Origin of the sequence: Ensifer sp. ENS09, assembly GCF_014852425.1 — a bacterium.
Classification (GTDB): Bacteria; Pseudomonadota; Alphaproteobacteria; order Rhizobiales; family Rhizobiaceae; genus Ensifer.
The window spans coordinates 1,565,972-1,622,604 of record NZ_JACVBP010000001.1 but is presented as its reverse complement, the minus strand read 5'-3'; the positions used below and the strand labels follow the sequence as shown (position 1 = coordinate 1,622,604).

The 56,633-nt window shown below is 62.9% G+C and carries 56 protein-coding genes (2 of these 56 running past the window's edge); 34 read left to right on the top strand and 22 right to left on the bottom strand.

Annotated elements, in window-relative coordinates; genetic code table 11:
- The 12 genes from IB267_RS08085 to IB267_RS08030 form a co-directional block, all read right to left on the bottom strand.
- A protein-coding gene (locus IB267_RS08085; protein WP_192447121.1) for a cytochrome C oxidase subunit IV family protein crosses the window boundary here: on the bottom strand, window positions 1-136 show its start. The gene continues 239 nt to the left of window position 1, outside the view; the window shows 136 of its 375 coding nt (coding positions 1-136); it begins with the start codon at window positions 134-136; the stop codon falls past the left edge of the window.
- A gap of 9 nt (window positions 137-145) precedes the next feature.
- On the bottom strand, window positions 146-868 hold the full coding sequence (locus IB267_RS08080; protein WP_043611232.1) for a heme-copper oxidase subunit III family protein: 723 nt from the start codon (window positions 866-868) through the stop codon (window positions 146-148).
- A 12-nt stretch (window positions 869-880) separates the two neighbouring features.
- Complete coding sequence (locus IB267_RS08075) at window positions 881-1,585, bottom strand: cytochrome c oxidase subunit 3 (RefSeq protein WP_192447120.1); 705 nt, start codon at window positions 1,583-1,585, stop codon at window positions 881-883.
- The gene (gene ctaD / locus IB267_RS08070) at window positions 1,582-3,360 is read right to left on the bottom strand and encodes a cytochrome c oxidase subunit I (protein ID WP_192447119.1); all 1,779 of its coding nucleotides are present in this window, start codon (window positions 3,358-3,360) and stop codon (window positions 1,582-1,584) included. The genes IB267_RS08075 and ctaD overlap by 4 nt, the downstream gene beginning before the upstream one ends.
- A gap of 153 nt (window positions 3,361-3,513) precedes the next feature.
- Window positions 3,514-4,362, bottom strand: coding sequence for a cytochrome c oxidase subunit II (locus IB267_RS08065; protein WP_192447118.1), 849 nt, complete (start codon window positions 4,360-4,362; stop codon window positions 3,514-3,516).
- 243 nt (window positions 4,363-4,605) lie between these two features.
- The gene (locus tag IB267_RS08060; protein ID WP_043611241.1) at window positions 4,606-4,992 is read right to left on the bottom strand and encodes a cytochrome c family protein; all 387 of its coding nucleotides are present in this window, start codon (window positions 4,990-4,992) and stop codon (window positions 4,606-4,608) included.
- Window positions 4,993-5,197: 205 nt separating this feature from the next.
- A complete protein-coding gene (locus tag IB267_RS08055) occupies window positions 5,198-6,265 on the bottom strand; it encodes an ABC transporter ATP-binding protein (RefSeq protein ID WP_192447117.1) in 1,068 nt (355 codons plus the stop codon).
- A gap of 11 nt (window positions 6,266-6,276) precedes the next feature.
- Entirely contained in the window at window positions 6,277-7,110 is an 834-nt protein-coding gene (locus IB267_RS08050) for a carbohydrate ABC transporter permease (RefSeq protein ID WP_192447116.1), read from the bottom strand.
- A gap of 4 nt (window positions 7,111-7,114) precedes the next feature.
- The gene (locus IB267_RS08045) at window positions 7,115-8,050 is read right to left on the bottom strand and encodes a carbohydrate ABC transporter permease (protein WP_192447115.1); all 936 of its coding nucleotides are present in this window, start codon (window positions 8,048-8,050) and stop codon (window positions 7,115-7,117) included.
- A gap of 143 nt (window positions 8,051-8,193) precedes the next feature.
- Entirely contained in the window at window positions 8,194-9,456 is a 1,263-nt protein-coding gene (locus IB267_RS08040; RefSeq protein ID WP_192447114.1) for a sugar ABC transporter substrate-binding protein, read from the bottom strand.
- Between the two features lie 70 nt (window positions 9,457-9,526).
- Complete coding sequence (locus IB267_RS08035) at window positions 9,527-10,699, bottom strand: PLP-dependent transferase (RefSeq protein ID WP_192447113.1); 1,173 nt, start codon at window positions 10,697-10,699, stop codon at window positions 9,527-9,529.
- Complete coding sequence (locus tag IB267_RS08030; protein ID WP_192447112.1) at window positions 10,696-11,412, bottom strand: FadR/GntR family transcriptional regulator; 717 nt, start codon at window positions 11,410-11,412, stop codon at window positions 10,696-10,698. Before IB267_RS08030 ends, IB267_RS08035 begins: the two co-directional genes overlap by 4 nt.
- A gap of 146 nt (window positions 11,413-11,558) precedes the next feature.
- On the opposite strand from IB267_RS08030, the gene IB267_RS08025 reads away from it, so the two are divergent.
- The gene (locus IB267_RS08025) at window positions 11,559-11,810 is read left to right on the top strand and encodes a hypothetical protein (RefSeq protein WP_192447111.1); all 252 of its coding nucleotides are present in this window, start codon (window positions 11,559-11,561) and stop codon (window positions 11,808-11,810) included.
- A gap of 53 nt (window positions 11,811-11,863) precedes the next feature.
- Here the strand turns inward: IB267_RS08025 and IB267_RS08020 are convergent, their stop codons facing one another.
- Both IB267_RS08020 and IB267_RS08015 read right to left on the bottom strand, forming a co-directional pair.
- Entirely contained in the window at window positions 11,864-12,967 is a 1,104-nt protein-coding gene (locus tag IB267_RS08020; protein ID WP_192447110.1) for a Xaa-Pro peptidase family protein, read from the bottom strand.
- Window positions 12,968-13,284: 317 nt separating this feature from the next.
- Window positions 13,285-13,977: a GntR family transcriptional regulator gene (locus tag IB267_RS08015; RefSeq protein ID WP_043611256.1), complete on the bottom strand. Its 693-nt coding sequence runs from the start codon at window positions 13,975-13,977 to the stop codon at window positions 13,285-13,287.
- Window positions 13,978-14,159: 182 nt separating this feature from the next.
- Between IB267_RS08015 and IB267_RS08010 the strand changes: the two genes are divergently transcribed.
- The 4 genes from IB267_RS08010 (at window position 14,160) to IB267_RS07995 (ending at window position 18,342) form a co-directional block, all read left to right on the top strand.
- Window positions 14,160-15,527 (top strand): glutamine synthetase family protein, encoded by a 1,368-nt coding sequence (locus tag IB267_RS08010; protein WP_192447109.1) that lies wholly within the window; start codon window positions 14,160-14,162, stop codon window positions 15,525-15,527.
- A complete protein-coding gene (locus IB267_RS08005) occupies window positions 15,524-16,837 on the top strand; it encodes an FAD-binding oxidoreductase (RefSeq protein ID WP_192447219.1) in 1,314 nt (437 codons plus the stop codon). The genes IB267_RS08010 and IB267_RS08005 overlap by 4 nt, the downstream gene beginning before the upstream one ends.
- Window positions 16,838-17,138: 301 nt before the next feature.
- Window positions 17,139-18,053, top strand: a complete 915-nt coding sequence (locus tag IB267_RS08000) for a transglutaminase family protein (protein WP_192447108.1) — start codon at window positions 17,139-17,141, stop codon at window positions 18,051-18,053.
- 139 nt (window positions 18,054-18,192) lie between these two features.
- Window positions 18,193-18,342 (top strand): hypothetical protein, encoded by a 150-nt coding sequence (locus tag IB267_RS07995; protein ID WP_192447107.1) that lies wholly within the window; start codon window positions 18,193-18,195, stop codon window positions 18,340-18,342.
- An 11-nt stretch (window positions 18,343-18,353) separates the two neighbouring features.
- Here the strand turns inward: IB267_RS07995 and IB267_RS07990 are convergent, their stop codons facing one another.
- Entirely contained in the window at window positions 18,354-18,746 is a 393-nt protein-coding gene (locus IB267_RS07990) for a nuclear transport factor 2 family protein (protein ID WP_192447106.1), read from the bottom strand.
- 54 nt (window positions 18,747-18,800) lie between these two features.
- Window positions 18,801-19,418 (bottom strand): TetR/AcrR family transcriptional regulator, encoded by a 618-nt coding sequence (locus IB267_RS07985; RefSeq protein WP_192447105.1) that lies wholly within the window; start codon window positions 19,416-19,418, stop codon window positions 18,801-18,803.
- Window positions 19,419-19,536: 118 nt separating this feature from the next.
- Here IB267_RS07985 and IB267_RS07980 point away from each other — a divergent pair, with 118 nt between their 5' ends.
- From IB267_RS07980 to IB267_RS07950, 7 genes are all read left to right on the top strand, one after another.
- Window positions 19,537-20,631 (top strand): PotD/PotF family extracellular solute-binding protein, encoded by a 1,095-nt coding sequence (locus IB267_RS07980; protein WP_371742521.1) that lies wholly within the window; start codon window positions 19,537-19,539, stop codon window positions 20,629-20,631.
- A 75-nt stretch (window positions 20,632-20,706) separates the two neighbouring features.
- Entirely contained in the window at window positions 20,707-21,588 is an 882-nt protein-coding gene (locus IB267_RS07975) for an ABC transporter permease (RefSeq protein ID WP_192447103.1), read from the top strand.
- A gap of 2 nt (window positions 21,589-21,590) precedes the next feature.
- A complete protein-coding gene (locus IB267_RS07970; protein WP_192447102.1) occupies window positions 21,591-22,382 on the top strand; it encodes an ABC transporter permease in 792 nt (263 codons plus the stop codon).
- Window positions 22,379-23,479: an ABC transporter ATP-binding protein gene (locus IB267_RS07965; RefSeq protein WP_192447101.1), complete on the top strand. Its 1,101-nt coding sequence runs from the start codon at window positions 22,379-22,381 to the stop codon at window positions 23,477-23,479. The genes IB267_RS07970 and IB267_RS07965 overlap by 4 nt, the downstream gene beginning before the upstream one ends.
- A gap of 4 nt (window positions 23,480-23,483) precedes the next feature.
- Complete coding sequence (locus tag IB267_RS07960) at window positions 23,484-24,218, top strand: MBL fold metallo-hydrolase (protein WP_192447100.1); 735 nt, start codon at window positions 23,484-23,486, stop codon at window positions 24,216-24,218.
- Window positions 24,219-24,234: 16 nt separating this feature from the next.
- Window positions 24,235-25,668: an aldehyde dehydrogenase family protein gene (locus IB267_RS07955; RefSeq protein WP_192447099.1), complete on the top strand. Its 1,434-nt coding sequence runs from the start codon at window positions 24,235-24,237 to the stop codon at window positions 25,666-25,668.
- A 142-nt stretch (window positions 25,669-25,810) separates the two neighbouring features.
- A complete protein-coding gene (locus IB267_RS07950) occupies window positions 25,811-26,701 on the top strand; it encodes a DMT family transporter (protein WP_371742507.1) in 891 nt (296 codons plus the stop codon).
- Window positions 26,702-26,732: 31 nt separating this feature from the next.
- On the opposite strand, the gene IB267_RS07945 is transcribed toward IB267_RS07950, so the two are convergent.
- Together IB267_RS07945 and IB267_RS07940 are read right to left on the bottom strand one after the other, a co-directional pair.
- Window positions 26,733-27,911, bottom strand: coding sequence for an aminotransferase (locus tag IB267_RS07945; RefSeq protein WP_192447098.1), 1,179 nt, complete (start codon window positions 27,909-27,911; stop codon window positions 26,733-26,735).
- Between the two features lie 17 nt (window positions 27,912-27,928).
- Window positions 27,929-28,975: a LysR substrate-binding domain-containing protein gene (locus IB267_RS07940; RefSeq protein ID WP_192447097.1), complete on the bottom strand. Its 1,047-nt coding sequence runs from the start codon at window positions 28,973-28,975 to the stop codon at window positions 27,929-27,931.
- A 223-nt stretch (window positions 28,976-29,198) separates the two neighbouring features.
- Between IB267_RS07940 and speB the strand changes: the two genes are divergently transcribed.
- The 11 genes from speB (at window position 29,199) to IB267_RS07885 (ending at window position 39,115) form a co-directional block, all read left to right on the top strand.
- Window positions 29,199-30,260, top strand: coding sequence for an agmatinase (gene speB, locus IB267_RS07935; RefSeq protein ID WP_192447096.1), 1,062 nt, complete (start codon window positions 29,199-29,201; stop codon window positions 30,258-30,260).
- Window positions 30,261-30,351: 91 nt separating this feature from the next.
- A complete protein-coding gene (locus tag IB267_RS07930; RefSeq protein WP_043611273.1) occupies window positions 30,352-31,146 on the top strand; it encodes a transporter substrate-binding domain-containing protein in 795 nt (264 codons plus the stop codon).
- 59 nt (window positions 31,147-31,205) lie between these two features.
- On the top strand, window positions 31,206-31,874 hold the full coding sequence (locus IB267_RS07925; RefSeq protein ID WP_192447095.1) for an amino acid ABC transporter permease: 669 nt from the start codon (window positions 31,206-31,208) through the stop codon (window positions 31,872-31,874).
- On the top strand, window positions 31,871-32,518 hold the full coding sequence (locus IB267_RS07920) for an amino acid ABC transporter permease (protein WP_192447094.1): 648 nt from the start codon (window positions 31,871-31,873) through the stop codon (window positions 32,516-32,518). Before IB267_RS07925 ends, IB267_RS07920 begins: the two co-directional genes overlap by 4 nt.
- Window positions 32,519-32,591: 73 nt before the next feature.
- Complete coding sequence (locus tag IB267_RS07915) at window positions 32,592-33,671, top strand: PotD/PotF family extracellular solute-binding protein (protein ID WP_192447093.1); 1,080 nt, start codon at window positions 32,592-32,594, stop codon at window positions 33,669-33,671.
- A 118-nt stretch (window positions 33,672-33,789) separates the two neighbouring features.
- Complete coding sequence (locus IB267_RS07910; protein ID WP_192447092.1) at window positions 33,790-34,827, top strand: ABC transporter ATP-binding protein; 1,038 nt, start codon at window positions 33,790-33,792, stop codon at window positions 34,825-34,827.
- Window positions 34,824-35,678 carry an ABC transporter permease gene (locus tag IB267_RS07905; RefSeq protein WP_192447091.1) on the top strand — a complete coding sequence of 285 codons (855 nt, stop codon included), beginning with the start codon at window positions 34,824-34,826 and terminating at the stop codon, window positions 35,676-35,678. The genes IB267_RS07910 and IB267_RS07905 overlap by 4 nt, the downstream gene beginning before the upstream one ends.
- Window positions 35,675-36,475: an ABC transporter permease gene (locus tag IB267_RS07900; protein ID WP_043611279.1), complete on the top strand. Its 801-nt coding sequence runs from the start codon at window positions 35,675-35,677 to the stop codon at window positions 36,473-36,475. The genes IB267_RS07905 and IB267_RS07900 overlap by 4 nt, the downstream gene beginning before the upstream one ends.
- Window positions 36,472-37,251 carry a carbon-nitrogen hydrolase family protein gene (locus IB267_RS07895; RefSeq protein ID WP_192447090.1) on the top strand — a complete coding sequence of 260 codons (780 nt, stop codon included), beginning with the start codon at window positions 36,472-36,474 and terminating at the stop codon, window positions 37,249-37,251. Before IB267_RS07900 ends, IB267_RS07895 begins: the two co-directional genes overlap by 4 nt.
- Window positions 37,252-37,410: 159 nt before the next feature.
- Window positions 37,411-38,364, top strand: a complete 954-nt coding sequence (locus IB267_RS07890; protein ID WP_192447089.1) for a ring-cleaving dioxygenase — start codon at window positions 37,411-37,413, stop codon at window positions 38,362-38,364.
- 187 nt (window positions 38,365-38,551) lie between these two features.
- Window positions 38,552-39,115 carry an NADPH-dependent FMN reductase gene (locus IB267_RS07885; RefSeq protein WP_192447088.1) on the top strand — a complete coding sequence of 188 codons (564 nt, stop codon included), beginning with the start codon at window positions 38,552-38,554 and terminating at the stop codon, window positions 39,113-39,115.
- 137 nt (window positions 39,116-39,252) lie between these two features.
- Here the strand turns inward: IB267_RS07885 and IB267_RS07880 are convergent, their stop codons facing one another.
- A complete protein-coding gene (locus IB267_RS07880; RefSeq protein ID WP_192447087.1) occupies window positions 39,253-40,797 on the bottom strand; it encodes a VOC family protein in 1,545 nt (514 codons plus the stop codon).
- 93 nt (window positions 40,798-40,890) lie between these two features.
- Window positions 40,891-41,748, bottom strand: coding sequence for an SDR family NAD(P)-dependent oxidoreductase (locus tag IB267_RS07875; RefSeq protein WP_192447086.1), 858 nt, complete (start codon window positions 41,746-41,748; stop codon window positions 40,891-40,893).
- A gap of 190 nt (window positions 41,749-41,938) precedes the next feature.
- Here IB267_RS07875 and IB267_RS07870 point away from each other — a divergent pair, with 190 nt between their 5' ends.
- Entirely contained in the window at window positions 41,939-42,694 is a 756-nt protein-coding gene (locus IB267_RS07870) for a Crp/Fnr family transcriptional regulator (protein WP_043611289.1), read from the top strand.
- 63 nt (window positions 42,695-42,757) lie between these two features.
- Here the strand turns inward: IB267_RS07870 and IB267_RS07865 are convergent, their stop codons facing one another.
- On the bottom strand, window positions 42,758-43,270 hold the full coding sequence (locus IB267_RS07865) for a Dps family protein (RefSeq protein WP_192447085.1): 513 nt from the start codon (window positions 43,268-43,270) through the stop codon (window positions 42,758-42,760).
- A gap of 270 nt (window positions 43,271-43,540) precedes the next feature.
- Between IB267_RS07865 and IB267_RS07860 the strand changes: the two genes are divergently transcribed.
- Complete coding sequence (locus IB267_RS07860) at window positions 43,541-43,927, top strand: response regulator (RefSeq protein WP_192447217.1); 387 nt, start codon at window positions 43,541-43,543, stop codon at window positions 43,925-43,927.
- Window positions 43,928-43,940: 13 nt separating this feature from the next.
- On the opposite strand, the gene cysQ is transcribed toward IB267_RS07860, so the two are convergent.
- Window positions 43,941-44,717 (bottom strand): 3'(2'),5'-bisphosphate nucleotidase CysQ, encoded by a 777-nt coding sequence (gene cysQ / locus IB267_RS07855; RefSeq protein ID WP_192447084.1) that lies wholly within the window; start codon window positions 44,715-44,717, stop codon window positions 43,941-43,943.
- Window positions 44,718-44,931: 214 nt separating this feature from the next.
- Here cysQ and IB267_RS07850 point away from each other — a divergent pair, with 214 nt between their 5' ends.
- The 9 genes from IB267_RS07850 to IB267_RS07810 all read left to right on the top strand — a co-directional run.
- Entirely contained in the window at window positions 44,932-46,182 is a 1,251-nt protein-coding gene (locus IB267_RS07850; protein WP_192447083.1) for a sarcosine oxidase subunit beta family protein, read from the top strand.
- Between the two features lie 70 nt (window positions 46,183-46,252).
- The gene (locus IB267_RS07845; RefSeq protein ID WP_090298248.1) at window positions 46,253-46,531 is read left to right on the top strand and encodes a sarcosine oxidase subunit delta; all 279 of its coding nucleotides are present in this window, start codon (window positions 46,253-46,255) and stop codon (window positions 46,529-46,531) included.
- Window positions 46,528-49,485, top strand: a complete 2,958-nt coding sequence (locus IB267_RS07840; protein ID WP_192447082.1) for a sarcosine oxidase subunit alpha family protein — start codon at window positions 46,528-46,530, stop codon at window positions 49,483-49,485. Before IB267_RS07845 ends, IB267_RS07840 begins: the two co-directional genes overlap by 4 nt.
- A gap of 10 nt (window positions 49,486-49,495) precedes the next feature.
- On the top strand, window positions 49,496-50,050 hold the full coding sequence (locus IB267_RS07835; RefSeq protein WP_192447081.1) for a sarcosine oxidase subunit gamma: 555 nt from the start codon (window positions 49,496-49,498) through the stop codon (window positions 50,048-50,050).
- A gap of 253 nt (window positions 50,051-50,303) precedes the next feature.
- Window positions 50,304-52,730, top strand: coding sequence for an FAD-dependent oxidoreductase (locus IB267_RS07830; protein ID WP_192447080.1), 2,427 nt, complete (start codon window positions 50,304-50,306; stop codon window positions 52,728-52,730).
- 288 nt (window positions 52,731-53,018) lie between these two features.
- On the top strand, window positions 53,019-53,921 hold the full coding sequence (locus IB267_RS07825) for a branched-chain amino acid ABC transporter permease (RefSeq protein ID WP_192447079.1): 903 nt from the start codon (window positions 53,019-53,021) through the stop codon (window positions 53,919-53,921).
- 13 nt (window positions 53,922-53,934) lie between these two features.
- On the top strand, window positions 53,935-55,311 hold the full coding sequence (livM, locus tag IB267_RS07820) for a high-affinity branched-chain amino acid ABC transporter permease LivM (protein ID WP_371742520.1): 1,377 nt from the start codon (window positions 53,935-53,937) through the stop codon (window positions 55,309-55,311).
- Window positions 55,311-56,195 (top strand): ABC transporter ATP-binding protein, encoded by an 885-nt coding sequence (locus IB267_RS07815; RefSeq protein WP_043626789.1) that lies wholly within the window; start codon window positions 55,311-55,313, stop codon window positions 56,193-56,195. Before livM ends, IB267_RS07815 begins: the two co-directional genes overlap by 1 nt.
- On the top strand, window positions 56,195-56,633 hold the 5' portion of the coding sequence (locus tag IB267_RS07810) for an ABC transporter ATP-binding protein (RefSeq protein WP_043626786.1). It continues 287 nt past the right edge of the window; only the first 439 of its 726 coding nucleotides appear in the window; it begins with the start codon at window positions 56,195-56,197; its stop codon lies beyond the right edge, outside the window. The genes IB267_RS07815 and IB267_RS07810 overlap by 1 nt, the downstream gene beginning before the upstream one ends.

Below are 56,633 nucleotides of genomic sequence, written 5' to 3'. Positions count from 1 at the left end.
AGGAAAAGGTGCTGAGCACGAAGAGCAGCAACCAGACGACCAGATAGAGCCCGATCGGGTGCTGCTGGTGCGTTTGGGCGTGGCTTTCCGCCTTTGTTGCCGGTGCCGCGTGGGTGTGAACAGTCGTTTCTGTCATGGCCATGCCTCACCACAGATAGAAGAACGCGAAGATGAAGACCCAGACGAGGTCGACGAAGTGCCAGTAGAGGCCGGTGATCTCGACGATCTCGTAGTGTCCCTTGCGGCTCGTGAAGAAGCCGCGCCGTTCGGTTTCGAAATCGCCACGCCAGACCTTGCGGGCGATGATCAAGAGGAAAATGACGCCGATCGTGACGTGGGTTCCGTGGAACCCGGTGATCATGAAAAAGGTCGAGCCGAATTGGGCGGCCCCCCAAGGGTTGCCCCACGGGCGCACGCCCTCCGTGATCAGCTTCGTCCACTCGAAGGCTTGCATGCCGACGAAGGTGGCGCCGAAAAGGGCGGTCAGTAGCATGAGAAGTGCGGTCTTCTTGCGATCGCGCCGGTAGCCGAAATTGACGGCCATGGCCATTGTGCCGCTCGAGGTGATCAGCACAAAGGTCATGATGGCAATCAGGATCAGCGGCACGTCCGAGCCGCCGATGTGCAGCGCGAAGACCTCGCTCGGATTGGGCCAGGGCACGGCCGTCGACATGCGCGCCGACATGTAGGCGATGAGGAAACAGCCGAAGACGAAGGTGTCGCTCAAGAGGAAGATCCACATCATCGCCTTGCCCCAGGAGACGTTCTTGAACGTCCGCTGGTCCGACGCCCAGTCTGCGGCAAAGCCGGCAAGTCCCGCCGGGCGGTGGAGCGGCTCTCGGACAGGCGAATGTGTCTCGGCGGACATGCCTTGGCTCCTTCAGGTCAAGAGGGATCGGCAGAGCTCGACGAAGTCGTTGGCCCAGCCGGAAAAGAGCGCGTAGAGCACCAGCCATACGGCCAGCATGAAATGCCAGTAGGTGGCGCAGAGCGTGATCGACAGCACGGCCTTTTCGCCCATCGGGCCGGCGCGCGTCTTGACGATGACCCGGGTCAGGGCGAACAGGCCGCCGAGAATGTGCAGGCCATGCATGCCCGAGATCATGTAGAAGAAGCTGTTGGCCGGATTGTCGGCGAGCAGGAAGCCGGCGTCCGTAAGTTCGCGCCAGGCAAAGACCTGGCCGGCGAGGAAGGCGAGACCGGCGGCAAGCGCTGCGATCATCGCCGTGCGGCTCGCCTCGTCACGATGCTGTTCGGCAGTGACGCGGGCCGCATGCAGGAGCAGGCTGCCGAGTGCGAGGATGGCGGTGTTCAGCCACAGGATCTTCGGCATCGGCGTCGACCACCAGTCGGTGGAGGCCATGCGCATGAAGTAGGCGCTGATGAAGAGGGAGAAGAGCGCTGCGACGACGGCGAGGAAGACGCCGAGACCGATTTTTGCTGGCGGGATCGAGGGCCTGCCGAGTGGGCGCGGGTCGTGGGCGTGGCCGACCTCCAGCCAGGGTTTCGAGAACAGCCGCTGCCGGCTGAGCCACCAGGCGGCGATCGCGAAGATCACCGCCAGGAAGACGAGGGTGACGTTCATGAGGCACCCTCCGGCGCGTGGCCTACCGGACCCGGCTCAGTTTGCGGAATGAAATCTTCCGCGGCTCCCGGCACGCTGTAGTCATAGGGCCAACGGTAGACGACCGGCAGCTCCTTGCCCCAGTTGCCGTGGCGCGGCGGCGTTTCCGGCGTCTGCCATTCGAGCGTCGTTGCCCGCCAGGGATTGCCGCCGGCCTCGCGGCCATGGCGGATGCTCCAGATGAGGTTGAAGAGGAAGACGATCTGGGCGGCACCGACGATCAGCGCCATGATGGTGATGAACTCGTTGAGCGTGTGGGCGGACGCCGGCACGAAGGCGGTCTCGCCCATCTCGTAATAGCGGCGCGGAACGCCGATCAGCCCGAGATAGTGCATCGGGAAGAAGATCAGATAGGCGCCGACGAAGGTGACCCAGAAATGGATCTGCCCCATGGCCTGATTGAGCATGCGGCCGGTGATCTTCGGATACCAGTGATAGATCGCCCCGAAGATCACCATGATCGGCGCGACACCCATGACCATGTGGAAGTGGGCGACGACGAACATCGTGTCGGAGAGCGGCACGTCGACGACGACGTTGCCGAGGAACAGACCGGTCAGCCCGCCATTGACGAAGGTCACGATGAAGGCGAGCGCAAAGAGCATTGGCAACGTCAGGTGTATGTCGCCACGCCAGAGCGTCAGGACCCAATTGTAGACCTTGATCGCCGTCGGCACGGCAATGATCAGCGTGGTCGTTGCGAAGAAGAAACCGAAATAGGGGTTCATGCCGCTGACATACATGTGGTGCGCCCAGACGATGAAGGAGAGCGCGCCGATGATGACGATCGCCCAGACCATCATGCGGTAGCCGAAGATGTTCTTGCGGGCGTGTGTGCTGATGAGATCGGAGACGATGCCGAAGGCGGGAAGCGCCACGATGTAGACCTCCGGATGGCCAAAGAACCAGAAGAGGTGCTGGAACATGATCGGACTGCCGCCGCCATGCTGCAGTTGTTCGCCCATCTCGACGATCGCCGGCATGAAGAAGCTGGTCCCGAGCACCCGGTCGAACAGCATCATGACGCAGGCGACGAAGAGGGCGGGGAAGGCGAGCAGCGCCATCACCGTCGCGGTGAAGATGCCCCAGACGGTGAGCGGCATGCGCATCAGCGTCATGCCGCGCGTGCGACCCTGGAGCACGGTGACCACGTAGTTGAGCCCGCCCATGGTGAAGCCGATGACGAAGAGGATGAGCGAGGACAGCATCAATATGATGCCCCAGTCCTTGCCGCCGGGCGTTCCGGACAGAACCGCCTGGGGCGGATAGAGCGTCCAGCCGGCGCCGGTCGGCCCGCCCGGCGCAAAGAAGCTGACGACGAGCACGAGGACGGCGAGCAGATAGAGCCAGTAGCTCAGCATGTTGGCATAGGGAAAGACCATGTCGCGCGCGCCGAGCATCAGCGGGATCAGGTAGTTGCCGAAGCCGCCGAGAAACAGCGCGGTGAGCAGATAGATCACCATGATCATGCCGTGCATGGTGATGAACTGGTAGTAGCGCTCGGCATCGATGAAGGCGAAGGCGCCGGGAAAGCCGAGCTGCAGTCGCATCAGCCAGGAGAGCACCAGGGCGACCATGCCGATGGCGATGGCGGTGGAGGCATATTGCACGGCGATGATCTTGGCATCCTGGCTGAAGACGTAGCGCGTCCACCAGCTATGGGGATGATAGAGCTCCACGTCCTCCACTTCCGCGGGGCCAATCGGTTCGCCCGTGCCTGACCGGATATCGACCATCTGCGAGAACCTCCCAACACCGGATCATCTCGATCCAACGCCTTGAACCTGCAATTCCGCACGTCCAACAATGGAATTGCGGCTCCTCACGAGCGGGATGCGGGCGGATACCGCGAGCACTTTTCCTCATCCCGCTTGGCCGTCGGGGCGCCTCTATTGCGCCGGGGCGGCATTTAATGCCTGCGCCGTTTCCTTCGTCTGCACTCCTGCTTGTGCCTGCAGCTGCGAGAAGGTTTGCTGCTGCGAAAGCCAGGCCTGATAGTCCTCCGCACTGTCGACGACGACGGTGCCGCGCATCTGCGGGTGACCGACGCCGCAAAGCTCGGCGCAGAGCACCTCGAACGTGCCCGTGCGGGTGGGCGTCAGCCAGAAATAGGTGACCATGCCGGGCACCATGTCCATCTTGGCGCGAAACTCCGGCACGTAGAAATCATGCAGCACATCCACGGAGCGCAGCAGCATCTTGACCGGTTTACCGACTTCCAGATGCAACTCGCCGCCCTCGATGACGACGTCGTCAAGCGCTGCCGGATCGTTGCGGTTGAGACCGAGCGAGTTTTCCGGCGTGATGTCGCGGGTCTCGGATGTCCCGAGCTTGCCGTCGGCGCCGGGGAGCCGGAAGCTCCACAGCCACTGCTGGCCGACGACCTCAACCTGGGCCGCTCCGTCAGGAACGGTCACGAACTGGTGCCAGACGAAAAGGCCGGGGGTGAGCATGGCGGCGACGCCGAGCGTCGTGCCGCCGGCAAGCCACCCTTCGAGCTTGCGGTTTTCCGGTTCATAGGCCGCCCGGTTTCCCGGGCGATGGCGAAAGCGGAGCACGCAATAGGCCATGAAAAGAACCACGGCGACGAAGACGACGCCGGTAATCCAGAAGGTGATGATCAGCGTATTGTCGATGTAACTCCAGTTGGACGCGATCGGTGTCCACCACCACGGGCTCAACAGATGAAACAATACCGATCCGACGGCCAGTAAAACCAGAATAACGACCACGGCCATTTCTGTCCCTCCTCGCCGCTGGCGGCTGTGGGCATGAAGACGCAATCCGTAGATCTCTGCTGCACGTTTTCCTTGGTCGTCGCCGATCCAGGGATGAAAACATGCAGGAATTCAAAGTTCTACAGCGACCTCTCTGCGTCTGGTCAGGCGCGAGGTGCTGTAGATGCAATTATTGCACGAACGTCCAATAGTCGCAATTCGCCGCCTACGTGGCGAGCGGCAGTTGCGTTTCGTCTTTTCAGCCTACTGCGAATACTGCTTGAGATAGGCGAGAAGATTGGAGATGTCCGTGTCGTCCTTCAGCCCGACGAAGGCCATTTTCGTGCCCTTCACCTTGGCCTTGGGATTGTGCAGATAGTCGCGCAACGTCGTCTCGTCCCAGACCAGGCCACCCTTACCGGCATCGACCATAGCCGTGGAGTAGCTGAAGTTGGGATGGGTGCCGGCGGTTCGCCCCAGGACATGGTTGAGTGAGGGTCCGACCTTGTTGGTATCGCTGTCGACGATATGGCATACGGCGCATTTTTTGAAGACCGTGGCTCCGGCCGTGGCATCCCCCTCTTGCGCGAGGGCGGCGAGCGGACAGAGCAAGGTTGTCGAAAAGGCAAGGGCAACAACAAGAATTCGCATGACACTTCCTCAAAATCGCCGGGCGCAGGCAAGGAAGGCTATCGTCAATCTGTCGTTTTGGCGGTGCTTGCTTCTCTTAAGTTGGCGCCACGGCGGTTGATACTTGCGACACCGAAACGGTACGCCTCGTCCTCAGGAAGTCAACCGGCGGCGCCGGCCAGTTCGCCGACGCCGCCTAATTTTTCACCATGGCCGTTGTCGGCAATCAGACGCGATTGCCGTCGGCATCGAAGAAGTGCAGCCGTTCGACGGGCAGGCGCACGGGCAGCGAGCCGGAAACGTTGAGGAACCGGCGGTCGTTGGTAAAGGCCTTGAAGCCGGCACGGCCGAAGGAAAGGTGCAGGATGATGCCGAAGCCGGTCGGCTCGACCAGGTCGACATTGGCCTTCAGCGCATCCGGGCCTTCGACGCCGATCTCCACATGTTCCGGCCGGATGCCGAGCGTCGCCTTGCCGCCGTCGGCGAGCGCAGGATGCGGCTGAGCCGGGATGACGATGCCACCATCTGTTTCGAAGCGGGGAGCGGTGCCGTTTCGGTAGGTGCCCTCGAAGAAGTTCATGCCGGGCGAGCCGATGAAGCCGGCGACGAAGAGATTGGCCGGCCGGTCATAGAGGTCGAGCGGGCTTCCGACCTGCTGCACGAAGCCGCCGTTCATGGCGACGATGCGGTCGGCGAGCGTCATGGCCTCGATCTGGTCGTGGGTGACGTAGATCGAGGTGGCGCCGAGATCCTTGTGCAGCTTCTTGATCTCGGCGCGCATCTGTTCACGCAGGCGAGCGTCGAGGTTCGAGAGCGGCTCGTCGAACAGGAACGCCTTGGGTTCGCGCACGATGGCACGGCCCATGGCGACGCGCTGGCGCTGGCCGCCCGAGAGCGCGCGCGGCCGGCGTTCGAGCAGCGGATCGAGCCCGAGCTTGGCGGCCGCTCCTGAAACGACGCTTGCGATCTTCTCTTTGGCGGTCTTCCGGAGCCTGAGGCTGTAGCTCATGTTCTTGGCGACCGACATATGCGGATAGAGCGCATAGGACTGGAACACCATCGCGATGTCTCGGTCCTTCGGCGCCAGCTCGTTGACGCGCTTGCCGGCAATGCGGATCTCGCCCGAAGTGACGCTCTCAAGCCCGGCGATCATGCGCAGAAGCGTGGACTTGCCGCAGCCGGACGGGCCGACGAGCACGACGAACTCGCCGTCGCCGATCTTGAGATCGACGTCGTGCAGGACCGGGTGGATGCCGTAGGATTTCTGGATATTGGCGATATCGATGGAAGCCATGAGAGCAATCCTCAGCCTTTGACCGCGCCGGCCGTGAGGCCCTGGACGAGATAACGTTGAATGAGCAGGAAGAAGAGGCAGGCGGGGATGAGCGCGAGCACGCCGGCGGCCATCATCTGCCCGAAGTCGACGGAGAACTTCGACACGAAGGACAAAAGTCCAACGGGGAAGGTCGCCTGGTCGTTGCCGGAGATCAGCATCAGCGAGAACAGCAGCTCGCTCCAGGCGGCGGTGAAGACGAAGCCGAGCGTGGCGGCGATGCCGGGCAGCGTCAGCGGCAGGATGATCTGGCGGAAGGCGACGAACTGTGTTGCGCCGTCGATCATCGCCGCCTCCTCAAGATCCTTCGGAATGCCGTCGAAGAACGACTGCATCAGGAAGGTGGCGAAGGGCACGTTGAAGGCGGTGTAGACGATGACGAGGCCGGTCAGGCTGTTGGTCAGACCCATCGGCGAGAGGATCTTGAAGATCGGCGCGACCAGCATCACCAGCGGGAACATCTGCGTCAGAAGCATCAGCGCCACCAGCCAGTATTTGCCGCGGAAATTGAAGCGCGACAGGGCATAGCCCGAGAGCGAGGCAAGAATGGTGACGATGACGGCAGTCGAGCCCGAGACGATCAGGCTGTTCTTGAAGAAGACAGGAAAGGCGCTGTGGCGGAGCACGAAGTCGAAGTGCTCGAGGCTGGCGCGCGACGGCCACATCCGAATGCCTTCGGAGTAGAGCAGGTCGTTCGGCGTGACCGCGACCTTCAACAGCCAATAGAGCGGGAAGAGCGCAAACGCGATATAGGCAAGGATTGCCAGCCGGTGCGCGATGGTGAGGAGAAGCGTTTTGGCGCGCATCGGTTCAATCCTTGCTCAGCAGCCATTGGCGCAGGATGACGATCAGCATCGAATAGGCGAGCAGCAGCGCCAGAAGCACGAGCGCGATCGCCGAGGCGTAACCGAAATCCAGCCGCTTGAAGGCCTGGGTGAAGATATAGCTGGCGACGATCTGGGTGCGGTCGGCCGGTCCGCCATTGGTCATGACGATGATCAGGTCGGCGAAGTTGGAGATCCAGACGGTGCGCAACAGAATGGTGATGGCGATCGTCGGCGCCAGGAAGGGGAGCGTGATCGACAGGAATCGCTGGAGCGGGCCGGCGCCGTCGATGCTTGCGGCCTCATAGAGGTCGCGCGGGATCGCCTGGAGGGCGGCAAGCAGCGTGATGGCGAAGAAGGGTATGCCCCACCAGACATTGGCGACGATCGGCCCCCACATGGCAAGCTGCGGGTCGGACAGGATGTTGTGTGGCTCGCTCATGAGGCCGAGCGCGTAGAACCAGTGCGGCAGGGGACCGACGACCGGATTGAACAGCCAGGCCCAGTTGAGGCCGGCAAGGAAGCTCGGCACGGCCCAGGGCAGAAAGACGAGAGCCTGGGCGAGGCCGCGGCCATAGAAAGGTTTATCGAGCAGCAGGGCCAGAATCAGGCCGAAGACGAACTGGAAGAACACAGAGGCGCCGGTCCACCACAGCGTATTGCGCAGCGCCCGGTAGAAGGCCTGATCCTCGGACAGCGCCCGGAAGTGATCGAGGCCGATATAGGCGCCGGAGAACGGGTTCAAGAGCTGGATATCGCGAAAGGCGTAGGAGACGCCGAGCACCAGCGGCACCAGCATCACGGTGACGATCAGGATCAGCGCCGGCGCGCTATAAAGATAGGGTGCGGCGCCATCGGCGATGCGCTTCTTCAGCGGCGTCCTGCTTGCCGGCAGGCCGCTTTGGCGGGCGACATAGGCCATCGATCGAAATTTCCCCTGTGCGGCCGCCGGTTTTTCGGGCGTGCCTCGATTCTAGGTCGGAGCGGAAAGGGCGGAGTCCGCGCCCATTTTGTTCCGCGCGAGATCAAAAGGCCGGCGGCGGAAAGCCGCCGCCGGCCGAAGGCTTACTTCTTGCTGGCAAGGAACTTCTGCTGCGCCTTGGTCAGGTATTCTGCCCACTGGTTGGCGAGCTGTTCCGGCGTGATGTCGCCGAGCAGGGCTTCCTGGGTCGTCTTGATGGCGAGCGAATCCTTGAAGAAGGCGAATTCCTCGAGGTAGGTCGGCATGACCGTCAGGACGACGTCCTTGTCGGCGAGTTCGTCGAACCAGCCCTTGAACTGAGCGCTGGCATAGAAGGGTTCCTTCTCGGCCGACTTGTGTACCGGCAGCGCACCGGTACGCTTGTTCCACTCGATGTTGCCTTCCGGCCCTTCGAGCGTCTCGATCAGCTTCCAGGAGAGGTCCTTGTTCTGGCTGGCGGACAGCATCGACCAGCCGGCAAAGCCGATGGTGGTAAACGCCTTGCCGCTCGGGCCCTTCGGCATGGTGGTGACGCCGAAGTCTTCCGACTTCATGCGCTCGGCAATGGCGATCAGCGCATCCGGATCCTGGTCGAGGAAGGCGCAGGTGCCGCTGTAGAAGCCGGCGACGATTTCGTTGAAGCCCCAGTTGACGCTGTCCTTCGGTGCCAGCCCCTTCTTGTAGAGGTCGATCACCCAGGTCAGGCCCTTGACCCAGCCTTCGCTGTTCATGGTCGAGGTGCCGTCCTCGTTGAAGAACGTGTTGCTGCCGGCCATCGTCGCGCCGAACATCACCCAGCCGTTGAGGCCACCCGGGCCGCCGCGCAGGCAGTAGCCGGATTTGCCCGGCAGCTTGGAGACGGCTTCGGATGCCTTGACGAAATCGTCCATCGTCTTCGGCGGTTCGCTGACGCCGGCTTCCGAGAGCAGCTTTTTGTTGTAGAACATCGCGCGCAGATAGAAGCCGTAGGGCAGCATGTAGGCGGTATCGTTGATGTCGCGGCCGAGTTCGAGCGCGCGCTCCGTCAGCCCGCCCGTGTGCTCCCACTTGGCGAGGTAGGGCTCAAGGCTTTCGAGCATGCCGTTGTTGGCATAGAGCGACAGCCAGGTGTCGGGCATTTCCATGACGTCAGGCAGTTCGCCGGCCGAAACCATGGTCGCAAACTTCTGGAAGGCTTCGCCCCAGGGAAGCGAGATGATCTCGACCGTCGTGCCGGGGTTGGCGGCCTCGAACTTGGCGACGATCGACTTCAGCGTCTCGGTGCGCTCCGGGCTGGTGATGACTTCGACCAGTTTCAGTTTGGTGTCGGCGAGTGCGCTTCCGGCCATCAGGGTGGCGAGAAGCGTGGCAGTGATCAGTTTTTTCATTTTATGTTCCCTCTTTTCTTCGTTGGTTCTGCTTCAAAGTGGGAGAAGCGGGATCTTGATCCCGCCTCTGTCAGTCAGTCGAAGCGACGGCGAGCGCCGCTTCGAGATCGCTCCAGAGGGCCTCCGTTCCCTCCAGACCGACATGCAGCCGTACCGACCGCGGCGAGATGCCGAAGGCGGCCGCGGAATTCGGCTGGGCTTTCTGCGACAGCACGACTTCGCCCGGCACGATGAGGCTTTCGTGTCCGCCCCAGGAAACGCCGAGCTTGAAGAGTTCGAGATGATCGGCGAAGCGCCGGACATCGACACCCTCGCGGAAGATGAAGGAGAAGAGGCCGGATGTGCCCGAGAGCCCGGGCGGCAGGGTGTTGCCGAGCCCGGGGTGGCAGACTTTTTCAACCAGCGGATGGGCCTGCAGCCGCCGCGCGACTTCAAGCGCCGAGCGTTCGTGCGACTTCATGCGGATCGGCAGGGTGCGCAGGCCACGGATCAGGAGCCAGGCGTCGAAGGGCGAGAGCTTGCCACCGAGATAGGGATAGGCTTCCGAGCGGATGCGGCCGATCAGTTCCTTCGAGCCGGTGACGATGCCGGCGACGACATCAGAGTGACCGCCGAGATACTTGGAAGCCGAGTGGATGACGAGGTCGACGCCGAGCGAGATCGGCTGCTGGAAGATCGGGCTTGCCCAGCTGTTGTCGATCGCGGTGATGATGCCCTGGTCCTTGGCGAGGCGGGCCAGCGACGCGACATCATGGGTGTCCATCACCCAGCTCGTCGGGCTTTCCATGTAGAAGAGCTTGGCGCCGGGAAGCGCCTTGGCGACCGCTTCCTCGTCGCGGCCGTCGACGTAGGTCACCTCGATCTTCATGCGCTTCAGATGCGTGCCGAACAGGCGGAAGGCGTCGGGATAGACATGGTTGACGGCGACGATCCGGTCGCCCGGTTCGACGAAGGAAAGTACGGTCGACGAGATCGCCGACATGCCGCTCGCAAAGCCGATCGCGTCTTCGCCGCCTTCGAGTTTCGCCAGCATCTCCTCGAACATGCGCACGGTCGGGTTGAGGCCGCGGGTGTAGATCGGCCGCACGCGTTCGCCTTTGTAGGAGGCGACCATGTCGTCGTAGTCCTTGAAGGTGAAGAGCGAGGTCTGCACGATCGGCGGCACGACGGCATCGAAGGCGTGGCCTTCGTCATGTGCGACGATCAGCGAGGCGTGGTCGAACGGTTCGAGGCCGTTGGTCATTTGGACATTTCCTTGATGTCTTCCTCGACGATCGCGAGGATTTTCAGCGTTTCTTCGCGCGCCGTCTCAGGGTCCTGAGCGGCGATCGCGTTGAAGAGGGTGCGGTGGAACGGGAAGGAGCGACGGGCGAAGTCCGTTCGGTCGAAAGGATGGTCCCAGAAGCGCTCGAAGGCCTCGCGCATCTGTTCGAGCAGTTGGCGAAACAGCGGATTGTGGGTGGCGTCGTAGATCGCCAGGTGAAAGGCGAGGTCTTCCGGCCCCGACGTACCCTTGGCGATATGCACGCGCTCCATCTCGTTGAGCTTGATTTCGATGATCTTCAGGTCGTCTTCAGTGCGCCGGCGCGCGGCGACCATGTTGGCCTCGACCTCGATGCCGCGGCGCACTTCGAGCGTCATCAACAGCACGTCACGCAGATGCGCGGCGTCGAGCGTGAGCGGCATATGGACGGTGGCGCCGGAGATCGTGCGCAAGAGATAGGTGCCGCTGCCCTTGCGTGCCTCGACGACGCCGAGTGCCTGGAAGTGGCGGATGACTTCGCGGATGGTCGAGCGGCCGACGGCCAGCGCCGTCATCAGTTCGCGCTCGGCCGGCAGGCGCTCGCCGGGTTTGAGGCCCGATTGTTCGATGTAGTCAGCCAACGCGGCAATCACCTGCTGGGCCCGGTCGGCCGGGGGCAGGGGCACCAGTGCCGCTCTTGCCGGTTCATTCATTCGGCTCCCTCCCCAGAGGCCAAATTGGTCTGACATCTCACCAATATGATCAAGCTGGTTGGGGTCGTCAAGCAAGAACTGATAGACGCACAGCGGTTGACCCCGCCCGCCTCAGGCGTAGACAAGGGAGGCAAGGAGCTCTGGTGATGATGAAATCGGAATATCAGTTTGTGGTCGCAGCCGTGCTCGGCGCATTCTTCGTCATGGCGACGGCTGCGGGGGATGCCGAGGCGCAGATGCGGACGCGGAAGGGCGAGTATTACGAGGGGATCCAGCGCAAGCCCTATGGTTATTACTGGATCTGGCCGCCGGTCGAGCAGCAGCAGCCCGTCTACAAGAAGCAACCTGGCAAGAAGGGGAGCGAGCCGGCGAAGCCGCGCAAGCGGCCGGTTCAATAGCCGTAAGGCTCGGCGGCAGAGAGAAGCAGCGCCCTGGGGCGCCGCAACTTTGATCAGACCTTCGCGACGTGAACGTCGCGGGGAAGCGAGGAAAGAACCTCCGGCCCATCCTCGCGCAGGATGACGATATCCTCGAGGCGGATGCCGAAGCGACCGGGCAGATAGATGCCGGGCTCGATGGAGAAGACCATTCCTTCTTCCAGCACGGTTTCCGAGGTCGCGGTGATGTAGGGCGGCTCGTGGCCGTCGATGCCCATGCCGTGGCCGGTGCGGTGGACGAAGTACTCGCCGTAGCCGGCGTCCGAGATCACTTTACGGGCGGCAGCATCGACCTCTTTGGCGAGAACGCCCGGGCGAGCCGCCTTCAGGGCCGCCTGGACGGCTCTTTCGACGATCGTGTGGATCTGCCCGTAGCCTTCGGGCGCGCGGCCGACGATCGCCATGCGGGTAATGTCGCTCGGGAAGCCCTGTTTGCGGCCGCCGATGTCGATGACGACGGCGTCGCCTTCCTCGATCACCCGTTCGCTCGCCGAATGATGCGGGAAGGCGCCATTGCCGCCGGCGCCGACGATCCAGAAGGCGGGTGCAGCACCTTCCGAGGCGAAGTGCGCGCGGATGTCGGCGGCCAGTTCCTTCTCCGTCATGCCCGGACGGATCTTGGAAAACGCCGCCTGCATGGCGCGGTCGGCGATGCCGGCGTTCATCTTCAGAAGCGCGTATTCGCTCTTGTCCTTGCGCATGCGCAGCGCGCCGAGCGTTGCCGGGGTGAATTCGCGGGCGGTATCGGCGGGCAGCGCATCGATCAGCAGCAGCGCGAAATCGGCGCGCATGGTTTCGTCGAGCACGACGCGGCCGGGCTTTGCGGCGCCGACATCGGCAAGCGCTGCGGTCAGGGCGTCGCTCGGGCCAATGTCGTCGGCCCAGTTGTGGAAGGCGATATCGGTGTGCTCGCGCGTGCCTTCGGCATTCAGCGCCGGCATCAGGAACGCTTCCTTTTCCGGGCCGATGAGAAGCAGGCACGGACGTTCGTCGGGATGCGGATGGTAGCCGATCAGCCAATCCATGTGCGATCCCGGGGCCAGCGCGACGAGGCCGACATTGCTTTCGGCCATCGTGCGGCGGAGCGCTGCAAAACGGCTCTTGGTGAGTTCTTTCATGGTGTTTCCAATTCTGGCTTGAGAAAATCAGATGCCGCCAACCGGTCAGGCGGCTGTGGTCGACTGTGATGGGTGAAAGGAGCGCCGGAGAACGGCGCAAAGTCGGCTATGGGGAATGCTTGAGGCCCGCGCCTGTCTTGCGCCGGGATTTGGGTCTTTGGCTCTTCAAGCGGACTCCTCCCCCTCGAATGCACGGACATGAAGCCGGGAAGCTCGCTTCCCGTCACTATGCGTCTGTATTTGCACGACTTTGGTGCCGTGATTGAACGTTGTCAATACGGAATTTTAGTCACACTAAAATTTTGACGGCAGTGATCTCAGGCGGCCAAGCGCAGCAACCGCGCGACCGCCTGCTGGTCGAAGCCGCCGATACCCTCGCGGATGTCGGCAGCGATTGCGTCGGCAGCAGCGTTCTCATCGCGGCGCCTCAGCGCCTCGATCGCCTCGCGGTGGCGGTCGACGACGTAGAGTTCGGTCACGTGTTCCATGGCGATCCCGAGGATCGGGCCGAGCTGCAGCCAGACACTCTCGATCAGCGGCATGGCGACCGCGTCGGGATTGGCCGTGTAGATCATCCGGTGAAACGCCTGGTTGGCGATCAGCGCCGCCACCTTGTCACCCCGACGGATCTCCGTCTCGATGCTGTCGTCGATCGCCATGATCTTCTCGATCTGGCGTTCGGAGAGATGGGCGACGGCCCGGCGGGCGGCATGGCTTTCGAGCGCGATGCGCAACGAGATCAGTTCTTCGAACCGGGCAGGGGTGATGTGCGGTACGACGATGCGACGGTTTTCGAGGAACTGCAGCGCGCCGATCGAGGTGAGTTGTCGCAAGGCCTCGCGCACCGGAGTGGGGCTGCTTTCAAGCGCCTCGGCCAGGCCGCGGATCGTGACGGAAGTGCCGGGTCGGAACGCGCCGACCATGATCGCCTGGCGCAGCCGGTGAAAGGCATAGTCGTGCGTCGTCATGCCATCGGGACGCACCAGCGGCGGTAAGACAAGGGGTTTCAAGTGCGCATGTCCTTTTGCCCGAATTGCGACGGCTTTCTCATCGGCGAGAGCGGCGTTCGCCTGCATACACTTTTCCGCCCCCCGCTCTATGTCAAAAGCCTGATAGCACCGCCGATGCTTGACTCCAATTCCTGAATTATGTCAACTTTCTGAATATGTGATCACAAAAAGAGATTTGCGATATGTCGCTCGACGCGGAAGATCCCAGCGCATTCAAGGCATGGCTCGAGCAGAACGGGCCGATTGAAAGCATCCAGGCGGTTGTCTGCGATCTCAACGGCATCATGCGGGGCAAACGCGTGCCGGTGGAGCAGGCGGGCAAGGTTCTCGGCGGCGGCATCCGCATGCCGCTCTCGATCGTCGGCGTCGATGTGTGGGGCGAGGACATCATCAACAGCGAGCAGGTGTTTGCGAGCGGCGACCGGGACGGCATCTGCGGCGTCACCGGCCGCGGCGCGCTGCCGGTCAACTGGACTTCGCGGCCGAGCGCGCTTGTGCCGCTCTGGCTGCAGCTCGAGGACGGCAAGCCGTTTCTTGCCGATCCGCGCCAGGCCCTGGCAGCGGTCGTGCGGGAATACAAGGAACTCGGCCTTCGCCCCGTCGTCGCGACCGAACTGGAATTCTACCTGATCGATCCGGAGCCCGACAGCGCGGTGCCGCCGATCTCGCCCTATACCGGCAAACGGCTCGATTCCGATGCGATCCTGTCGATCGACGAGCTCGACGACTTCGGCGAGTTCTTCTCCGACGTCTACAAGGAATGCGCCCGGCAGAACGTGCCGGCGGATGCGGCGATCGCCGAAAACGGCATCGGGCAGTTCGAGATCAACCTGCTTCACACGGACGACCCGCTGAAGGCGGCCGACGACGCGATCTTCTTCAAGCGAATCGTCAAGGGCGTGGCGCGCAAGCATGGTCTTGCTGCGACCTTCATGGCCAAGCCCTATGGCACCCGCTCGGGCAACGGCATGCATGTCCATTTCAGCCTGCTCGACGAGGAGGGCAACAACGTCTTCAACGACGGCAGCGACGAGGGATCTCCGATCCTCAAGAATGCCGTTGCCGGTCTCTTGCGCGGCATGGCCGAGACGACGCTGCTCTTTGCGCCGCACTTCAATTCCTACCGGCGGCTGCGGCCCGACACGCATGCGCCGACCGCTGTCTGCTGGGGGTATGAGAACCGCACCTCGGCGATCCGCATTCCCGGCGGTAATCCCTATGCACGCCGCATCGAACATCGGGTCGCCGGCGCGGATGCCAATCCCTATCTCGTCATTGCCGCGATCCTCGGCGCCGCCTTGGTCGGCATCCGCAACAAGTGGAAGCCGCCGGCGCCAGTTTCAGGACGCGCTTATGCAACGGAGAAATTGCCCAAAATTCCCTCCGAATGGGGGCAGGCGGTCGACAGCTTCGAGGCAGGGCCGATTGCCGCCGAAATCTTCGATCCCGTGCTGCGCTCGATGCTGATCGCCTGCAAACGCCAGGAGATCGCAGGCTTTGCCGAGCAGGTCACGGACTACGAATTCAGCGCCTATCTGGAAATCGTCTGATGCTTTCGAAACAGAAATCCTATGCCGGCGACGGCAGCTACCCCACCAGCTATTATGCCGCCTCCCGCAACATCATCCGCACGCCGGTCCGGCTGCAGGGCCGCGTCGAGACCGACGTCTGCGTCGTCGGCGCCGGCTATTCCGGTCTGTCGACGGCGATCCACCTGGCCGAAAAAGGCTACAAGGTCGTCGTCATCGAAGGGGCTCAGGTCGGCTGGGGTGCTTCGGGCCGCAATGGCGGTCAGGTGGTCAACGGCCTCAACGCCAGCTTGTCGACCATCCAGCGCCGCTACGGCGACGATGCGGCGCGTTTCATCGGCGGGCTGGTGCAGGAGGGCGGGAAGATCATCCGTCGTCTCGTCAGCCAGTACCAGATCGAATGCGACCTTAAGCCGGGCAACATCTACGCCGCCTATACGCCGGCGCATATGAAGGAGCTCGAAGCCAAGCAGGCGCTCTGGCGCAAATACGGGATGGACGATCACCAGCTTCTCGACCGTGAGGCGCTCAGCAAGCTCGTCACGTCGGACGCCTATTGCGGCGGCATGCTGGATACCACCGGCGGCCACATGCATCCGCTCAATCTCGTGCTCGGCGAGGCGCGTGCCTTCGAAAGCATCGGCGGCACGATCTACGAACAGTCGCCAGTAACGCGCGTTGATCATGAAGCGGCAAGGCCCACCGTCTATACCGAAGGCGGGCAGGTGTCGGCGCGTATCGTCGTGCTCTGCGGCAATGCCTATCTCGGCGATGCGGTGCCGAAGCTCGTCTCGCGCGTCATGCCGGTCTCGACCCAGATGATCACCACGGCGCCGCTTGGCGAAGAACTCGCCCATTCGCTCATCCCGAGCGACATGTGCGTCGAGGACGTGCGCTACATTCTCGATTATTTCCGGCTCTCCGCCGATAAACGCATGATCTTCGGCGGCGGCACCGTCTACGGCGGTACCGATCCGGCCGACGTTGTCGCCAAGCTCAAGCCCAACCTCGAAAAGGTGTTTCCGCAATTGAAGGGCGTGAAGATCGACTATGCCTGGAGCGGCAACTTCGCGCTCTCCTTCACCCGCGTGCCGCAGATGGGCCGGATCGGCAGCAATACCTATTTCGCCCATGGCTACAGCGGCCATGGCGTCACCGGTTCGCATCTCTTCGGACGCACGCTCGCCGAGGCGATCGACGGCGACACGACGCGCTATGATGTCTTTGAGAAACTGCCCTGGTACCCATTCCCCGGCGGGCGCATGTTCCGCGCGCAATATTCGACGATCGGCTCCTGGTGGTACCAGTTCAAGGACGCCGTCGGGCTATAGAAAGCCCGCGCCGGAACAATCCACTCCCGTTTGCGTTCTCGTCGCACGGAGCGCCGCGTTGCGGTCCGTGGTGGGTTCGTGGACGAAATGTGATTCCGCCCTCGCATCCCGATGCGGTACTATCGTTCTCTAAGGCATCGGCACGCCCCATAGGGGGCTGCCTCCTGCATCTCCGGTATGCGGCCGGCGCCCTTCGGCGAAGCTGTCGTGTGCAAACCGAAACCAAGGCGTGCCCGCAGGGTTCCGCGGGCGGCAACCAGGGGGCTCCTCGCTCCCGATTGATGTCCTGGGGGATTTCGAGATGTTCGTGCGCTTTGGCTATGAAATTGGCATTCGCTGCCCGCAGCCGACCCCGATGATGACCTATCTGTCAGTCGTGCCGGAGCGGCGCTCGACACTGCGCCGGGAACATGGGCCGGTCTCCTCGCCAATCGTCAAGATGGAGCAGATCACCGATCCCCACGGCAATACCTGTTTTCGGATGACGGTGCCGGAAGGCGACTTCAAGCTTTCCTACGATGCCGTGATCGAGGATGACGGCAGGCTCGACGCCACGGACCCGCTGGCGGATGCGGTGCCGGTCGAAAGCCTGCCGGCTTCGTGGCTGCCGTATCTCGCGGCGAGCCGCTACTGCGAGACGGACCGGCTTGGCGCGGTCGCGTGGCGGCTGTTCGGCCACGTGCCGGCAGGGTGGGAGCGGGTACAGGCGATTTGCGACTACGTGCATGAACGCCTCGTCTTCAGCTATGGTTATGCGCAGACCATGCGCACAGCGCTCGAAGCCCATGAAGATCGCGTTGGCGTCAGCCGCGACTATGCTCATCTGGCGATCGCGTTCTGCCGCTGCATGAACATGCCGGCGCGTTACGTGAACGGCTACATGGCCGACATCCCTAGGAGTGAAAATCCGGCGCCGATGGACTTCAATGCCTGGTTCGAGGTCTTCCTCGGCGACAGCTGGCACACCTTCGACGCCAAGAACAACCAGCGGCGGGCAGGGCGCATTGCGGTTGCCCGGGGCCGTGATGCGGCCGATATTCCGCTGATCCAGACCTTCGGCAAACATGAGCTGACGGGTTTCACCGTCTGGACCTGTGTGGAGACCGACAGCGCGCTGACGCGTTCGCACCGAGGCTCGGACGTCTGGCTGCTGACGCCATGGTTCAGCAAGACCTGGTCCAAACATCTCCAGGACCGCGACCGCAACCGGCACTGACGATTGTTTGCGGGGCCGGACCGATTTTTCACGGATCGAGCCATTTCAGAAAAATAATATCTATAAACTCAATCGAGAATATAGGAGAACAAGAGAGAAGGCGGGCAAGAACCTGCGGATGAAACGACGGAGAGACGCGATGAACGCATCGAGGCCGATGATCCAATCCCGATACGCACTTTATGCCTCCGCACCTGCGCGCCGGTCGTTCGTCCATCTGGTCCCGCACGCGATTGCCATCGCCGCAGCCTTTTCCTTCGTCAGCGCCGTCGTCGTTGGTGCTTTCTGACTTTTCTCTTTTCAGCTCTGGCGCGACAGATGCTCGTGCACGGCGATCCAATTGCCTGACGATCCCCGCCGGAAAACGATCGTCTCCCGCTCGTCCGCCCTGGCCGGCTCGCCGTTGAACTCCAGTTCCGTCTCGACGCGATGGGTGAAGACCGCGACATCGCCTACGGCCTGGACGTGCCGCTCACTCGACCGGCAGGCGCGCACGCGAAAACCATCCCGTTCCTCCCATTGTGACCATTCCGCCTCATAGGCCGCGCGGCTTAACAGCGGCCGATCGAGCGTGTGAAAAATGAAGGTGGCGTCAGGCGCGAAGGCTGAAAAATAGGCCTCCCGATCGTGCCTTGCAAAGGCAGACACCAGCCGGTCGGCGGCCTGAAGCACCGCCTGTTCAAGATCGTTCATGATGTTCCCTCTTTGCCCGCAAGCTGATGCGCTCGGGTCGTGTTCTTGTGATGATCAGCGCGTCGTGATGAGTGTTGCAAGCGGTCGGTTCTGGCGAGAAACGCGGGCCTTAAGGTCGTTCAGCGACATCGTCTCGCGCTTGGCGAATTCGGTGAACATCGTATTGAGATTGTGGAAGAGCATCTCTCCGACAGCCTCCGCGTCGACATCGATCGCGACCACGCCCTTGGCCTTCAATCTGAGGATCAGGGTTGAGACCTGATCGCACAGCCTGCGATCGAGCTCTGTATAGCGTTTGCTGAACGGGCTTTCCGGCTGTTGGATGGAGATCGCCATCGCCGTTCGCCACATCTCCTTGCTCAGATAGTAGAGCGAGTGGTCGTAATATTCGCCGATCAGCGCATCCAGCGCGCCCATGACCGATGCCGGCGGGTTGTCGACGATCGCACGCCCGGCGGCGAGCACCTCCTCGACTTCCATCGAGACGGTGGCAAGCAGGATGTCGCCCTTGTTTTCGTAGTAATTGTAGAAGGTTCCGACCGAAATTTCGGCGCGCTCGGCAATGACCTCGATACGCGCGCTGTCGTAGCCCACTTCGCGAAAGAGCGCGCTGGCGGCGTCGAGAATACGCCTGTTTCTGTCGGCTTTTTGCCGTGCGCGCAGTCCCGTCATCCGATGTTTCCCCGAATTATGAATTGGTTCAAAATTGAGATTGACTTAAAAAATGAATTCATTCAATCTTTTTTTGAAGACGCCGAAACGAGCGTCAAAACAAGAGGGCAACAGCATGATGAAGTCAGTTCGTGACGGTGCGCCCCTGCGCCGTTTTTTCTCCTCCACGGCCGCAATCGCGATCGCCGCTCTGTCGACGGTCGCAGCCCCCGCGCCGGTCTTTGCCCAGGAAGAGCTCAATGCGCTCGTCTGGTGCGACCACACCGATCCGGCGCTTCTCGAACCGTTCGAGAAGGCCAACGACGTCAAGGTCAACGTCAAGGTCTATGAGGGCACCGGGGCAGGGCTCTCGATCCTCGACCAGTCGCAGCCGGGCGACTGGGACGTGCTCGTGATCGACGGTGTCGATGTGCATCGCGCCATCGATCTCGATCTGCTCGCCGAAATGCCGGCTGATGCGCTGCCGACCGCGGATATCTTCCCGGAAGTGCGCATGGAGGCGAACAACATGAAGGACGGCAAGACCTACGCCGTCACCGAGAAGTTCGGCTACAACACGATTTCCTACGACAAGACCAAGGTCGACCCGAAGGACATGCAGGACCTGTCGATCATCTGGTCGGACAAGTACAAGGGTCGCATCGCGCTCTACGACTACTACCTGCCGATGATCGGTCTCGTCGGGCTTGGCCTCGGCAAGAAGACTGCCGATCTGAGCGACGCGGACATGCCGGCGATCAAGGAGAAGCTCGCAGCGATGCGCGCGGTTTCCAAGCAGGTGAGCGACGTCGTCTCCTCGCAGACCGCACTTGCGACCGGCGAAGTCGATATCCTCGTCGGTGGCGGCGAATGGATCACCGCAGTTCTTTCGGCCGACAAGCCGAGTCTCGACTGGACCATCCCCGAACAGGGTGCGGTGCGCTGGGCGCAGTCGATCGGCGTGATGAAGGATTCGACCAAGCAGGATCTGGCGCTGAAGTTCGTTCAGTACATCGTCAGCCCCGAGGGCCAGGCGCGGCTTGCGACGTCCTCCTGCTACTGGGCGATGCCGGCCAATGCCAAGGCAGGCGAGCATCTGACCGACAAGCAGAAGGCAGCACTTCGCTTCGACCAGCAGGCCGAATACCTGAAGAAGACGCAGCTCTATCCGATCCCCTCGGCCGAACTCGACCACAAGTTCCAGGATGCCTGGACGGAGATGCTGCAGCAGTAACGACAACAGCGGGCGCGTCGTGTCGCGCTTGCCATTTTTCTTTGCTCGCCCGAAATCCTTAGATCTGGGACGGTAATGGCAGACACCGCTTTGACATCAGCGACAGCGCTTGAAGACGCCGACCGCCGAAAGGCCTGGGGCTTCGTTGCTCCAGCGCTGTTGTGGACCGTCGCCTTCTTCGTCGTGCCCTTCGCCTTCATGGCGGCGATGAGCCTCTGGAGGCGCGAGGGGCGGGACATCGTCCATGCCTGGAACTTCGACAACTACATCCGCTTCTTCTCCGAGAACGCCCTGTTCCGAGGGCTCGTCAACTCGCTTGAGATCACGGTCATCGTCACGGTAATCTCGGTGCTGCTTGCCTATCCGCTCGCCTGGATCATCGCCGAGCGCGTGCCGAAGCGGCTGCAGCGCATGGCGCTGATCCTGGCGATCCTGCCGTTCTGGACCTCCTACGTGGTGCGCTCCTATTCCTGGCTACTGGTCTTGTCGAAGAACGGCGTGATCAACCAGATGTTCATGAGCATCGGCCTGATCTCCGAGCCGCTGGAGCTGGCGAGCACGCGCACGGCGACGGTGATCGGCTTCGTGCATTTCTTCGTCATGCTCCTGACGTTGACGATCTATTCCAACCTGATCCAGCTGTCGCCGAACTACCGCCGCGCCGCAGCGGACCTTGGCGCCAATGCCTTCCAGACCTTCTGGCATGTGGTACTGCCCTTGACGCTGCCCGGTATCATGACCGGCGCATTCCTCACCTTCGTGCTCTGCATCGGTGACTACGTCACGCCGCAGATCCTTGGCGGCAACAACGAGCTGGTGCTGCCGCAGATTATCATGCTGCAGCTCGGACGCCGGGCGGATTTCCCGATGGCGGCGGCGCTGTCGATCGTCCTGATGCTGGCCGTCACCGTCGCCTATCTCGCCTGCGCCCGCTGGCTGAAGATCGAGAGGGCCTGACGATGCTGCGCCGGATCTTTGCAAGCGTGCTCTCCTGGACCTATCTCGTCCTCGTCTACGCCTTCATTTTCCTGCCGGTTGCCGTGCTGGTGCTGTTTTCCTTCCAGAACGGCCGCCTCCCGGTGCCGCCGTTCAACGGCTTTTCGCTGCAATGGTACGGGGCTGTTTTCGCCGACCGCAAGCTGATGGCGGCGCTCGGCAATTCGATGGTGGTGGCGCTCGTCTCCTCGGTCGTCTCCGTGCTGCTCGGCTTTCTCGCGGCTTACGCGCTTGCGCGCTACAAGCTGCCGGGCTCGGCCCTGCAACGGGGCCTGCTCATCGCACCGATGACGGTCAGCTACCTGATCATCGCGCTCGGTCTGCTTTCGCTGATGAACGCGCTGCACATTCCGCTGTCGCTGATGACCGTCGGCATCGGTCATGTGGTGATCAACCTGCCGCTCTGCTTTGCCATCATCTACGCCTCCATGGGCGATCACCAGATCAATATCGAGCGGGCGGCGCGTGACCTCGGCGCCAATGATTTCAAGGTGATGGCGCTGGTAACGGCGCCGATGCTGATGCCCTCGATCCTCGCCGCCTTCTTCCTCTCGACCACCTTCAGCTGGGACGAGTTCATCATCGCCTTCTTGCTGTCGCGCTTCGACGTGACGCTGCCGGTCGAGATCTGGAGCCTGCTGCGCTCCGGCCTCAACCCCAAGACCAATGCCCTCGGCTCGCTGGTGTTTCTCGCCTCCGTCGCCGTGCTTCTCATTCTTGAGCTTTCCCTGTTCGGAAGGACGAAAAAACAATGACCGCTTCCGTCTCGATCGAAAACGTCAGCAAGATCTTCGGCGCCTTCACGGCGCTGGACAACGTGTCGCTGGATATCCGCGCCGGCGAATTCATCGTGCTGCTCGGGCCTTCGGGTTGCGGCAAGACCACGCTGCTCTCGATCCTCGGCGGCTTTCAGTCGCCGAGTGCCGGCCGCGTGACCATCGCCGGCCAGGACATGACCTATGTGGCGCCGGCGAAGCGCCCGACGACAACGATGTTCCAGGACTATGCGCTGTTTCCGCATATGCGCCTGGTCGACAATGTCGGCTTTGGGCTCCGGATGCGCGGTCTTGCCAAGGCCGAGCGTGACAAGAAGGCGCTGGGTTTCCTTGATCTGGTCGGGCTAAAGGCCTCTGCCGGGAAGCGTCCGCACGAATTATCCGGCGGCCAGCGCCAGCGCGTGGCGCTCGCCCGGGCGCTTGCTGTCGATCCTGATGTGCTTCTGCTCGACGAGCCGCTCGGCGCGCTCGACCTAAAGCTCCGTCGCCAGATGCAGGACGAGTTGAAGGCGATCCAGAAGCGGGTCGGCACCACATTCGTGCATGTCACCCACGACCAGGAGGAGGCGATGGCGATCGCCGACCGAATCGTGGTGATGAACCAGGGGCGGATCGAGGATTTCGGCCCGCCATCGGAAATCTATATGCGCCCGCGCTCGCTGTTTTCGGCGGGCTTCATGGGCGAGGTCAATTTCGTTTCGGGCCGTGTGGCTGCGGCCGATGCCAGCTCCGCCCATGTCGAAACGCCGCTCGGCAGCCTGGCGCTGCCGGCCGGCAATTTCACCGCTTCGTCGCCGAAGGCCGGCGACCGCATCACCCTGACGATCCGGCCGGAACATTTCCGCGCCGACGACAAGGCAGAGGGACCGACAGTGGCGCTCGGCGAAGCGCGCGTCGCTGGCAGCGCCTTCTTCGGCACGCATTACCGCTGCCACCTGCAGCCTTGCGCGGCCGATACGAGAGCACTGGTTGCGCATCTGCCGCAATCGGCAAGCGTGCGCGAAGGCGAGATTGTGCCGCTTGCCGTGCGCGCCGCCGACGTCGTAGCCTTGCCCGCCACAGGTGGACACGCGTAGCACGATGCAGAGAATTTCCGCTGAGAACTGGTACCGGGTGAGACGGCTCGACGACGACGTGACCGCCATCGACGAGCCCTATATCCAGGAATTCTACCGCTGCAACATCTGGCATGTGCGCGGCCGCGACCGTGACATGCTCGTCGATAGCGGCATGGGCGTCGTGTCGCTCCGGCAGTGGGTGCCGCTCGTCACCGAACGCGCCTTGGATGCCGTCGCCAGCCACACCCATTTCGACCATATCGGCTGCCATCACGAGTTCGACTGCCGTTGTGTGCACTCCGCTGAAGCCGATCTTCTGGCGCATCCCACCCGCAAGAACACGCTCGCCGACCCCTATGTGGCCGACGAGATCTTCGATGCGCTGCCACCCGAGCCCTATCTCTCTACCACCTACGCGGTGAAGGCGGCGCCGGCGACGCGGCTGCTCGAAGACGGCGACCATATCGATCTCGGTGACCGGGTCTTCGAGGTGATCCATACACCCGGCCATTCGCCCGGCGGTATCGCGCTCTATGAGGCGAAGACCGGTATCATGTTCTCGGGCGACATTCTCTATGACGGTCCGCTGATCGAGGACACCTATCATTCCAATGCCGACGACTACTTGGCGTCGATGGAACGGCTGCTGAAGATACCCGCGCGTATCGTTCACGGCGGACATTTTCCGAGCTTTTCCGGCGAGCGCTACCGCATGCTGATCCGGAACTGGCTTGCTGAAAAACAAAAGACAAACTGACGGGAAGGAGGAGCGAATGCTCGACAAACGCAAGTTCTACATCAACGGCGCCTGGGTGGACCCCATCGTCGCCAACGATCTCGAGGTGCTGAACCCGGCGACGGAAAAGCCGGTTGCGGTGATCTCGATGGGCACGGCCGCGGACATCGACCGGGCCGTTGCCGCCGCCAAGAAGGCCTTTGCCACCTACAGCCGGACGAGCGTCGAAGAACGCCTGGCGCTGCTTGAAAAGCTGCTTGCCGTCTACAAGCGCCGCTATGACGAGATGGTCGACACCATCACCATGGAACTTGGCGCGCCGAAGACCATGACCCGCGAACAGCAGGCCGATGTCGGCGTCGGCCACCTTCAGGGCTTCATCGATGCGCTAAAGCGCCTGAAGACCCGCGACCGGCTGCCGAATGGCGACGTGATCCTGCGCGAGCCGATCGGCGTTTGCGGGCTGATTACGCCCTGGAACTGGCCAATCAACCAGATCGCGCTGAAGGTGGTGCCGGCGCTCGCGACCGGTTCCACCTGCGTGTTGAAGCCGAGCGAGTTCACTCCGCTCAACGCCATGCTTTATGCCGAAATGGTGCATGAGGCGGGCTTCCCGGCCGGCGTCTTCAACCTCGTCAACGGTGACGGCATCAATGCCGGTGCGGCGCTGTCGAAGCATCCTGATATCGACATGATGTCGTTTACCGGCTCGACCCGCGCCGGCATCGCTGTCAGCAAGGATGCGGCCGAGACCGTCAAGCGCGTGACGCTGGAACTCGGTGGCAAGTCGCCGAACATCGTCTTTGCCGATGCCGATCTCGAAGACCGCGTTACGGGCAGCGTGCTCGAATGCTTCAACAATTCCGGCCAGTCCTGCGACGCGCCGACCCGCATGCTGGTGGAGCGCAGCGTTTACGACCAGGTGGTCGAGATCGCCAAGCGCGTCGGCCGCGAGGCGACGGTCGGCGACCCTACCCAGGAAGGCGGCCACATCGGTCCGCTCGTCAGCCACATCCAGTTCGGCCGGGTGCAGGCGCTGATCGAGGCCGGCATTGCCGAAGGCGCGCGTCTGCTCGTCGGCGGCGCCGGCAAGCCGGAGGGCTTCGAGACCGGCTACTTCGTCAAGCCGACGATCTTTGCCGACGTCAACAACGACATGCGCATCGCCCGCGAGGAGGTGTTCGGTCCGGTGCTTGCGATCATCCCCTTCGACACCGAGGAGGAAGCGATCGCCGTTGCCAACGACACCAATTACGGCCTTGCTGCCTATATCCAGACTGGCAACCCGGAGCGGGCCGAGCGGGTCGCCGCCCGCCTGCGCGCCGGCATGGTGCATATCAATGGCGGTCCGCACCGCTATGGCAGCCCGTTCGGAGGCTACAAGCAGTCGGGCAACGGTCGTGAAGGCGGCATCTTCGGTCTCGAGGACTTCCTCGAAGTGAAGACTGTCCACGTTCCTGACGCTGCCTGAAAACAGTGCCACACGGTTTGAACGACGGCCGTCGCAATCTGCGGCGGCCGTTTTTCTTCAGGCTTCTGCGCTGACAGGGCTGTCACCGGCCGTCCGCATCTGGTAGCTCGTCGGCTTCCCGCCTCAGACCGCGCCTTTCCGGATGCCTCCCGTGACCCAAGCTTCCCAATCCCATAACCGCGTTGCCATGGCTGCCCTTCTCATCGGCGGCGCTGCGATCGGTGGCTCGCCGATCTTCGTGCGGCTGTCGGAAGTGGGGCCGATGGCGACTGCCTTCTGGCGCGTGGCGTTGGCTCTGATCCCGCTTCTCGCCTGGACCTGGTTCCGCCCCGAGGGTGCTGGCGGGCGGCGGCCGGAAAAGCTCTCGGAATATGCGCTTCTGATCCTGCCCGGCGTGTTCCTGGCGATCGATCTCGGTGCCTGGCACTATGCGCTGACCAAGACATCGGTTGCCAATGCGACGTTGCTTGCCAATCTCGCGCCTGTCTTCGTGACGCTTGCCAGTTGGCTCTTGTTCCGGGCGCGGATCAGCATTGTCTTTGCGGTAGGGCTGGTGACGGCAGTCGCCGGTGTGATCACCCTCAAGGGCGGACCTATGGCGCTGGGTGATGGCAATCTGCTCGGCGATGGCGTCGCCGTGGTCGCGGCGATGTTTTATGCCGGCTACATCCTGGCGATCGGACAGCTGCGCAGTCTCTTCAGCACCGTACGCATCATGATCTGGAGCACGGCTTCGGCCGCGATCTGCATGCTGCCGATGGCCATCCTGTTCGAGCCGACGCTGTTGCCGCCGACGGCGTTCGGCTGGGCAATGTTGTTCGGGCTGGCCTTCGTCAGCCATGCCGGCGGGCAGGTGGCGATCACCTATGCACTCGCCTATCTGCCGCCCGCTTTTTCGTCGTTGACGCTTCTGCTCCAGCCGGTCGTGGCGGCGATCCTCGCCTGGGTCCTGCTTGCGGAGCCCGTCAGTCTGATGCAGGCGATCGGCGGGGCGATCGTCCTTGTCGGCATCCTGATCGCGCGACGCGGGTAGCGCCGCGCGACTTGACGTTTAACTCGAAATCTCAGAGGCCCGGTGGCGAAAAATTCGCCAGCCGCTCTTCGAGCTGGCGGATCGTGTCGGCATCCGCGTTGGCGAAGGCGAAGCGCAGGTAGTTTTCCTGGCCCTCGCCGAAATAGTCGCCGGGCAGGCAGACGACGCCGGCAAGCTTCGCCAACTTCTCGGCGATGAACTGCGAGTCGATATCCGGGTAGGGGTGGCGGACATAGGCGAAATAGGCGCCGACCGCCTGCAGCTTCCACTTTGGCAACCGGCTCATCACATCGCGCAGTGCATCGGCACGGGCCGCGATCTCGGCGCGGTTGCCCTCGCGCCAGTCGGCAAGCGCCGGGATCGCTTTGGCGACCGCAGCCTGGGCCGAGCGCGGCGCGCAGATCTGCAGGTTGTCCATGATCTTCGTCACCTGTTCGACGACGGCGGGGCCGGCGGTGATCGCGCCCAGGCGGTGACCCGGAATGCAGAAGGATTTCGAGAAGCTGTAGAGGCCGATGAAGCTATCCTGCCAGCCTTCGGTAGCCAGCAGGCCATGAGGTGCTGCGGACGCATCCGGCAGGAAGTCGCGATAGGTCTCGTCGAGGATCAGCCAGACGCCCTTGGCGCGGCAGGCCTCATGGATACGGGCGAGCAACTCCGGCGGATAGACAGCGCCGGTCGGGTTGTTGGGCGAAACGAGCGCAAGCGCGCGAATGCCGGGGTGAAGCGCTGCGGCGATCGCATCCACCTCCGGCAGGAAGCCGGCACCGGCGTCGCAGGGCACGAGTTCGACATTGATGCCGAGCATCGACAGCGTCGTTTCCTGGTTGAAGTAATAGGGGTTGGTCATCAGGATCGTGTCGCCCGCGCCGGCAATCGCCATCGCCGTGCAGATGAAGGCCTGGTTACAGCCCGAGGTGATGTGGATGTTGTCGGCCGTGACCGAAGCACCATAGAGCTCGGCAACATGGGCCGCATAGGCGTCACGCAGCACAGCTTCGCCCTCGATCGCGCCGTATCCGGTATAGGCGGTTGAGGCTGCGGCCTCACCGAGCCAGGCCAGCATATCCGGATGGGCGGAATAGCCGGGTACGGCCTGCGACAGGTCGATCAACGGGCCACGGGAGCCGTCGTAGGATTTCGCCCAGGCCAGCACCGAAGGCACGGGCGGCGGCGAGAGCTTTTCGACGAGCGGGTTGAAATGCGGCATGGGGGGCTTCCTGTGGGTTAGGCCTTGGCTTTGCGTTTCTGCGGACGATCGGTGCGGCGAGCATGGCTCGGCGCCGAAACCGGCTGAAAACCGTTCTTCTCCGATTTACGATCAGTCGGCTCGGATTTCGAGGTGCGGCTGCGAATAATCGTGCGCGCCGATGTCTGCAGTTCCGGCATCGGGTCGCTTTCGAGCGTTTCGAACATCCAGTCGATGAATATGCGCACGATCGGTGCCGCCAGCACCTCGTTGCGGCAGGCGACGAAGAAGGCGTCGTTGGCGGGCACCGTCAGGTCGAAGGGGGCGATCAACTCGCCGCGCGCGATCAGGCTGCCGGCGGTGATAGTGTCGCCAAGCGCCACGCCCTGGTTATGCAGCGCTGCCTCGGTCGAAAGCCGCGCGTCGCTCATGAAATGCTGCCGTCCGCGCTGCAGGTCGTTGGCGTCGGCTGCCGCCAGCCAGGTGTTCCACTCGCGTCCGTCGTCGCCATGCAGCATCACGTGGTCGCGCAGGTCCCGCACCGAGCGCAAGGGCCGCATGTTGAGCAGCGTCGGGCTGACGACGGGGAAAAGTTCCAGCCGGCTCCAGAGTTTTGCCCAGGCACCGGACCAATTGCCGTCACCGTAGATCAGGCAGACGTCGACATCGGGCGAATGCAGATAGGCCTCGTCGTTGGAGGCGATCAACGTCAGGCGCACGTCCGGATATTGCTCTGTAAAGAGGTGCAGCCGCGGGATCAGCCAGAAGGAGAGCAGCGCCGGGACGCAGGTGATGCGCAGCTCCCCACTCGTCGTCGGCCGTGTCATCGCCGCCGTTGCCGCGGCGATTTCGGCAAAGGCGTGGGTGACCGCCGGCAGCAGCAGCGCGCCCTGTGGTGTCAGTTTCAGCCGCTTGCCGCCGCGTTCGAACAGCGCCGCCTTGACCGAGAGTTCGAGCGCCCGGATCTGGTGGCTGATGGCACCGTGGGTGACGTTGAGTTCACGCGCGGCCGCCGAAACGGAGCCCCGCCGCGCCGTCGCTTCGAAGGCGCGCAAGGGGTTCAGGGGTGGCAGGCGGCTGGACAAATCGAGGCGTTCCGGCGGTTGATGTCATGTGAATTTTTCTCACACGAAACGCTATAACAATGTCAATTGATTTTCTAGGGGAATTGCCGCCTAATATTCATCAACAAAGGCGAAAACGCCTGGGGAACATGAACGCGCCGGACGAGCCGGCCCTTCCACGGACAAATCTCTGTGGCGCCTCTGCGCGCATGCCTCAGGCTATGGAAGACGGAGGATTGAACCTATGGCCTGGAACGACAACAAGCTTGCCGAACTGAAGGCGAAATACGGCGAGAGCCACGGGGGCGAACTGTTCGATCCGACCTTCCGCAAGGTCGCCGACAAGATCTTCAACAAGAGCGGCACGCGGCTTGCACCCTATTCCGGCATCCCGACCTTCCTGACGGCGCCGCATATGCCGGTTGACGCGGAAAACCCGGATTTCGGCAATCTGCAGGTGGCGATCGTCGGCATTCCCATGGATCTCGGAGTCACCAACCGCCCGGGCTCGCGCTTCGGACCGCGGGCGCTGCGAACGATCGAGCGCATCGGCCCCTATAACCACGTGCTCGGCTGCACGCCGGTGCAGGAGCTGCGCGTTGCCGACATTGGCGACGTGCCGTTCCAGAGCCGTTACCGGCTGGAACTCAGCCACGACGATATCGAGAAGCGGATCAACCAGATCGTCGATGCCGGCGTTCTGCCGCTGTCGGTTGGTGGCGACCATTCGATCACCCATCCGATCCTCAAGGCCGTCGGAAAGAAGCGCCCGGTCGGCATGATCCACATCGACGCCCATTGCGACACCGGCGGCGCCTACGACCTCACCAAATTCCACCACGGTGGCCCATTCCGCAACGCCGTGCTCGACGGCGTGCTTGATCCGACCCGTGTCGTGCAGATCGGCATCCGCGGCTCGGCCGAATATCTCTGGGAGTTCTCCTACGAGTCCGGCATGACCGTGATCCACGCGGAGGAAGTGACCGGTCTCGGCATTCCCGCGATCATCGAGAGGGCGAAGAAGATCGTCGGCGACGGGCCGACCTATCTGTCCTTCGACATCGACAGCCTCGATCCGTCCTTCGCGCCGGGCACCGGCACGCCGGAGGTCGGCGGTCTGACGACCCGCGAAGTGCTGGAATTGATCCGCGGTCTCAAGGGTATCAACCTCGTCGGCGGCGACGTCGTCGAAGTGGCGCCGCAGTATGACTCGACCACCAACACGGCCCATGCGGGTGCGCAGGTGCTCTTCGAAATCCTGAGCCTCATGGTCTTCAGCCCGGCGATCACCGGCAAGTCCGCCTGAGGCCTGACTAAGGGTTCGTCGGCTGCCGGACCGGAAACGGCGGCCGACCCCAGACTGCACAATCACAAAGCTTCCGGGTAGGGGAATTACCATGACGATCCATACCAAACTGAAGACAGCCTTCGCCGCCGCCCTGATGCTCGGGGCCGCCGCAGGCATCGCCAAGGCCGACGCGCTCGCCGATATCAAGTCCGCCGGCCAGATCAATGTCGGCATCTTCTCCGACTTCCCGCCGTTCTCCTCGGCCAGCGCCGACATGAGCATCAAGGGCTACGATGTCGACGTGGCGCAGCAGATCGCCGATGACCTCGGCGTCAAGCTCAACCTTGTCAGCGTCACCGGCCAGAACCGCATTCCCTATCTCAACGACAAGCGCGTCGACATCCTGATGAGCGTCGGCTTCTCCAAGGAGCGCGCCGAGGTGATCGATTTTGCCGCGGCCTATGCGCCTTACTACATCGCCGTCATCGGCCCGGCCGAACTCAAGGTCGCCGGCAAGGAAGACCTCGCCGAGAAGACCATTGCCGTCAACCGTGGCACGCTCGAAGACACCTCGCTCACCGAGGCAGCGCCGGCCAGTGCCGACATCCAGCGCTTCGACAACTACAATGCTGTTATCCAGGCCTTCATTTCCGGCCAGACGCAGCTGATGGTCGTCGGCAACGACGTCGGCGCCCAGGTGCTGGCCCGTCAGGAGGCGCTGAAGCCGGAACAGAAGTTCCAGCTTCTGACCTCGCCGTCGCATATCGGCCTCAACAAGAGCGAGGATGGCCTGAAGAAGGCGGTCAACGACTCCGTTGCCAAAATGCTCTCGGACGGCAAGTTGAACGCGAGCTCGGAGGCCTGGCTGAAGACGCCGCTCAACCCCGACAACCTCAAGGACTAACAAGCTCCGTGGCCGCGAGGGCGATCCCCTCGCGGCCCGCTTGAGGAAAGGTTGCGACGATGGGCTACGGCCTCAGCTTCGGTTGGCTCAAGGACGCCGCGGGCGCGATTGCCCATGGCGCGGCCATGACCGTGTTCCTGATCGCCTGCACCACGGTGCTCGGCATCCTGATCAGCATTCTCTTTGCCGCCGCCCGCCGCAGCCACTACGGCGTCCTGCGCAAGGCGGTGGCCGTTTACGTCGAAGTCGTCAGGAACACGCCGTTCCTGGTGCAGCTGTTCTTCATCTATTTCGGCCTGCCGAGCCTCGGCATAAGGCTCGACCCGATCGTCGCGGCCATCGTCGCCATGACGCTCAACATGGCGGCCTATACGACCGAGATCGTCGGTGCGGGTCTCGATGCGGTGCCGAAGGGGCAGAGCGAGGCGGCGTTTGCGCTCGGGCTGAAGCCGCGCCAGGTCTTCGTCAAGATCATCCTGCCGCAGGCGCTGAAGGTGATTTTCCCGGCGCTCACCAGCCAAGTCATCATCATGATGCTGGAATCGGCCGTCGTCTCGCAGATCGCGGTGCGCGAGTTGGCGCATGAGGCGGACCTGCTGCAGGCGCGCACGTTCCGTTCGTTCGAGACCTATTTCGTCGTCACGCTGATCTATCTCGGCCTGTCGATGGCGCTTCGACGGCTGTTCGTCGCCGGCGGTCGCCGCGTGCTTGGAGCGGGCGTGTCATGATCGAGTTCACCTTCTGGGACATCCTGCGCAACCTGATCTTCGCCACCCGCTGGACGGTGCTTCTGTCGGCCGTCGCCTTTGCCGGCGGGGCCGCGGTCGGGCTTGCTATCCTCGCCGCACGGATCTCCGAGCGCCGCTGGGCTCGGCGCTTCGGCTCCGGCTACATCGCGCTTTTCCAGGGCACGCCGCTCCTGATGCAGCTGTTCCTGATGTTCTTCGGCCTGCCGATGCTTGGTTTCCGCATCGAGCCGTGGACAGCCGCCGCCCTTGGGCTCACCTTCTATGCCAGCGCCTATCTCGCCGAAATCTGGCGCGGCGGGGTGGAAGCGTTGCCGCGCGGTCAATGGGACGCCGGTGCGAGCCTCGGGCTCCATCGTCTGCAGGAGTTGCGGCTCGTCATCCTGCCGCAGGCCTTCGCGATCACCCGGCCGGCGGCCGTCGGCTTTCTCGTGCAGTTGATCAAGAGCACGGCGCTTACCTCGATCATCGGCTTCGAGGAGCTTCTCAGAACCGCGAATGCGATCAATAATGCAACCTTCGAACCTTTCACGGTCTATGGGCTGGTCGCGGTGATCTTCTTCGTGTTGTGTTATCCGCTGACACAATATTCGCGCATGCTGGAGCGCAAAACAGCCGCGCACTGAGACTGAAAATGTGCAAGAAATCAAACAGAACAGGGAACAAGGCGGATCACCGCCGGAACAAAGGAGAACGCGAATGATCACCACTTCCATCAAGCGCCGGACGCTGCTCGGCGCCGGCCTTGCCGGCGCTTCGATGCTGGCAATGCCGTCGATCCTGCGCGCGCAGGACAAGTCACTGAAGGTCGGCGTCTATGGCGGCTACTTCAAGGATTCGTTCGACAAGAACATCTTCCCGGAATTCACCAAGGCGACCGGCATTGCGGTTGAATCGATCGCGGAGCCGACCGGCGAAGCCTGGCTTGTCCAGCTCGAGCAGGCCGCCCGCGCCGGCCAGGCACCGGCCGACGTCTCGATGATGTCGCAGGTGGCGATGCTGAAGGGACAGTCCACCGAACTCTGGACCCCGCTCGACACCGCCAAGATGAAGAACGCGTCGAACCTGCTCGATCGTTTCGTCAACAAGTATCCGGATGGCCGCATCGCCGGCATCGGTGCCGTTTCCTGGTACATCACGCTGGTGACCAACACCGACGTCTACAAGGAAGCGCCGACCTCCTGGTCCGCCTTCTGGGATCCGGCAAATGCCGACAAGCTCGGCCTGCTGGCGCTCGTTTCCAACTCGTTCCTGCTCGAAGTGACGGCCAAGACCTTCATGGGCGGCACCAATGCGCTCGACACGGAAGAGGGTCTGCTCAAGGCCTTCGACAAGCTGGCCGAAGTCAAGCCGAACGTTCGCCTCTGGTACCGCGACGAAGCGCAGTTCGAGCAGTCGCTGAAGTCGGGCGAAATCCCGATGGGCCAGTACTATCACGACGTGACCGGCCTTGCGGCTGCCGACGGCCATCCTGTCCGTTCCACCTTCCCGAAGGAAGGCGGCATCCAGGATTCCGGTTGCTGGGCGTTGTCGCGCGCCTCGCAGAAGTCGGAGGAAGCCCATATCTTCATCGACTACATGTGCCAGCCCTCGATCCAGGCGACTTTGTCACGGAAAGTCGGCACGTCGCCGACCGTCAAGCGCGAGGTCACGGACTTGACCGACAAGGAATTCGCAGCCGTTTCGTCGGACATCGAGCCGATCATTCCGCGCTACGATCTCTACCAGACCAAGTCGGATTGGCTGAACCAGAAGTGGACCGAGCTGATCGTCGGCTGATCCCGACTGCTCTCCGCTTGCTGGGGAGCGCCAAAGCGTAACGACGGGGAGGGGCTTTCAGCCGCTCCCCGCCTGAACCCCTCCCATGAGGCGGAGGGGCCTTTCCCGCGGAGAAACAATGTCCGGACTTGCCCTTCAAAACGTCGTCAAGGAATTCGGAGCCTTCAGGGCCGTCAACAATGTCGACTTGACCGTGCCGCATGGCACCTTCGTCTGCATGCTCGGACCATCAGGCTGCGGCAAGACCACGCTGCTGCGCATGATCGCCGGTCTCGATCTGCCGACCGGCGGGGCGATCCGGCTCGACGGCGAGGACATCACTCGGGTGCCGACGCACAAGCGCAATCTCGGCATGGTGTTCCAGTCGCTGGCACTGTTTCCGCACCTGACCGTTGGCGAGAACATCGCCTATCCCTTGCGCATCCGCGGTGCGGCAAAAGAAGACCAGAAGAAGCGCGTCGACGAACTCCTGTCGATGATCCATCTCTCCGGCTATGCCGACCGGCCGGTTGCCAAACTCTCCGGCGGCCAGCGCCAGCGCGTGGCAATCGCCCGCGCTCTGTCGATCTCGCCGAAACTGTTCCTGCTCGACGAGCCGCTTTCGGCGCTCGACGCAAAGCTGCGCGAGGCGATGCAGGTGGAACTGCGCCAGCTGCAGCAGAAGCTCGGCATCACCACCATCGTCGTCACCCACGACCAGCGCGAAGCGATGACCATGGCCGATACCGTCGTCGTCATGAGCGGCGGCGAGATCCGCCAGGCCGCGTCGCCGATCGAAATCTATCGCCGCCCCGCCGACAGCTTCGTCGCCGACTTCATCGGCCAGACCAACCTACTCGACGTTCAGGGCGACAGTTCCGGCCGTGCCGTGGTGCTCGGCCAGGCGATCCCCGGCCTCGCGCTCCCGAACGGTGCCGCCAAGGGCACGCTGTCGGTGCGGCCAGAAGACGTGCACCTGACCGCGCCCGGCGCCGGCGCACTCACCGGCAAGGTCACCTTCGTGCGTGACCTCGGCGGCACGATCGAAACCTTCGTCGATATCGCCGGCCACCAGATCGTCGCCGTCTCGACGCCGCGCGCCCGGCCCGACGTTTCCGTCGGCCAGGAGGTCGGCATCGCGCTCACTCCGGATGTCTGCGTGGTGCTGAAGAAATGAGACGCGAACCGCCCCAAACCCTTGGCGACTACCTGCCGCTCCTCTTTCCGGCGGCCATGCTGACGATCTTCTTCGTCGTGCCCTTCGGCACGATGATCGCCGTCAGCTTCTTCCAGCGCCAGCAGGGCGGCTTCTATACGCCGGCCTTCGTCTTCGACAATTACGCCCGCTTCCTCTCGGTCTTTTTCGGCGGTGTGCTCGGCTTTTCGCTGATGCTCGCCGTCATCGTGGCGATCTGCTGCGTCGTGCTCGCCTTGCCCTTCACCTACATGCTGACGCGCATGGCGCGGAAGGTACAGGTCGTGTGGCTGGTGGCGCTCCTGTCGATCCTGTCGCTCTCGGAAGTCATCATCGGCTTTGCCTGGTCGACGCTGTTTTCGCGCACTGCCGGGATCACCAACATTCTCGTCGCGCTCGGGGTCATGGCGGAGGCCAAGGCGTTGACGCCGAGCTTCGGCGCGGTTCTGACCGGCATGGTCTACCAGGCTTTCCCCTATACGGTTCTGGTGCTCTTTCCGGCGCTCGTGCGTCTCGACCCCACCTTAACCGAGGCTGCCAGAACGCTTGGGGCCTCGCCGCTCAAAGCCTTCTTCACCGTGGTCGTGCCGGCGCTACGCAACACCATCACCGCGACGCTGATCATGGTGTTCATCTTCGCGCTCGGCTCCTATCTGTTGCCGCAGCTTCTCGGCCGGCCGCAGCACTGGACGCTGTCGGTGCTGATCACCGACCAGGCGATCTACCAGTCGAACATGCCGTTTGCCGCCGCCATGGCCGTGTTCCTCGTGCTGGTCACGCTCGGGCTCGTGGCGCTCACTGTGATTGCTGGACGCAAGGGAGAAGCGGCATGACCTCGATCTTCCGCAAGGCCTATTTCTTCCTGATCGGCCTGTTCCTGTCGTTGCCGCTGATTGTCGTTGCCGGCGTTTCGGTCAACGAGAAGCAGACGCTCGCCTTTCCGCCACAGGGCTTTTCGCTCTCCTGGTACGGTGAGATCTTCCTCAATCCGGAATGGCGCAATGCGCTCTTCGCCTCGGTGACGCTGGCGGTGCTTTCGGCAGCGCTTGCGGTTGCGATTGCGCTGCCGCTCTCCTGGTTCCTGTGGCGGCGCATAGCCCCCTGGGCGAACATCTTCCAGCTCCTGGGCGTGGCACCGTTCACGCTACCGCCGGTTATCACCGCGCTCGGCATGCTCACCTTCTGGGCGACCGTCGGTTTCTATGGCCAGCCCTGGACGGCCGTCGTCAGCCACGCGATCTTCTTCGTGACGCTGCCGCTGGTGACGCTGTCGCTCGGCTTCACCTCGATCGACCGGTCTCTGGTTGAGGCTGCCTCGACCATGGGGGCTGACGAACGCACGATCTTCCGCACCGTCGTGCTGCCGCTGATCCTGCCCTATATCGTATCGGGCTACGCTTTCGCCTTCGTGCTGTCGCTCAACGAGTACATCGTTGCCTACATGACGGTCGGCTTCACGGTGGAAACGCTACCGATCAAGATCTTCAATGCGCTGCGCTACGGCTATACGCCGACCATGGCCTCGGTGACGGTTCTCTTCGTCACGACCGCCGCGGTGATCTTCAGCCTTGTCGCCCGTTTCGGCGACCTGCCGAAGCTGCTCGGCGCCATGTCGTCGGATGGAAAATGATGAAGCTCGCTGCCCTTCAGATGCAATCGGCGGCGGGTGACGTCGCCGCCAATCTCGACCGCATTGCCCGTGCCGCGGCGGAAGCCGCGGCCCAAGGGGCGACACTGCTTTTGACGCCCGAGCTCGGCGTCACCGGCTACGGCGCCGGAGAAGCGCTGACGGCACTCGCCGAAGCGCCTGACGGTGCGATCGTTCAGCGCCTCAAGGCGATCTCGGCGGAAACCGGCATTGCGCTCATCGCCGGCTTTGCCGAGCGCGACGGCGACGACGTCTATAACAGCGCCGTCTATGTCGATGGCGATGCCGCGCCGGTCGTCTACCGCAAGTCCCATCTCTACGGCGACTATGAGCGTTCGATCTTCCGCGCGCCGGAGCCGTCGACGCGGCTCTTCACACATCGTGGCGTCACCTGCGGCATGCTGATCTGCTACGATGTCGAGTTTCCGGAAAACGTCCGGCGCCTGGCGCTTGCCGGGGCGCAAGCCGTTCTGGTGCCGACGGCGCTGCCGGCGGGCTGGTCCGGCGATTTCATCGCCGAGCACATGATCCAGACGCGCGCCTTCGAGAACCAGGTGTTCGTCGCCTACATCAACCATTGTGGTTCGGACCCGCTGTTCTCCTTTGCCGGGCTGTCGCGCATTGCAGCACCCGACGGGCAGCTGCTCGCCAAAGCGGGATCGGGGCAGGAGGCCGTGCTCCTCGTCGACATCGACCCCAAGACCTACGCAATCTCCCGCCTTGAAAACACCTATCTCGGCGATCTCAATCGCCGTTGAGCGGGCGCCGATTGCAGTTGCGTCTCAACGACGACAGCGCTGACCGGTCGTTTGTTGTTCACCTGAGGAGAACGTTCTGTTCTCTATTGGTCCACTGTCGGAAACGATAGGACATCCCATATGGTGCTCAACAGCAATGCCAACGCATTGGAGGCAATCATGAGCTTGCAACTGTCTGGGATCCATCACCTGACGGCGATCACCGCCAACGCACCGGAAAACCTGCGCTTCTACACCGAAGTGCTCGGGCTGCGGCTGGTCAAGAAGACCGTCAACCAGGACGACACCACCGCCTACCACCTCTTCTATGCCGACGGGCGCGCAACGCCCGGAACGGACCTGACCTTCTTCGACTGGCCGGTCGGGCCGGAAGGGCGCGGTACGCACAGCATCTCGCGCACGGGCCTTCGGGTCGGTAGCACCGAAACCGTTCGCTGGTGGAAGGACCGCTTCGACCAACTCAAGGTCACGGCAGGTGATGTCGTCGCGATCGACGGTCGCACCTCGCTTGATTTCGAGGATGGAGAAGGCCAGCGTTTCCGGTTGGTCGAGGACGGCGAGCTTCAGCCCTCGCACCCCTGGGAAAAGAGCCCGGTCCCGGCCGAGCACCAGATCAAGGGGCTCGGACCGATCACCATCAGCGTGCCGGACATAACCAACACCGAGCTCGTCCTCACGCATGTGATGAACATGAGCAAGGCCCGGACCTATGCGTCGCCGGATGGCGAAGGCGAGGTTCATGTCTTCACCATGGGGGAGGGTGGTCCTGCGGCCGAACTGCATGTCGCGGTTCAGCCGGGTCTGCCGATTGCCCGGCAGGGCGCCGGTGCCGTGCATCACGTCGCTTTCCGGGCGCCTGACAATGCGGCGCTGACGGAGTGGACGGAACGGCTCAACGGCTTCCGCCTGCCGTCGAGCGGCGAGGTCGAGCGCTACTACTTCCGTTCGCTCTACTTCCGCGAACCGAATGGCGTTCTCTTCGAGATCGCCACCGACGGTCCCGGTTTCGCCGTCGACGAACCGATGGAAACGCTTGGCGAAAGCCTGTCGCTGCCACCGTTCCTGGAGCCGAAGCGCGCCCAGATCGAGGCACGGCTGAAGCCGCTCGTCTAACGGTCTGATCCGATCGAAAAGCCGGGGTTTGTGCCCGGCTTTTTTGTCTCTATCCCCCTGATCCCGTTGGACATCGGTTTCGCGCGGACCCATCATGACCGCTGTTGCGTTATCTCTATCGATCGCATGCCGCCCTCGCTCTTCGAGGCGCGCCCGCACGGACTTGGAGTAGGAAGGACCAGATCCCATGACGAAAATCCTCGGAATTTCCGGGAGCCTGCGCAAGGCGTCGTTCAACACCGGCCTGATGCGCGCGGCTGCGGAAAATCTGCCCGATGGCGTCGCGTTCGACACCGCGACGCTGCACGGGATCCCGCTCTATGACGGCGATGTCGAAAAGGAGAGCGGCATTCCTGATGCCGTGACGGCGCTGAAGCAGAAGGTGATGGCCGCCGACGGCGTCATCCTGTTCACGCCGGAATACAACAACTCCATCCCCGGCGTGTTCAAGAACGCGATCGACTGGATGAGCCGGCCTTCCGCAGATATCGCCAAGGTGTTTCGCGGCCGGCCCTTCGCGCTTGCCGGTAGCTCGCCCGGCAATTTCGGCACCATCCTCAGCCAGAACGCCTGGCTGCCGATCATGCGCACGCTCGGCGCCGAACTCTGGTCCGGCAAGCGGCTGATGCTGCCCAAGGCGGATACGCTTTTCGATGAGGCGGGGACGCTGACCGATGCCGATGCTCGCGACCGGCTCGTCGCCTTCGTCAAGGCATTTGCCGATTTTGCCGGCGCAGAGGGAGCGCGGTAGGCTGCGAATACTCTGGCGCTGGGGCTTCCTCGCCATCGCGGATACCGGTGGGTACGAATGCTCGGGCAAAGCCCGAGCATGAGGGAGCGAAAGTTTTTCGCTTTCCGAAAGCGTTCGCCGAATGGCCTGAGGAACCCTTAGAGTCCCTTGTCCTGCAGCCATTGCTGGATAGCCTCGATATCCGGCGCACCGATCTCGTGACCCATATCGAGTTCGACCGAGGTCAGGTCCGTACCAGTGCGGGCGAGGCGTGGAGCGAAGTCGCCATAGCTGTCGTGCTTGCCGGTCAAGAGCAGCACCTTCGTACCCGAAAGATCCGGCGGCGGCACGTCGTCAAGCACGAGCATCGAGCGCATCAGCACGACATTTCGGATGAGTCCCGGATGCAGGAGCATCAGCGCCACCAGCAGGTTGGCGCCGTTGGAGTAGCCGATGAAGACGGTCTTCTCGAGATCGATGCGGTAGCCGTCGCGCGCGCCTTCGACGAAGGCAGCGAAGGCTTCGGCTTCCGAGCGCACATCCTTTTGGTCGAAGGTCGTCGGTGAATAGCGGCGGAACCAGCGTGGCGTTCCTTCCTCGTTCGATCGGCCACGAATGCCGACGAGCGTCGCTTCGCGGTCGACCTGGTGCGCGAGATGAAGAAGCTGCGTTTCGTTGGCGCCGCTGCCGTGCAACAGCATGAAGGTGCGGTCATCGAGCACGTCAGGATGATAGAAGCGGTGCACGAAGGGCAGGTCGCGCTCGGTCAGCCGCGGTTCTCCCGGCAGCGCGAACTGCGGCATGGCGAGCAGCATTTCTTCGCGCGCGGCGCTGAAATGCGCGGGCACGAAGAGCTCGGTGCCGAGCGTTTCCTTGGGTTCGTCGACGGTGAAGCCGGGAACGTCGCTGGCCAGCTCGTAGAGCGACCCACCGGGTTCGCGGACGTAGAGCGAATAGAAATATTTGCGGTCATGCGCGTTGATTGCGCCGGCACCGTCGCGCTTCAGGTCGTCGTGCACCCGCTCCACGGCCGCGCGGTCCGGAGCGCGAAAAGCGATGTGATCGATCGTTCCGGTTCCGGGTGCCGACGTCCAGAAGCCGGTCGCGTTGCGCACGTCGATGGTATCGCCGGAGGTGGAGGTGAGCCGCCGGATCGCATCGGTTGCGCCGGTTTCCGTGTAGCCGAAATGGGACGTCAGGAAGCGAACGGATTCCTCCGGCTTTTCGGTGAGGATCGTGGCGCCGCGCAGGCGGCGGATCGCGTCTTCAGCGGGGATATCGCGCGTACTCCAGGGGGGTGCACCCGAAACCGCCTCGGTGCCGACGAGCTTGACGATGACACCGTCCGGATCCTTGAGCCGCAGCACCGGCTCGCCGAATTCCTGCGCCGGCCCTGATGTGGCGATGTTGAACTGCAGCGCGCGGGTCAGCCAAAAGCCGATGCTTTCAGGCCGGATGGCAAAGGCGATCTCGCTCGGCTGGCCATGGCCGACACGACCGCGACCGCCGTCCTCCCACATCAGGAAGGTCACGAGCGAACCCGGCGACCCCTCGGCGTCGCCGTAGAAGAGGTGCAGCTGGTTGGCGTCCTCATAGCCGCCCGTCCGCTTGACGAGGCGCATGCCGAGGAAGCCGACATAGAAGTCGATGTTTGCCTGGACTTTCCGGGCAATCAGGGTGATGTGGTGGATGCCGCTCGTCATTCTTTAGTCCCTCATGATCGTCGTCCCACAAAACACGATGTGTCCCGCGAGCACCAGAAGCGTCGCCGAGAACGCAGTGTCAACGCAGGAGGATCAATCACGATCCTTGTCGAGGAACGCCTTGAAAGCCTCTCCGTATTTCGGATGCCAGCGCGACAGCGGCGGCCGGTTCTCGACGATGTCGCCGGCGGCCCAGAGGATGCGCCGTTCGTCGGTGGCGCGGGGCACGTCGTTATCCGGGCAGAGAATGTAGAAATCGCCGCGCGCCAGGCTCTCCATCATGAAGTCGACCGTCTGTTCCGACGTCCAGGCGCCGGCCGGTTTTTCCGTGCGGCCGCCAGCCGTCAGCCCTGTGTAGACGAAACCGGGGATCAGCAGGTGCGCATGGACCTGGCTTCCGGCCGTGTTGCGCAGTTCGTGCTCCAGCGCCTCGGTAAAGACCTTCACGCCCGCCTTGGAGACGTTGTAGGCCGGGTCACCTGGCGGCGTGGTGATGCCCTGTTTCGAGCCGGTGTTGATGATGACGGCCGCCTTGCCATGGGCGATCATCCGGGATGCAAAGACGCGCGAACCGTTGATCACGCCCCAGAGATTGACACCGAGCGTCGCCTCCCAGGCGGCCAGGGGGCCAAGGATCGCGCTGCCGGGCTGGATGCCGGCATTGTTCATGAGCACATGCACGTCGCCGAGTTGCCGATGCACCTCCCGTTCGAGTGCTTCGAGCGCGTCGAGCCGCGAAACGTCGGTTGCAATCGCCGTGACGTGCTGCGCCCCGCCCGGGGCGGCGGCTGCGACGTCGCTGGCAGCCTTATCCAGTTTCTCGCCTGCGAGGTCGGTGAGCACGACGCGCATGCCGAGCGTCGCGAAGTGCCGGGCGGCGGCAAGGCCGATGCCGGACGCAGCACCGGTAACGACGGCGACATTGCCGGGGGCGAAGGCAGGATGGGACATGGCGAAGCTCCTGTGGCGGGGTCGAGTGCCAAGAGATAGGGCGCCAAGGGCAGGCTGTCCATGCGCATATCGGCGGGGACGCTTCGAAAAACCAAGTGTTTTCAGGGTTGTATCTTGCCACCTGCGATGCCGGCACTACTTGAAGTTTTGGGCGCCAACGCCCGAGCGAACGCATGTGGTGGATGGAACGATGAACGAAATGACAGCCCGCAACGAAAAGCGCACCCCTTGCGAAAGCTGTCCCTTGCGCAAGCTCGATCATTTTCGCGCCTTTACCGGCGAAGAACTGGCCTTCGTTTCGCAGTTCAAGACCGGTGAACTGGCAGTCGACGGCGGCGCGACGATTCTTGTCGAAGGCGCGCACAGCGCCCACCTCTTCACCGTGCTTTCCGGCTGGGGCTTCCGCTACAAGATGCTCGATGACGGTCGCCGCCAGATCCTCAATTATGTGATGCCCGGCGACCTGATCGGCCTGCAGGGCAGCCTGATGGGTGAGATGCAGCATTCGATCGAAGCACTGTCGCCCGTTACCCTTTGCGTCTTCGAGCGCGGCAAGCTCAATCGTCTGTTCGAGAACTACCCCGAGCTTGCCTATGATCTCACCTGGATCGCGGCGCGCGAGGAGCGCATTCTGGACGAAAACCTCTTGAGCATCGGCCGCCGATCCGCGCTGGAGCGAGCCGCCTATCTCATCGCCTTCCTCTATCAGCGGGCGGAGGTGCTCGATCTCTTCAGCAACAGCCGCGTCGCCATTCCGATCAGCCAGCAGCACGTGGCCGACACGCTCGGCCTTTCGATCGTTCACACCAACAAGACGCTGAAGAAGCTCGCCGAACGCGGCCTGATCCGCTGGGCGGAGAAGGGCTGCAATGTCCGCGATATCGATGGGCTTCTGGCGATTTCCGGCTGGGAAGGGCTGCGCGAGCCGAAGCGGCCGTTCATCTGACGCGCCCCGTCATATGCGATCGATGCGGCGCTTTGGCCGCATCGACTTCAAAGTGCGCGCCTGTCAGGCGGCGATGATCGCCCGCAGCATCCACAGCGCCTTTTCGTGGAAATCGAGACGATCGGTCAGCATGTCCGTCGTGACGAGGTCGCTGTTCTCGTCGGCCTTGGTGCCGGCGTCGCGTATGCGCCGCGCCGCGGCTTCGTGATCGGTGATCAGGTCGGCCACCATCTCCGCCGCCGTCGTGTGGTTGACCGAGGCGGCGCTGGGGGCAAAGGTTTTTGCTTCGGCAAGCTTTGCCGGCGCGAGGTGCCCAAGGGCGCGGATGCGCTCGGCAATGATGTCGGTTGCCTTGAACAGCGCGTTGTAGTGCTCTTCGGTCAGTTCGTGCAGTGGCTTGAACAGGGGCCCGACCACGTTCCAGTGGTAGATGTGGCTCTTGATGACCAGCTTGTAGGTATCGGCGAGGATATCGGAAAGCGCCGTCGCCATCTGCTGGCGATAGGCTTTCGTCAGGCCGATGTCGAATTCTTCGTCCCTGACCTCGGGTTTCAGCACGGCGGCAGTCTGTTTCATTCTCCTGCTCCAGTTCTGTCTTCGGAAATGTCGAGCGGTTTGCGGCCGGGGGCCACGTCGCATGAGTTGAACGCCGCGACGAAAGGGTTGTTCCCGATCCCGTCTCGACGCTTCACATGTCTTTTTTAAATGCGAGGTCGGGCCATTGGGGCCTAAGCTCAGTCGTTGCCGTTGCCTCAGTGGAGGTTCCGGGACTCCGGACGGCATTCCGCCTGGAAATGCGCCTGCAGCGACGATGACTGCCGTCGCTGTACGTGAAAAATGGAGTGCATTGACATGGCCGAGCTTCCGCCGTCCGTCCGGACGGTCCTCGTTCTCGAGGACAACTTCATCATCGCCATGGACGTCGAGGAAATCCTCGCCTCGCTCGGGATCCTGCAGGTTACGATCGCCGGAAATGCGAACCAGGCATTGGAGCTGCTGACGCTCCAGGCCTTCGATTTCGCGATCCTCGACGTCAACCTTGGCGATCACACGAGTTTCGTGGTTGCCGATGCCATGCTCGCCCGCGGCATGCCGTTCGGCTTCACCAGCGGCTACGGCGACGCCGAGCATTTCCCGACCTATCTCAGGCATGTTCCGCGGATCGACAAACCGTTCAACGAGAAATCGATCGGCCAGCTGATCGCCGCCGCGATCCAGCCAAGAAACGTTTAGGTATCCAGTCCGGTCAAGGCTTGCCGCGCGACACGAACCAGGGATTGGCGAAGTCGCTGTCGTCCTTCTGGTTGCGCTTGCCGTAGGTGAGCGGCGTGCCGTCCATCGTCAGCGTTTCGCCGCCGGCCGCTCGAAGGATCGCGTCGCCCGCGGCGGTGTCCCATTCCATCGTCCGGCTGAAGCGCGGATAGACGTCGGCCAAACCCTCGGCGAGCAGGCAGAATTTCAAGGACGAGCCGACGGTCCGGTAGTCGGCGATGCCGTGTTTTTCGAGGTAGTCGATCGTCTCGGCGCTGTTGTGCCAGCGGCTGGCGAGCCCCACCATGCGATCTCCGCAGCTGCGGCAGCCGATGATCGTTTCCTCGGTCAGGCGAAAGCTGCCATCGATAACCGACTTTACCGCTTTGCCGTGCTGCGCTGCATAGAGGATGCCAAGCGCCGGCGCATAAACGACGCCCGCGACCGGCGCGCCGTTTTCGATCAAGGCGATGTTGACGGTGAAGTCGTCGTTGCGGCTGATGAATTCCTTGGTGCCGTCGAGCGGATCGACAAGAAAGAACGACGTGCCGGACGTCTCCGGCACGAAACCGGCGGACACCGCTTCCTCGGCGACCACGGGAATGTCCGGAAAGGCTGCGGCGAGATCCGCCAGGATGATGCGTTCGGCCGTCGTATCGGCATCGGTGACCGGCGAGCAGTCGGGCTTGTGGGTGACCTCCGGCCCGGCATTGTAGATGTCGAGAATGGCCCGACCCGCCGCTATCGCCGATTGTTGCAGTATCTCCAGCATTCGCCCTGTCTTTCGGTCCGTCATCAGGCCCATAGCATATTGAGAGGAAGAATATAGCCATGCTTTTGACATGGCAGGCGGCTCTTTACGCGTGGCCGCAGCCGATCTGCAGGGCAGGCTGTCTCAAGTTTTTTGCACCTGCGAGAGGCTTTGCGTCTTTGCTTCCGCCTTGCGGCTGTGCAAATGTGCCGGCGCAACTGAACTGGATGCCTTCATGCGTTATTCCGCCTTCTCGCTTGTCAGGAACGCCCTTTCCGGAAACCTGAACTGGAAACCGCATTGGCGCCAGCCGCAGCCGAAATCCCACTATGACGTGATCATCGTCGGCGGCGGCGGGCACGGTCTTTCGACCGCCTATTACCTCGCCAAGGAATTCGGCGTGAAGAACGTCGCGGTGCTGGAAAAGGGCTACCTCGGTTCCGGCAATGTCGGCCGCAACACCACGATCGTGCGTTCCAACTACATGCTGCCCGGCAACGAGCCGTTCTACGAATTCTCGATGAAGCTCTGGGAAGGGCTGGAGCAGGATCTCAACTACAATGTGATGCTGTCGCAACGCGGCGTCATCATGCTCTATCACAGCGACGCCCAGCGCGACGCCTATGTCAGGCGCGGCAACGCCATGTGGATGGAAGGCGTGGCGGCGGAACTCATCGAGCGCGAGCAGCTGAAGAAGATGATCCCCTTCCTCAACTACGATCACGCCCGCTATCCGATCCTCGGTGGCCTGCTGCAGCGGCGTGCCGGCACGGCGCGGCATGATGCGGTTGCCTGGGGCTATGCCCGCGGCGCCGACCAGCATGGTGTCGACATCATCGAGCATTGCGAAGTGTCCGGCATTCGTCGCGAAAACGGTGTCGTCACCGGTGTCGAAACCACCAAGGGTTTCATCGGCTGCGGCAAGCTGGCGCTGGCGGCCGCCGGCAACACCTCGCGCGTCGGCGAGATGGCCGATCTGAAGCTGCCGCTCGAAAGCCATGTCTTGCAGGCCTTCGTGACCGAGGGGCTGAAGCCCTGTATCGATCACGTGATCGTCTATGGCGGCGGCCACTTCTACATCTCGCAGTCGGACAAGGGCGGGCTCGTCTTTGGCGCCGAGATCGACGGCTACTCGTCCTATGCCCAGCGCGGCAATTTGGCGACGGCCGAGCACGTGATGGAGGAGGGGGTGACGATGATCCCCGGCCTGTCGCGCGTGAGGGTGCTGCGCGCCTGGGGCGGTGTCATGGACATGAGCATGGACGGCTCGCCGATCATCGACCGCACCTCGATCGACAATCTCTACCTGAACTGCGGCTGGTGCTACGGTGGCTTCAAGGCAACGCCGGCTTCCGGCTACTGCTTCGCCCACCTGATCGCCAAGAACGACACCCATCCGGTGGCGCGTGCCTTGAGGCTCGACCGGTTCGCCCGCGGCTATGCCGTCGACGAGGCCGGCGCCGGCCCGCAGCCCAACCTTCACTGACAGCACGCGGCCCGCTGGCCCGTATGGAATGAACAGGAAGCCGGAGCGCGGCTTCAGGACACGGAAGACGATGGCAAGCCTGATTACCTGCCCGCATTGCGGGGTCCGACCGAAGGAAGAATTCGCGATCCGCGGCGACGCCTCGCGCGGGCGTCCCGAGCCGATGGATTCGGACGAGGCCTGGCACGATTACGTCTATGTGCGCGCCAACCCGCGTGGGCGCACATTGGAGCATTGGCATCACATCGCCGGCTGTCGCCGCTTCCTGGTAGTCGAGCGCGATACGGCGACCCACGAGGTCTATTCCGTCGTCGACGCGGCCGAGTTTGCGCGGAGGGCGGCGCGATGACCGGCTATCGTCTTTCCTCCGGCGGCATCGTCGATCGCAGCAAGACGCTGAGCTTCACCTTCGACGGCCGGCCGCTGCGCGGTTTTGCCGGCGACACGCTGGCCTCTGCACTGCTTGCCAACGACCAGCTGCTCGTCGGCCGCAGCTTCAAGTATCATCGGCCGCGCGGCATCGTCAGCGCCGGGCCTTCCGAGCCCAATGCGCTCGTCACTCTCGGCTCTGGTGCGCGCACCGATGCCAATACCAAGGCGACCGTTGCCGAGCTCTATGGTGGGATGACTGCCAAAAGCCAGAACCGCTGGCCGTCGCTCGGCTTCGATGTCGGGGCCGTCAACGGCGTGCTTTCGCCGTTCCTCGGCGCCGGCTTCTATTACAAGACCTTCATGTGGCCGAAGCAGGCCTGGGAACGGGTCTACGAACCCTTCATTCGCCGCGCCGCGGGCCTCGGCCGGGCGGTGCTGGAGCGCGATCCCGAGAGCTACGAGAAGTCCTGGGCGTTCTGCGACCTGCTCGTCGTCGGTGCCGGTCCAGCCGGCCTGATGGCGGCGTTGACCGCCGGCCGCGCCGGCCTCCGGGTCATCGTCGCCGATGAGGATTTCCGGCTCGGCGGTTCGTTGCTCTCCGCCAGCGAAACCATCGACGGCGCGCCGGCATCGGTCTTTGCCGACCGCATCGTCGCCGAACTGCAATCGCTGCCCAACGTCACGCTGCTTTCGCGCACCACGGTCTTCGGCTGGTACGACGACAACGTCTTCGGCGCGGTCGAGCGCGTGCAGAAACACGTCGCCGAACCATCGTCGAAGCTTGTGAGCGAGCGCGTCTGGCGCATCGTTGCCAAGCGCGCGCTGATGGCAACCGGTGCCGAGGAACGGCCGCTGGTGTTCGGCGGCAACGATCGCCCGGGTGCGATGATGGCGGGCGCCATGACCACCTATGCCGAGCGCTACGGTGTCGCCGCCGGCAAACAAGTCGCGATCTTTACCAGCGGCAGCGCCGGTTACCGGACAGCACGGACGCTTGCGGCCAAGGGCGTCGCGATCACGGCGATCGTCGATGCCCGCGCTGAGGCAGCCGATCAGGCGCCCGATGGCATCAGGGTCATCCGCTCGGCCTCGATCGTCGACACCAAGGGCCGGCAACGGCTCAAGGGCGTCGTCGTCGAACGCTCCGGCTACGAGGAAATGATCGCCTGCGATGCGCTGGGCATGTCCGGCGGCTGGAGCCCGATCGTGCATCTGGCCTGCCAGCGCGGCGCAAGACCGGTCTGGTCGGAGGAGCTGAAGGCCTTTGTCGCGCCTGACGTCGGCCGCAGCCTGCGTCCCGTGGGTGCGGCCAACGGCATCTATACGCTCGCCGGCTGCCTGTTCGATGGTGCGGAGAAGGCCGCAGCGATTGCCGCCGACCTCGGCTTCAGCGCCAGTTCGGCCGCAGGACCCGTCGTCGATGGCGAGGAAGCGGCCTCCTTCGCAGCGCTCTGGTACGTGCCGGGCGCCAAGTCGAAGGCCTTTGTCGATTTCCAGAACGACGTGCATGCTGGGGATCTCGGCCTGGCGCTGCGCGAAGGGTTCGGCCACGTGGAGCACGCCAAGCGCTACACGACCAACGGCATGGCGACCGACCAGGGCAAGCTTTCCAACATCAATGCCGTCGGCATTCTCGCCGGCATGCGCGGCGTCAGCCCGGCCGAGGTCGGCACAACCACTTTCAGGCCGTTCTACACGCCGGTCTCCTTCGGTGCGCTTGCCGGTACGGCGCGCGACGAACATGCAGCACCGGCGCGCAAGTCGCCGCTGCACGGCTGGGCGATGAAAAACGGCGCGACCTTCGTTGAGGCGGGGCTCTGGCACCGTTCGGCGTGGTTCCCGCGCGCCGGCGAGAAGACCTGGCGCGACAGCGTCGATCGCGAAGTCTTGAATGTGCGGGCCAATGTGGGCCTCTGCGACGTCTCGACCCTCGGCAAGATCGAGGTCTTCGGCCCCGACGCTGCGGAGTTTCTCAACCGGCTTTATTGCAACCCGGTCCTGAAGCTGCCGATCGGCAAGGCGCGTTACGGCCTGATGCTACGCGAAGACGGTTTCGTCTTCGACGACGGCACCGTCAGCCGCTTCGACGAGGAGCATTTCTTCGTCACCACGACGACGGCGATGGCCGGTCCCGTCATGGCGCATATGGAATATTGCGCCCAGGCGCTCTGGCCGGAACTCGAAGTCCGCTTCACCTCGTCGACCGACCAATGGGCGCAGATGGCGATCGTCGGTCCAAAGGCGCGCGCGGTGCTGCAGCAGATCGTCGATGGCGACATTTCCGACGGCGCGTTTCCGTTCCTGTCCGCCCGCAAGATCGCCCTGAAAAGCGGCGTGTCGGCGCGGCTCTTCCGCATTTCCTTCTCCGGGGAGCTGGCCTTCGAACTGGCGGTGCCGGCAGGCTATGGCGAAGCGCTGGCCGACCAGATCATGGAGGCTGGCCGGCCGCATGAAATCTGTGCCTATGGCGTCGAAGCCTTGAATGTCCTGCGGCTCGAAAAGGGTCTGCTGACGCATGCCGAATTCGACGGACGCGTGACGCCTGATGATGCGGGGCTCGGCCGTATGCTCTCGATGCAGAAGACCGACTTCATCGGCAAGCGCCTGTCGACCCGCTACGGGCTGACGGCGGCGGATCGCATGCAGCTCGTCGGCCTGAAACCCGTCGACGCCGACAAGGACATGCGGGCTGGAGCGCATCTTCTGAAGGAAGGGACAAAGCCCTCGACGCTGAACGACCAGGGTTGGGTGAGCTCGGCCGGTTTCTCGCCGGTCCTGGGCCACGCCATCGCGCTCGCCTTCCTGAAATCCGGGCGCGAACGCTATGGCGAGAAGGTCGTCGTGTTCGACAAGCTGCGCGATCAGGAGATCGTCGCCGAAGTCTGCGACCCGGTCTTTGTCGATCCGCAAAATGCAAAGCTGAAGGCCTGAGGAGGCGGTGATGGTTCGCGACTACAACAACCGCCACGCACTGGAGCAGAAACTGCGCTCGGCGCCGACGTCGCCGGCGGCAGACCACCTGATGGTCGGGCATTGGCGCACGATGGCAACGGTTCTCGCACGCGCCGGCCGCGAGGAGACCGTGCGTCAGGCGATTGCCGCACAGTCCGACTTGTCCATGCGATTCTTGGGCCCGGGGGAGTGGCTTGTCGTCTCCGAGGTGGAAGCGCCGAGCGGGCTCGTACGTCGGCTCGAAGCGCTTTGCTACGGTGGTGCCTATGTCGTTGACCAAAGCGACGGGCGCGTCGTTTTCCGGATCGCCGGCCCGAACGTGCGCAGCATCCTCGCCAAAGGTATCGGCCTCGACCTTCATGCCACAGCCTTCACGGTTGGCGGCAGCGCCAATGCGCTTTGCGGTCACATCCCGGTCAATCTCGCCCGGACGGACGAGGACACGTTCGAGCTGATCGTGCCGCGGAGCTACGCGGAATCGCTGTTCGAAGACCTGATGAAGATGGGGCGGGCCTTCGATCTTACCGCCGCCTTCTCGGACTGAACCGGCCCCTTCAAGAGGCCGCAATCAAATGCGGCATGAAATGCCGCAAACGGGTCGCCCATCCGCCAGCAAACGGCGGAAATGGACAAGCGTCCTTCGCAGCCGTGTCTTTATCGGCGCCGTCTTTCTGACTAGGCTTTCATCGTCAGCCGCTTGCGCTTCTGTGCCTGAAGCAAGCGGTCGCCGTGCCTGAGTTTCTTCCTGACAATTTGGCCATGTCTCCGGCAGGAGCATGGGGAGACGGAGTGTACGCATGAAAAGCCATGCCAAGGTCGTCGTTATCGGAGGCGGTGTCGTCGGGTGTTCGGTGCTCTATCACCTGACGAAATTCGGCTGGACCGATGCCGTGCTGCTCGAGCGATCGGAACTTACTTCCGGCTCCACCTGGCATGCGGCTGGCGGCATGCACACGATCAACGGCGACCCCAACGTCGCCAAGCTGCAGAAATATACGGTCGAGCTCTACAAGGAGATCGAGGAATATTCCGGCCAGGATGTCGGCCTGCACATGACCTCGGGCATGATGCTCGCCGCCACCAAGGAACGCTTCGACTGGATGAAGTCCATCCTTGCCAAGGGCCGCTACATGGGGCTCGAAGCGGAGCTTTTGACGCCCAAGGAAGCGCACGACCTGATGCCGCTGCTCGATCCTGACCAGTTCGTCGGCGCGGTGTTCGATCCGGTCGAGGGGCACCTCGATCCCTATGGCACGACGCACGCCTATGCCAAATCGGCGAAGAGGAACGGTGCGGAGATCTACCTGCACACCAAGGTCGAGGATCTGGTGCAGCGGGAAGACGGTTCCTGGCGGGTGATCACCAACCAGGGCGAGATCATCGCCGAACACGTCGTCAACGCCGCCGGCCTCTGGGCCCGGGAGGTGGGGCGCATGGTGGGCCTGGAACTGCCGGTGCTTGCGATGGAGCACATGTATCTCATCACCGAGGACATGCCCGAGGTTATCGAGTTCAACCAGACGCGCGGCAAGGAGCTGATGCACTGCGTCGATTTCGACGGCGAGATTTATCTCCGCCAGGAGCGAAACGGCATGCTGATGGGCACCTATGAAAAGGCGTGTCGCCCCTGGTCGCCGATCTCGACGCCCTGGGATTTCGGCCATGAGCTGCTGGCCGAGGATATCGACCGCATTTCGCCGGAGCTCGAAGTGGGCTTCCGGCATTTCCCGGCCTTCAACAAGGCCGGCATCAGGAAAATCATCAACGGCCCCTTCACCTTCTCGCCGGACGGAAACCCGCTGGTCGGCCCGGTGCGAGGCTTGAGGAACTTCTGGTCAGCCTGCGCCGTCATGGCCGGCTTCAGCCAGGGCGGCGGCGTCGGGCTGGCGCTCGCCAACTGGATGATCCATGGCGACCCCGGCTTCGACGTCTTTGCCATGGACGTTTCGCGCTACGGCGATTTCGCCACGCTTGCCTATACCAATGCCAAGGTGCGCGAGAACTACTCGCGTCGCTTCTCGATCCGTTATCCGAACGAGGAGCTGCCGGCGGCAAGGCCGCTGCTGACGACGCCGATCTACGACCGGCTGAAGGCGGCAGGCGCCGTCTTCGGCGCGTCCTACGGGCTTGAAACGCCGCTGTGGTTTGCACCCGAAGGCGTCAAGGACGCCTTCTCCTGGCGGCGCTCGACCGACTTCGAGACCGTGGGCGCGGAGGCCCGGGCCGTGCGCGAAGGCGTCGGCCTGATGGAGACATCGGGCTTTGCCAAATATGCGATCACCGGCAAAGGCGCGGAGGCGTGGCTCGACCGCATGCTGGCCTGCCGCATACCTCAGACGGGGCGTATGGCGCTGGCGCCGATGCTGAAGGACGACGGCAAGCTGATCGGCGACTTCACCCTGGCCAAGCTCGGCGAGGAGGATTTCCTGCTCGTCGGTTCCGGTATCGCCGAGGACTACCACATGCGGTGGTTCGAGGCGCATCTGCCTGCGGACGGTGCGGTTTCGCTGAAAGCGTTGAAGCTGGAGCTGGTCGGCCTGTCGATCGCCGGGCCAAAGGCCCGCGATGTGCTCGCGAGCCTTACCCATCTCGACGTCTCCGATGCGGCGTTCCCGTTCATGGATATCCGCCGCATGGACCTCGGTATGGCGCCTGCGATCGTCGGCCGGGTCAGCTATACGGGCGATCTCGGCTACGAGATCTGGATGAAGCCGGAGTACCAGCGCTATCTCTTCGAGTTGCTGATGGAGAAGGGCGCCACGTCCGACATCCGTCTGTTCGGCTTAAGGGCTCTGAATGCACTGCGCGTCGAGAAATCCTTCGGCAGCTGGGCGCGCGAGTATCGTCCGCTCTATGGCCCGGTCGAAGCCGGGCTTGGACGGTTTGTCGCGACTGGCAAGGATGCCGATTTCATCGGCAAGGCGGCGGCCGTGAAGGAGAAGGCGGATGGTGGCGCGCTACGTCTGAGAACCTTCCTGCTCGAGGCGAAGGACGCTGATGTCATCGGCGACGAGCCGATCTACCTCGATGGCGTCGTGCGTGGCTGGGTGACATCGGGCGGCTATGCGCATGCAAGCGGCGTTTCGGTCGCCATGGGCTACGTGCCGAAGGAGATCGCCGACCGCAGCGATGGCTGGTCGATCGAACTCCTGGGTGAGATCCTGCCCGCCCGTCTTCAGCCGCATCCGCTGTTCGATTCGAACGGTCAGCGCATGCGCGCCTGAGCAATCCTGGTGGAGTGCAGACCGAAATCGAGCGTCGAAGCTTCATAGAATACCCGACGCTTTTACGACTAAAGTTGATGATTTCGCGGGCGAAAGCTGCGGAAATTTTGATTTTTCTGGCTGTAAAAGCGTCAAATCGATTTTATCGAGGAAGTTTTTGATGAAGTCGCGTTTTTTAGCTTTCCTTTTCGTTTGAAAGAGGTATGGAATCGAGCAAACACAGCGCTCAACAATGAGCTCAAAAAACAAGAGACCGGACCGTTATGGATCTGGTCCAGGGGAAGATTGATGGAGTATTTCGTCCAGCAGCTCGTCAACGGGCTGACTCTTGGGTCTATTTATGGTATGATCGCTATTGGTTATACCATGGTCTACGGCATCATTGGCATGATCAACTTCGCCCACGGCGATATTTTCATGCTCGGCGGCTTTGCTGCTTTGATTGTCTTTCTTATTATCACAACATTTATCGGGGGCGTCCCGGTTGTACTTGCTCTCCTGCTGATGATGGTCGTCGGCATGTTGACCGCAGGTCTCTGGAACTGGACGATCGAGAAGGTGGCCTATCGGCCGCTGCGCGGTTCGTTCCGGCTTGCGCCGCTGATCACCGCAATCGGCATGTCGATTGCGCTGTCGAACTTCATCCAGGTGACGCAGGGTCCGCGCAACAAGCCGATCCCGCCGCTCGTCTCCTCGGTCTACGAGGTCTTCGGCATCACCATCTCGCTGAAGCAGATCATCATCATCGTCATCACGGCGGCTCTGCTTTCGATCTTCTGGTACATCGTCAACAAGACGCCGCTCGGCCGCGCCCAGCGCGCGACCGAACAGGACCGCAAGATGGCGGCGCTGCTCGGTGTTGACGTCGACCGCACCATCTCGGTGACCTTCATCATGGGTGCAGCACTCGCTGCCGTCGCCGGCACGATGTATCTGATGTATTATGGCGTCGTCGTCTTCACCGACGGTTTCGTGCCTGGCGTCAAAGCGTTCACCGCGGCCGTTCTCGGCGGCATCGGATCGCTGCCGGGCGCCGTTCTCGGCGGACTGTTGATCGGGCTCATCGAGTCCCTCTGGTCAGCCTATTTCACCATCGACTACAAGGACGTCGCGACCTTCTCCATTCTCGCAATCGTCCTGATCTTCAAGCCGTCTGGCATTCTCGGACGACCGGAAGTCGAGAAGGTATAATTCCATGGCAAACATTGCTTCTACGACTGCAAGCGCCGGCACTGACGTGACGGCGCGGGCCCTGCGCGAGGCTGTCTTCGCGGGCCTGATTTCGCTCGGTCTTTTCGTGCTGTTCGTCGGTCTCAAATCCGACCAGAACATCCGCAACGAGCTGATCCTCAACCAGCGCTGGGGCCTGCTGGCGATCTTCGTGATCGTCGCTGCCGTCGGCCGCTTCCTGATGGTCGCCTATGTCCAACCGGCTATGGCTCGGCGCAAGGCCGCCAAGGCCGAAGCCGAGGATGCGGTGAAGGAGGAGACCTTCTTCACCCGCCACTTCTCTAAGCTCGCGATCGCGTTCCTGCTCGTCTATCCGCCGCTCGTCGTCGCGATCTTCGGCATCCAGGGCTCGCTCAAGTGGGTCGACAATTTCGGCATCCAGATCCTGATCTACGTGATGCTGGCCTGGGGGCTGAACATCGTCGTCGGCCTCGCCGGCCTGCTGGACCTGGGTTATGTCGCCTTCTACGCGGTCGGGGCCTATTCCTACGCCCTGCTGTCGACCTATTTCGGGCTGTCGTTCTGGGTTCTTCTTCCGGTCGCCGGCATCCTTGCCGCCTTCTGGGGCATGATCCTCGGCTTCCCGGTTCTGCGTCTGCGCGGCGACTATCTGGCGATCGTCACGCTCGCCTTCGGTGAAATCATCCGATTGGTGCTGATCAACTGGACGGAAGTGACGAAGGGTACCTTCGGCGTCTCCGGCATCGCCAAGGCAACGCTGTTCGGCATCAAGTTCGATGCCTCGAAGGATGGCTTTGCTGCGCTGATGGGCCTGCCGATGTCCTCGGCCTATTACAAGATCTTCCTTTTCTACCTGATCCTGGCACTTGCGCTGCTCACGGCTTACGTGACGATCCGGCTGCGTCGCATGCCGATCGGCCGCGCCTGGGAAGCGCTGCGCGAGGACGAGATCGCCTGCCGCTCGCTCGGCATCAACACGGTGACGACCAAGCTTACCGCCTTTGCCACGGGCGCCATGTTCGGCGGTATCGCCGGCTCGTTCTTCGCCGTGCGCCAGGGCTTCGTATCGCCTGAATCTTTCGTCTTCCTGGAATCTGCGGTCATTCTCGCGATCGTGGTTCTCGGCGGCATGGGCTCGCTCACCGGCATCGCTGTCGCTGCGGCCGTGATGATCGGCGGCACCGAAATCCTGCGTGAACTCTCCTTCCTGAAGATGGTCTTCGGACCGGACTTCACACCTGAACTCTACCGTATGCTGATCTTTGGCCTGGCCATGGTCGTCGTCATGGTCTGGAAGCCGCGCGGCTTCGTCGGATCACGCGAACCGACAGCCTTCCTGCACGAACGCAAGGCAGTCTCCGGCAGCTTCACCAAGGAAGGGCACGGTTGATGGCCCGCGAGACGACGACAATGACAAAAGACCCCATTCTCAAGGTTGAGCACCTGTCGATGCGCTTCGGCGGTCTCATGGCCATCAACGACTTCTCCTTCGAAGCCTATCGCGGTGACATCACCGCGCTGATCGGCCCGAACGGAGCGGGCAAGACAACGGTGTTCAACTGCATCACCGGCTTCTACAAGCCCACGATGGGCATGATCACGATGAAGCAGAAGGCCGGCAAGGAGTACCTGCTGGAACGTCTGCCGGACTTCGAGATCACCAAGCTCGCCAAGGTGGCGCGTACCTTCCAGAACATCCGTATGTTCTCCGGTCTGACGGTGCTCGAAAACCTGCTCGTCGCGCAGCACAACAAGCTGATGCAGGCATCCGGCTACACGTTCCTCGGCCTGCTCGGCTTCCCGGCCTACCGCCAGGCATCGCGCGAGGCGATCGACCTTGCCAAGCACTGGCTGGAAAAGGCGTCGCTGATCGACCGTGCGGACGATCCGGCCGGTGACCTCTCCTACGGCGCGCAACGCCGTCTCGAGATTGCCCGCGCCATGTGCACGGGGCCGGAACTGCTTTGCCTGGACGAGCCGGCCGCCGGTCTCAATCCACGCGAGTCTCTGGCGCTGAACGAATTGCTGAAAAGCATTCGCGCCGATACCGGCACGTCGATCCTGTTGATCGAACACGACATGTCCGTGGTCATGGAGATCTCCGACCACGTGGTGGTCCTGGAATACGGACAGAAGATTTCCGACGGCACACCGGATTTCGTGAAGAACGATCCGAGGGTCATTGCGGCCTATCTGGGTGTCGAGGATGAAGAGGTTGAAGAGGTGATCGAACAAATCGAGGAAATCGAAGGCGGGCAGGGGGGCACCAACTGATGACGGCGCCTCTTCTCCAAGTCAAAGCCGTCGAGACCTACTACGGCAACATCCGCGCGCTCAGCGGGGTCGATGTCGAAGTTCACCGCGGTGAAATCGTCTGCCTGATCGGTGCCAACGGTGCCGGCAAGTCGACGCTGATGATGACCATCTGCGGCAGCCCGCAGGCGCGTACCGGTTCGGTCTTCTTCGAAGGCCAGGACATCACCCGCATGCCGACGCATGAGATCGCCCGGCTGCGCATCGCGCAGTCGCCCGAGGGTCGACGCATTTTTCCGCGCATGACGGTGTTTGAAAACCTGCAGATGGGCGCCAGCCTCGACAACCTGAAGCACTTTGACCAGGACGTGGAAAAGGTGTTCGCGCTTTTCCCGCGCCTGAAGGAGCGCCAGGCGCAGCGCGGCGGCACGCTTTCGGGCGGTGAGCAGCAGATGCTGT

Coding starts and splice junctions, on each gene's coding strand:
- IB267_RS07955 (WP_192447099.1), top strand. CDS start 24,235: ATGCTCGACAAACGCAAGTTCTACATCAACGGCGCCTGGGTGGACCCC.
- IB267_RS07980 (WP_371742521.1), top strand. CDS start 19,537: ATGAAGTCAGTTCGTGACGGTGCGCCCCTGCGCCGTTTTTTCTCCTCC.
- IB267_RS07985 (WP_192447105.1), bottom strand. CDS start 19,418: ATGACGGGACTGCGCGCACGGCAAAAAGCCGACAGAAACAGGCGTATT.
- IB267_RS08035 (WP_192447113.1), bottom strand. CDS start 10,699: ATGACCAACGGCCTCGAACCGTTCGACCACGCCTCGCTGATCGTCGCA.
- IB267_RS07970 (WP_192447102.1), top strand. CDS start 21,591: ATGCTGCGCCGGATCTTTGCAAGCGTGCTCTCCTGGACCTATCTCGTC.
- IB267_RS07825 (WP_192447079.1), top strand. CDS start 53,019: ATGGAGTATTTCGTCCAGCAGCTCGTCAACGGGCTGACTCTTGGGTCT.
- IB267_RS07890 (WP_192447089.1), top strand. CDS start 37,411: ATGAGCTTGCAACTGTCTGGGATCCATCACCTGACGGCGATCACCGCC.
- IB267_RS07910 (WP_192447092.1), top strand. CDS start 33,790: ATGTCCGGACTTGCCCTTCAAAACGTCGTCAAGGAATTCGGAGCCTTC.
- IB267_RS07865 (WP_192447085.1), bottom strand. CDS start 43,270: ATGAAACAGACTGCCGCCGTGCTGAAACCCGAGGTCAGGGACGAAGAA.
- IB267_RS08030 (WP_192447112.1), bottom strand. CDS start 11,412: ATGAATGAACCGGCAAGAGCGGCACTGGTGCCCCTGCCCCCGGCCGAC.
- IB267_RS08055 (WP_192447117.1), bottom strand. CDS start 6,265: ATGGCTTCCATCGATATCGCCAATATCCAGAAATCCTACGGCATCCAC.
- IB267_RS08000 (WP_192447108.1), top strand. CDS start 17,139: ATGTTCGTGCGCTTTGGCTATGAAATTGGCATTCGCTGCCCGCAGCCG.
- IB267_RS07885 (WP_192447088.1), top strand. CDS start 38,552: ATGACGAAAATCCTCGGAATTTCCGGGAGCCTGCGCAAGGCGTCGTTC.
- ctaD (WP_192447119.1), bottom strand. CDS start 3,360: ATGGTCGATATCCGGTCAGGCACGGGCGAACCGATTGGCCCCGCGGAA.
- IB267_RS08045 (WP_192447115.1), bottom strand. CDS start 8,050: ATGGCCTATGTCGCCCGCCAAAGCGGCCTGCCGGCAAGCAGGACGCCG.
- IB267_RS08040 (WP_192447114.1), bottom strand. CDS start 9,456: ATGAAAAAACTGATCACTGCCACGCTTCTCGCCACCCTGATGGCCGGA.
- IB267_RS07975 (WP_192447103.1), top strand. CDS start 20,707: ATGGCAGACACCGCTTTGACATCAGCGACAGCGCTTGAAGACGCCGAC.
- IB267_RS08010 (WP_192447109.1), top strand. CDS start 14,160: ATGTCGCTCGACGCGGAAGATCCCAGCGCATTCAAGGCATGGCTCGAG.
- IB267_RS07840 (WP_192447082.1), top strand. CDS start 46,528: ATGACCGGCTATCGTCTTTCCTCCGGCGGCATCGTCGATCGCAGCAAG.
- IB267_RS07965 (WP_192447101.1), top strand. CDS start 22,379: ATGACCGCTTCCGTCTCGATCGAAAACGTCAGCAAGATCTTCGGCGCC.
- IB267_RS08065 (WP_192447118.1), bottom strand. CDS start 4,362: ATGGCCGTGGTCGTTATTCTGGTTTTACTGGCCGTCGGATCGGTATTG.
- IB267_RS07835 (WP_192447081.1), top strand. CDS start 49,496: ATGGTTCGCGACTACAACAACCGCCACGCACTGGAGCAGAAACTGCGC.
- IB267_RS07915 (WP_192447093.1), top strand. CDS start 32,592: ATGATCACCACTTCCATCAAGCGCCGGACGCTGCTCGGCGCCGGCCTT.
- IB267_RS07830 (WP_192447080.1), top strand. CDS start 50,304: ATGAAAAGCCATGCCAAGGTCGTCGTTATCGGAGGCGGTGTCGTCGGG.
- IB267_RS07900 (WP_043611279.1), top strand. CDS start 35,675: ATGACCTCGATCTTCCGCAAGGCCTATTTCTTCCTGATCGGCCTGTTC.
- IB267_RS07945 (WP_192447098.1), bottom strand. CDS start 27,911: ATGCCGCATTTCAACCCGCTCGTCGAAAAGCTCTCGCCGCCGCCCGTG.
- IB267_RS07815 (WP_043626789.1), top strand. CDS start 55,311: ATGGCCCGCGAGACGACGACAATGACAAAAGACCCCATTCTCAAGGTT.
- IB267_RS07920 (WP_192447094.1), top strand. CDS start 31,871: ATGATCGAGTTCACCTTCTGGGACATCCTGCGCAACCTGATCTTCGCC.
- IB267_RS08025 (WP_192447111.1), top strand. CDS start 11,559: ATGATGAAATCGGAATATCAGTTTGTGGTCGCAGCCGTGCTCGGCGCA.
- IB267_RS07895 (WP_192447090.1), top strand. CDS start 36,472: ATGATGAAGCTCGCTGCCCTTCAGATGCAATCGGCGGCGGGTGACGTC.
- IB267_RS08020 (WP_192447110.1), bottom strand. CDS start 12,967: ATGAAAGAACTCACCAAGAGCCGTTTTGCAGCGCTCCGCCGCACGATG.
- IB267_RS08050 (WP_192447116.1), bottom strand. CDS start 7,110: ATGCGCGCCAAAACGCTTCTCCTCACCATCGCGCACCGGCTGGCAATC.
- IB267_RS07845 (WP_090298248.1), top strand. CDS start 46,253: ATGGCAAGCCTGATTACCTGCCCGCATTGCGGGGTCCGACCGAAGGAA.
- cysQ (WP_192447084.1), bottom strand. CDS start 44,717: ATGCTGGAGATACTGCAACAATCGGCGATAGCGGCGGGTCGGGCCATT.
- IB267_RS07870 (WP_043611289.1), top strand. CDS start 41,939: ATGAACGAAATGACAGCCCGCAACGAAAAGCGCACCCCTTGCGAAAGC.
- IB267_RS07960 (WP_192447100.1), top strand. CDS start 23,484: ATGCAGAGAATTTCCGCTGAGAACTGGTACCGGGTGAGACGGCTCGAC.
- IB267_RS08060 (WP_043611241.1), bottom strand. CDS start 4,992: ATGCGAATTCTTGTTGTTGCCCTTGCCTTTTCGACAACCTTGCTCTGT.
- IB267_RS08075 (WP_192447120.1), bottom strand. CDS start 1,585: ATGAACGTCACCCTCGTCTTCCTGGCGGTGATCTTCGCGATCGCCGCC.
- IB267_RS07925 (WP_192447095.1), top strand. CDS start 31,206: ATGGGCTACGGCCTCAGCTTCGGTTGGCTCAAGGACGCCGCGGGCGCG.
- IB267_RS08080 (WP_043611232.1), bottom strand. CDS start 868: ATGTCCGCCGAGACACATTCGCCTGTCCGAGAGCCGCTCCACCGCCCG.
- IB267_RS07850 (WP_192447083.1), top strand. CDS start 44,932: ATGCGTTATTCCGCCTTCTCGCTTGTCAGGAACGCCCTTTCCGGAAAC.
- IB267_RS07990 (WP_192447106.1), bottom strand. CDS start 18,746: ATGAACGATCTTGAACAGGCGGTGCTTCAGGCCGCCGACCGGCTGGTG.
- IB267_RS07905 (WP_192447091.1), top strand. CDS start 34,824: ATGAGACGCGAACCGCCCCAAACCCTTGGCGACTACCTGCCGCTCCTC.
- IB267_RS07995 (WP_192447107.1), top strand. CDS start 18,193: ATGAACGCATCGAGGCCGATGATCCAATCCCGATACGCACTTTATGCC.
- IB267_RS07880 (WP_192447087.1), bottom strand. CDS start 40,797: ATGACGAGCGGCATCCACCACATCACCCTGATTGCCCGGAAAGTCCAG.
- IB267_RS07950 (WP_371742507.1), top strand. CDS start 25,811: ATGCCTCCCGTGACCCAAGCTTCCCAATCCCATAACCGCGTTGCCATG.
- IB267_RS07930 (WP_043611273.1), top strand. CDS start 30,352: ATGACGATCCATACCAAACTGAAGACAGCCTTCGCCGCCGCCCTGATG.
- speB (WP_192447096.1), top strand. CDS start 29,199: ATGGCCTGGAACGACAACAAGCTTGCCGAACTGAAGGCGAAATACGGC.
- IB267_RS07875 (WP_192447086.1), bottom strand. CDS start 41,748: ATGTCCCATCCTGCCTTCGCCCCCGGCAATGTCGCCGTCGTTACCGGT.